This is a genomic window from Janthinobacterium sp. TB1-E2 (assembly GCF_036885605.1).
In the GTDB taxonomy this organism is placed as follows: Bacteria; Pseudomonadota; Gammaproteobacteria; order Burkholderiales; family Burkholderiaceae_D; genus Janthinobacterium; species Janthinobacterium aestuarii.
In genome coordinates this window covers 916,171-972,027 of the sequence record NZ_CP142523.1, presented here as the reverse complement: position 1 = coordinate 972,027, position 55,857 = coordinate 916,171, and the positions used below count along the sequence as shown (strand labels likewise).

General features: G+C 64.4%; 52 protein-coding genes (1 of these 52 only partly in view). 14 read left to right on the top strand and 38 right to left on the bottom strand.

Annotated features, from left to right (window positions below):
* Positions 1-93: 93 nt before the first annotated feature.
* Complete coding sequence (locus tag OPV09_RS04380; RefSeq protein WP_072457088.1) at positions 94-330, bottom strand: hypothetical protein; 237 nt, start codon at positions 328-330, stop codon at positions 94-96.
* Positions 331-541: 211 nt separating this feature from the next.
* On the opposite strand from OPV09_RS04380, the gene OPV09_RS04375 reads away from it, so the two are divergent.
* On the top strand, positions 542-916 hold the full coding sequence (locus OPV09_RS04375; RefSeq protein WP_051991406.1) for a hypothetical protein: 375 nt from the start codon (positions 542-544) through the stop codon (positions 914-916).
* Here the strand turns inward: OPV09_RS04375 and OPV09_RS04370 are convergent, their stop codons facing one another.
* Complete coding sequence (locus tag OPV09_RS04370; RefSeq protein WP_338680661.1) at positions 917-3,955, bottom strand: sensor domain-containing diguanylate cyclase; 3,039 nt, start codon at positions 3,953-3,955, stop codon at positions 917-919.
* Between the two features lie 220 nt (positions 3,956-4,175).
* Between OPV09_RS04370 and OPV09_RS04365 the strand changes: the two genes are divergently transcribed.
* Entirely contained in the window at positions 4,176-4,895 is a 720-nt protein-coding gene (locus OPV09_RS04365) for a helix-turn-helix domain-containing protein (RefSeq protein ID WP_072457084.1), read from the top strand.
* On the opposite strand, the gene OPV09_RS04360 is transcribed toward OPV09_RS04365, so the two are convergent.
* Positions 4,879-5,796, bottom strand: coding sequence for a sterol desaturase family protein (locus tag OPV09_RS04360; RefSeq protein WP_338680659.1), 918 nt, complete (start codon positions 5,794-5,796; stop codon positions 4,879-4,881). The genes OPV09_RS04365 and OPV09_RS04360 overlap by 17 nt on opposite strands.
* A 77-nt stretch (positions 5,797-5,873) precedes the next feature.
* The gene (gene queC / locus OPV09_RS04355; protein WP_046682176.1) at positions 5,874-6,587 is read right to left on the bottom strand and encodes a 7-cyano-7-deazaguanine synthase QueC; all 714 of its coding nucleotides are present in this window, start codon (positions 6,585-6,587) and stop codon (positions 5,874-5,876) included.
* A gap of 220 nt (positions 6,588-6,807) precedes the next feature.
* Here queC and OPV09_RS04350 point away from each other — a divergent pair, with 220 nt between their 5' ends.
* Positions 6,808-8,706 carry an autotransporter assembly complex family protein gene (locus OPV09_RS04350; protein ID WP_338680658.1) on the top strand — a complete coding sequence of 633 codons (1,899 nt, stop codon included), beginning with the start codon at positions 6,808-6,810 and terminating at the stop codon, positions 8,704-8,706.
* Positions 8,706-13,130 (top strand): translocation/assembly module TamB domain-containing protein, encoded by a 4,425-nt coding sequence (locus tag OPV09_RS04345; RefSeq protein WP_338680657.1) that lies wholly within the window; start codon positions 8,706-8,708, stop codon positions 13,128-13,130. The genes OPV09_RS04350 and OPV09_RS04345 overlap by 1 nt, the downstream gene beginning before the upstream one ends.
* Positions 13,131-13,300: 170 nt before the next feature.
* Here the strand turns inward: OPV09_RS04345 and OPV09_RS04340 are convergent, their stop codons facing one another.
* From OPV09_RS04340 to OPV09_RS04330, 3 genes are read right to left on the bottom strand one after another with little or no spacing between them, the layout of a single operon-like run.
* The gene (locus OPV09_RS04340; protein WP_034753464.1) at positions 13,301-13,540 is read right to left on the bottom strand and encodes a hypothetical protein; all 240 of its coding nucleotides are present in this window, start codon (positions 13,538-13,540) and stop codon (positions 13,301-13,303) included.
* 24 nt (positions 13,541-13,564) lie between these two features.
* Positions 13,565-13,717 carry a hypothetical protein gene (locus OPV09_RS04335; RefSeq protein WP_175444616.1) on the bottom strand — a complete coding sequence of 51 codons (153 nt, stop codon included), beginning with the start codon at positions 13,715-13,717 and terminating at the stop codon, positions 13,565-13,567.
* Between the two features lie 56 nt (positions 13,718-13,773).
* A complete protein-coding gene (locus OPV09_RS04330; RefSeq protein ID WP_072457076.1) occupies positions 13,774-16,269 on the bottom strand; it encodes an alpha/beta hydrolase family protein in 2,496 nt (831 codons plus the stop codon).
* A gap of 189 nt (positions 16,270-16,458) precedes the next feature.
* On the opposite strand from OPV09_RS04330, the gene OPV09_RS04325 reads away from it, so the two are divergent.
* Positions 16,459-16,977 (top strand): hypothetical protein, encoded by a 519-nt coding sequence (locus OPV09_RS04325; RefSeq protein WP_338680654.1) that lies wholly within the window; start codon positions 16,459-16,461, stop codon positions 16,975-16,977.
* 10 nt (positions 16,978-16,987) lie between these two features.
* Here OPV09_RS04325 and OPV09_RS04320 read toward each other — a convergent pair whose 3' ends face one another.
* From OPV09_RS04320 to OPV09_RS04285, 8 genes are all read right to left on the bottom strand, one after another.
* Positions 16,988-17,797: a hypothetical protein gene (locus tag OPV09_RS04320; protein WP_338680653.1), complete on the bottom strand. Its 810-nt coding sequence runs from the start codon at positions 17,795-17,797 to the stop codon at positions 16,988-16,990.
* Between the two features lie 86 nt (positions 17,798-17,883).
* Positions 17,884-18,462, bottom strand: coding sequence for a nucleotidyltransferase family protein (locus tag OPV09_RS04315; protein ID WP_338680652.1), 579 nt, complete (start codon positions 18,460-18,462; stop codon positions 17,884-17,886).
* 2 nt (positions 18,463-18,464) lie between these two features.
* A complete protein-coding gene (locus OPV09_RS04310; RefSeq protein ID WP_070305422.1) occupies positions 18,465-19,469 on the bottom strand; it encodes a DUF4424 family protein in 1,005 nt (334 codons plus the stop codon).
* Positions 19,469-22,300, bottom strand: coding sequence for an ATP-binding protein (locus OPV09_RS04305; RefSeq protein WP_338680651.1), 2,832 nt, complete (start codon positions 22,298-22,300; stop codon positions 19,469-19,471). Before OPV09_RS04305 ends, OPV09_RS04310 begins: the two co-directional genes overlap by 1 nt.
* Positions 22,301-22,308: 8 nt before the next feature.
* Positions 22,309-23,043 carry a hypothetical protein gene (locus tag OPV09_RS04300; RefSeq protein ID WP_219329729.1) on the bottom strand — a complete coding sequence of 245 codons (735 nt, stop codon included), beginning with the start codon at positions 23,041-23,043 and terminating at the stop codon, positions 22,309-22,311.
* A complete protein-coding gene (locus OPV09_RS04295) occupies positions 23,036-24,406 on the bottom strand; it encodes a hypothetical protein (RefSeq protein WP_128141393.1) in 1,371 nt (456 codons plus the stop codon). Before OPV09_RS04295 ends, OPV09_RS04300 begins: the two co-directional genes overlap by 8 nt.
* 269 nt (positions 24,407-24,675) lie before the next feature.
* Complete coding sequence (locus OPV09_RS04290; protein WP_034753456.1) at positions 24,676-25,437, bottom strand: DUF3108 domain-containing protein; 762 nt, start codon at positions 25,435-25,437, stop codon at positions 24,676-24,678.
* Positions 25,438-26,556, bottom strand: a complete 1,119-nt coding sequence (locus OPV09_RS04285; protein WP_338680649.1) for a DUF3108 domain-containing protein — start codon at positions 26,554-26,556, stop codon at positions 25,438-25,440.
* Positions 26,557-26,705: 149 nt separating this feature from the next.
* On the opposite strand from OPV09_RS04285, the gene OPV09_RS04280 reads away from it, so the two are divergent.
* Positions 26,706-27,422: a PhaM family polyhydroxyalkanoate granule multifunctional regulatory protein gene (locus OPV09_RS04280; RefSeq protein ID WP_338680648.1), complete on the top strand. Its 717-nt coding sequence runs from the start codon at positions 26,706-26,708 to the stop codon at positions 27,420-27,422.
* A 21-nt stretch (positions 27,423-27,443) separates the two neighbouring features.
* On the opposite strand, the gene OPV09_RS04275 is transcribed toward OPV09_RS04280, so the two are convergent.
* The 11 genes from OPV09_RS04275 to OPV09_RS04225 all read right to left on the bottom strand — a co-directional run bounded on the left by OPV09_RS04275 (position 27,444) and on the right by OPV09_RS04225 (position 38,789).
* Positions 27,444-27,740: a hypothetical protein gene (locus OPV09_RS04275; RefSeq protein WP_230516689.1), complete on the bottom strand. Its 297-nt coding sequence runs from the start codon at positions 27,738-27,740 to the stop codon at positions 27,444-27,446.
* Positions 27,724-29,454, bottom strand: coding sequence for a response regulator (locus OPV09_RS04270; RefSeq protein WP_338680647.1), 1,731 nt, complete (start codon positions 29,452-29,454; stop codon positions 27,724-27,726). Before OPV09_RS04270 ends, OPV09_RS04275 begins: the two co-directional genes overlap by 17 nt.
* 11 nt (positions 29,455-29,465) lie before the next feature.
* Positions 29,466-30,185, bottom strand: coding sequence for a HAMP domain-containing sensor histidine kinase (locus OPV09_RS04265; protein ID WP_338680645.1), 720 nt, complete (start codon positions 30,183-30,185; stop codon positions 29,466-29,468).
* 156 nt (positions 30,186-30,341) lie between these two features.
* Positions 30,342-32,117, bottom strand: a complete 1,776-nt coding sequence (locus OPV09_RS04260) for a family 2A encapsulin nanocompartment cargo protein cysteine desulfurase (protein ID WP_338680643.1) — start codon at positions 32,115-32,117, stop codon at positions 30,342-30,344.
* Positions 32,092-33,021, bottom strand: a complete 930-nt coding sequence (locus tag OPV09_RS04255; protein ID WP_034784363.1) for a family 2A encapsulin nanocompartment shell protein — start codon at positions 33,019-33,021, stop codon at positions 32,092-32,094. The genes OPV09_RS04260 and OPV09_RS04255 overlap by 26 nt, the downstream gene beginning before the upstream one ends.
* A gap of 117 nt (positions 33,022-33,138) precedes the next feature.
* Positions 33,139-33,363 carry a helix-turn-helix transcriptional regulator gene (locus OPV09_RS04250; RefSeq protein WP_319992219.1) on the bottom strand — a complete coding sequence of 75 codons (225 nt, stop codon included), beginning with the start codon at positions 33,361-33,363 and terminating at the stop codon, positions 33,139-33,141.
* Positions 33,364-33,370: 7 nt separating this feature from the next.
* Positions 33,371-34,357, bottom strand: coding sequence for a serine O-acetyltransferase EpsC (epsC, locus tag OPV09_RS04245; RefSeq protein ID WP_070305407.1), 987 nt, complete (start codon positions 34,355-34,357; stop codon positions 33,371-33,373).
* A 19-nt stretch (positions 34,358-34,376) separates the two neighbouring features.
* Positions 34,377-34,874, bottom strand: a complete 498-nt coding sequence (locus OPV09_RS04240; RefSeq protein ID WP_081368368.1) for a rhodanese-like domain-containing protein — start codon at positions 34,872-34,874, stop codon at positions 34,377-34,379.
* A gap of 197 nt (positions 34,875-35,071) precedes the next feature.
* Positions 35,072-36,703: an FAD-dependent 5-carboxymethylaminomethyl-2-thiouridine(34) oxidoreductase MnmC gene (mnmC, locus tag OPV09_RS04235; RefSeq protein WP_338680640.1), complete on the bottom strand. Its 1,632-nt coding sequence runs from the start codon at positions 36,701-36,703 to the stop codon at positions 35,072-35,074.
* Positions 36,703-37,266, bottom strand: coding sequence for a DNA-3-methyladenine glycosylase I (locus OPV09_RS04230; protein WP_338680639.1), 564 nt, complete (start codon positions 37,264-37,266; stop codon positions 36,703-36,705). The genes mnmC and OPV09_RS04230 overlap by 1 nt, the downstream gene beginning before the upstream one ends.
* 38 nt (positions 37,267-37,304) lie before the next feature.
* Positions 37,305-38,789 carry a PLP-dependent aminotransferase family protein gene (locus OPV09_RS04225; protein WP_338680638.1) on the bottom strand — a complete coding sequence of 495 codons (1,485 nt, stop codon included), beginning with the start codon at positions 38,787-38,789 and terminating at the stop codon, positions 37,305-37,307.
* A gap of 106 nt (positions 38,790-38,895) precedes the next feature.
* On the opposite strand from OPV09_RS04225, the gene OPV09_RS04220 reads away from it, so the two are divergent.
* Positions 38,896-39,357 (top strand): OsmC family protein, encoded by a 462-nt coding sequence (locus tag OPV09_RS04220; protein WP_338680636.1) that lies wholly within the window; start codon positions 38,896-38,898, stop codon positions 39,355-39,357.
* Positions 39,358-40,011: an FMN-binding negative transcriptional regulator gene (locus tag OPV09_RS04215; protein ID WP_338680635.1), complete on the top strand. Its 654-nt coding sequence runs from the start codon at positions 39,358-39,360 to the stop codon at positions 40,009-40,011.
* On the opposite strand, the gene OPV09_RS04210 is transcribed toward OPV09_RS04215, so the two are convergent.
* The 4 genes from OPV09_RS04210 to OPV09_RS04195 form a co-directional block, all read right to left on the bottom strand.
* A complete protein-coding gene (locus tag OPV09_RS04210; protein ID WP_319992213.1) occupies positions 39,995-40,135 on the bottom strand; it encodes a hypothetical protein in 141 nt (46 codons plus the stop codon). The genes OPV09_RS04215 and OPV09_RS04210 overlap by 17 nt on opposite strands.
* A 2-nt stretch (positions 40,136-40,137) precedes the next feature.
* Positions 40,138-41,091, bottom strand: coding sequence for an AEC family transporter (locus OPV09_RS04205; protein ID WP_338680634.1), 954 nt, complete (start codon positions 41,089-41,091; stop codon positions 40,138-40,140).
* A gap of 94 nt (positions 41,092-41,185) precedes the next feature.
* On the bottom strand, positions 41,186-41,623 hold the full coding sequence (locus OPV09_RS04200; protein WP_338680633.1) for a CHRD domain-containing protein: 438 nt from the start codon (positions 41,621-41,623) through the stop codon (positions 41,186-41,188).
* Between the two features lie 157 nt (positions 41,624-41,780).
* Complete coding sequence (locus OPV09_RS04195) at positions 41,781-42,338, bottom strand: winged helix-turn-helix transcriptional regulator (RefSeq protein WP_034753667.1); 558 nt, start codon at positions 42,336-42,338, stop codon at positions 41,781-41,783.
* Positions 42,339-42,591: 253 nt separating this feature from the next.
* Between OPV09_RS04195 and OPV09_RS04190 the strand changes: the two genes are divergently transcribed.
* On the top strand, positions 42,592-42,828 hold the full coding sequence (locus OPV09_RS04190) for a hypothetical protein (RefSeq protein ID WP_338680630.1): 237 nt from the start codon (positions 42,592-42,594) through the stop codon (positions 42,826-42,828).
* Here OPV09_RS04190 and OPV09_RS04185 read toward each other — a convergent pair.
* From OPV09_RS04185 to OPV09_RS04170, 4 genes are read right to left on the bottom strand one after another with little or no spacing between them, the layout of a single operon-like run.
* Entirely contained in the window at positions 42,825-43,832 is a 1,008-nt protein-coding gene (locus OPV09_RS04185) for a Csu type fimbrial protein (RefSeq protein ID WP_070305397.1), read from the bottom strand. The genes OPV09_RS04190 and OPV09_RS04185 overlap by 4 nt on opposite strands.
* Entirely contained in the window at positions 43,832-46,180 is a 2,349-nt protein-coding gene (locus OPV09_RS04180; protein ID WP_338680629.1) for a fimbria/pilus outer membrane usher protein, read from the bottom strand. The genes OPV09_RS04185 and OPV09_RS04180 overlap by 1 nt, the downstream gene beginning before the upstream one ends.
* Positions 46,181-46,226: 46 nt before the next feature.
* Entirely contained in the window at positions 46,227-46,955 is a 729-nt protein-coding gene (locus OPV09_RS04175; protein ID WP_254671799.1) for a fimbrial biogenesis chaperone, read from the bottom strand.
* Positions 46,956-46,967: 12 nt separating this feature from the next.
* Complete coding sequence (locus tag OPV09_RS04170) at positions 46,968-47,498, bottom strand: Csu type fimbrial protein (protein WP_034753434.1); 531 nt, start codon at positions 47,496-47,498, stop codon at positions 46,968-46,970.
* A 208-nt stretch (positions 47,499-47,706) separates the two neighbouring features.
* Here OPV09_RS04170 and OPV09_RS04165 point away from each other — a divergent pair, with 208 nt between their 5' ends.
* Both OPV09_RS04165 and OPV09_RS04160 read left to right on the top strand, forming a co-directional pair.
* Positions 47,707-47,835, top strand: a complete 129-nt coding sequence (locus tag OPV09_RS04165) for a hypothetical protein (RefSeq protein ID WP_257620510.1) — start codon at positions 47,707-47,709, stop codon at positions 47,833-47,835.
* A gap of 12 nt (positions 47,836-47,847) precedes the next feature.
* Positions 47,848-48,654 carry a response regulator transcription factor gene (locus OPV09_RS04160; RefSeq protein ID WP_034753432.1) on the top strand — a complete coding sequence of 269 codons (807 nt, stop codon included), beginning with the start codon at positions 47,848-47,850 and terminating at the stop codon, positions 48,652-48,654.
* Here OPV09_RS04160 and OPV09_RS04155 read toward each other — a convergent pair.
* Both OPV09_RS04155 and pnuC read right to left on the bottom strand, forming a co-directional pair.
* Entirely contained in the window at positions 48,651-51,218 is a 2,568-nt protein-coding gene (locus OPV09_RS04155; protein WP_034753430.1) for a TonB-dependent receptor, read from the bottom strand. The two genes, OPV09_RS04160 and OPV09_RS04155, sit on opposite strands and share 4 nt — an antisense overlap.
* Positions 51,219-51,548: 330 nt before the next feature.
* Positions 51,549-52,139: a nicotinamide riboside transporter PnuC gene (pnuC, locus tag OPV09_RS04150; RefSeq protein ID WP_331778504.1), complete on the bottom strand. Its 591-nt coding sequence runs from the start codon at positions 52,137-52,139 to the stop codon at positions 51,549-51,551.
* 137 nt (positions 52,140-52,276) lie between these two features.
* Between pnuC and OPV09_RS04145 the strand changes: the two genes are divergently transcribed.
* A complete protein-coding gene (locus OPV09_RS04145) occupies positions 52,277-53,038 on the top strand; it encodes a substrate-binding periplasmic protein (RefSeq protein WP_338680628.1) in 762 nt (253 codons plus the stop codon).
* A gap of 6 nt (positions 53,039-53,044) precedes the next feature.
* On the opposite strand, the gene OPV09_RS04140 is transcribed toward OPV09_RS04145, so the two are convergent.
* Positions 53,045-53,746 (bottom strand): isochorismatase family protein, encoded by a 702-nt coding sequence (locus tag OPV09_RS04140; RefSeq protein WP_198511246.1) that lies wholly within the window; start codon positions 53,744-53,746, stop codon positions 53,045-53,047.
* Between the two features lie 78 nt (positions 53,747-53,824).
* Entirely contained in the window at positions 53,825-54,691 is an 867-nt protein-coding gene (locus OPV09_RS04135; protein WP_139092187.1) for a pirin family protein, read from the bottom strand.
* A gap of 119 nt (positions 54,692-54,810) precedes the next feature.
* On the opposite strand from OPV09_RS04135, the gene OPV09_RS04130 reads away from it, so the two are divergent.
* Together OPV09_RS04130 and OPV09_RS04125 are read left to right on the top strand one after the other, a co-directional pair.
* Positions 54,811-55,716 (top strand): LysR family transcriptional regulator, encoded by a 906-nt coding sequence (locus OPV09_RS04130; RefSeq protein ID WP_338680627.1) that lies wholly within the window; start codon positions 54,811-54,813, stop codon positions 55,714-55,716.
* A gap of 46 nt (positions 55,717-55,762) precedes the next feature.
* A protein-coding gene (locus tag OPV09_RS04125; protein ID WP_338680626.1) for a metallophosphoesterase family protein crosses the window boundary here: on the top strand, positions 55,763-55,857 show its start. It continues 709 nt past the right edge of the window; 95 of the gene's 804 nt are visible here — the first part of the coding sequence; it begins with the start codon at positions 55,763-55,765; the stop codon falls past the right edge of the window.

The following is a 55,857-nucleotide window of genomic DNA, read 5'->3' as shown; positions in this document are numbered from 1 at the left end:
TAGCATGATAGTCGAAAACGCCCGCCCGTGCCGCGTTCCCGGCGGCACGGGTGAACGTTCAACACTTCCGTCCGGCATCTTCCCACGCGACTGTCAGCACATGGACATGGCAGGCCGGTTGGGCCAGGTCAGCGGCGGGCCCGGCGGCACCCAGCGCGGGTCGATGGCCGGCAGCGGCGCATGGTAATTAAAGGGATTGATGATGATCGGCGGTATCGCCGATGGCGCACCGACGGGCTCGGCGCAGGACTGCGTGGCGCTACGCTGGCGCGTGATTCGATGGTCAGGGGGGGATAGCGATTGATCCCCGGTATCTGCAAACAAAAGCATGTTGCCCTCCTTGCGAGAGTGAGGTATTCAGTATAGGACGGCTTGCGTACATTACAAGAAAAGAAATCTTGTTCCAGATCAGCGTTTTCTGGCCTCCAGCGCCTTCCATACCGTGAAAATGACGGCCTGTCGCACGCCGCTGGCGGCAAACCGGGCGCGCCCCTACAGTGTGACCATGCAATACCCGATCACCCACACTGCGAGGCTTACCATGAAAAAACTGCTCACCTTCGTCCTCATCGTCATGCTCGCCTGCCTGTTCCTCGACAAGGTCGGCGGCAGCGACATGCACATGCAGTTCAACGGCGACGATGTCGACGGTCCGCTCGAGTGGCTGTTCGGCCTCGTGTTTGCCGGCGGCGGCTTGCTGATCGCCGCCATTGCGGTGGTGTGCGCCGCCATCGTGGCGGGCGTGGTGCTGGCCGGCGTGAGCGTAGTGCTGATCGCCGCCGTGGCCCTGTGCGTCGTGCTGGCGCTCGCGCTGAGCACGCCCGTGCTGCTGCCGCTGCTGATACCCGTCGCCATCGTCTGGCTGATCGTCAGCCGCAACCGCAAGCAGACGCAAGCGCGTCAGCACAGCCTGTAATCACTGCGCCATGAATTTGCTGAGCACGCCGTCGCCGCCGCCATCGTTCTGTTCGATGCGGTTGCGCCCGCCCCGCTTGGCCCGGTACAGCGCCTCGTCGGCGCGCGCCAGCACGGCGTCGCAATCGGCATCGGTACCGGCCATGGCAGCCATGCCGATGCTCACCGTGATGGTGATCACCGTGCCGCCATCGATGGTCAGCGAACTTTCCGCCACGCGCCGGCGCAGCCGTTCGGCAAACACGGCGGCGGCGCTCAGATCCGTGCCCGGCAACAAGATGGCAAATTCCTCGCCGCCCACGCGGCCCGGCACGTCGACCTTGCGCAGCGCCTGGCACATCAGCGCGCCCAGGTGGCGCAGCACGGCGTCGCCCACGGCATGGCCATACTCGTCGTTGACGCGCTTGAAGTGATCGATGTCGAGCATCAGCACGCTGGCGCAGCTGGCCAGCTCGCGCTGCAAGCGGGCATGCTCGTTTTCCAGCGACGCCATGAAGTGGCGCCGGTTCGGCAAGCCGGTCAGGAAATCCGTAGTGGCCAGCTGCAGCAGTTCCGCGTTCATGCGCTTGCGCTCGGTGATGTCGAGCGAAGACACCATGACGAAATCGAGGCTGTCCGCATGGCCAGGCATCACCAGCAAGCTCAATTCATTTTGCCGCGCCGCGCCATCGAGACGCACGAAGCTGCTCTCGCACTCGTACAGGTGGGCGCCGCCAGCCAGCGCCAGCAGCGCATCGCCGAAACGGGGCAATGCACTGTCGTCGAAATTCTGCGCCAGGCTCAAGGCGCCGCGGCGCTGGTCGTCCTCGTTGGCGCGCACCTGCGCCAGCGCGGCGCCGTTCGCATCGATGATGCGCACCAGCCCCGCCAGCCGCCGCAGCGCGTCCGGATTGGCCTGGAAGTGGGCGCCCAGGTCGCGCACACCCGCTTGCTCGAGCGCATCGAGCGCGGCGCGCACGGCAGACCAGTCCTGTTCCCACAAGGCCACGGGCGCATGGTCGTACAGGCTGCGGAAACGCGCTTCGCCCGCGCGCAGGGCCAGCGCCACCTGCGCCTGTTCAATGGCCATGCCGGCCAGGTGGGCCGCCTCGCTCAGCCGCGCCAGATGCGCCGCGCCCGGCAAGGTCGGCTGGCGGTGATACGCCATCAGCACACCGAGCAGCTTGCCCGAGCCGCCACGCACGGGCTCGGCCCAGCATGATTGCAGCTGGGCACGGCACGCCAGTTCCATCGTTTCCTGCGCAGCGGCATGCAGATCGCCGACGATCACGCGCTGGCCGTCGCGCACGGCTTGCGCGGCGATGCCGTGCACGCCCTGCAGGGTGTCGAGGTCGTGGCCATGGCTGGACAGGTTGAAAAACGCGGGCAAGCTCGGCGCCGCACCCAGCACCAGGCGGTGGCGGCTTTCGTCGAGCAGCAAGATGCTGCACAGCATGGCGGGATGGTCGGCTTGCACGCTCAGCACCACGCTTTCCAGCACCCGTTCCAGCGGCGCGCCCGTGGCCAGCATTTCCAGCACTTGCCGCCGCGTATGCTCGCGCCGTTCCATCTGGCTGCGCTCGCTGATATCGCGGAAGGTCCACAAACGCGCCTGCTCATTGCCCAACTGCATGCTGCGCACGTATTGTTCGACCACCCGTCCATCGCGCAGGTGCAGCACGTCGCGCCGCTCGCGGTGGCCGTGCGGCGCGTGGGCGCGTGCTCCGAGGAAAGGCGCCGCCTGCTCGAGCTGGCTTTCCACATGGCGCACGAGCGCCGTGCCATCGGCTTGCCAGTCGAGCGCGTCGGGCACTTGCCACAGGTCGCGGAAACGCCGGTTCGACGTGAAGATGCGGCCGTTGATATTGTCGACCAGAATGCCGTCGATGGTCGAATCGAGGATGCTGCGCAGCATGGCCTGGCTGCGCTGCGCCGCCTCAGCCATCGCCAGCACGCTCGCCTGCCCCTGCTCCAGCTGGCCGGTCAGCTCGCTCGAGCGCGCCAGCGCCGCCTGGGCGCGGGCACGGCCCGCCGCCAGCAGCCAGGCCGCCAGCGCCAGCACGATGCTGGCTAGCAAGCCGGTCCAGGCCACCAGACGGGGCCGCGCCAGCAGGTCGCCATCGAAGCCCGGCATGGCGCGCACGCGCAAGGTCCAGGGGCGGCCGGCGATGGTGATCACTTGCCGCGACACGAGGCTGTCCGACGCGGCAGAGGAAAAGCCGCCCGGCAAGCTGTCGTACATCAGGGTCGCCTCGGCCAGTTGCGCGCCATCATAGATTTCCAGGTCCAGCTGGCGCGCCGCCTCGCCGCCCACGCCCGCCATCAGGTCGCCCATGCGGAACGGCGCAAACACCCAGGCGCGCAAGGCGGCGCGCCGCTGTTCCACGCTCGCATGCAGCATGCCATTGTCATACACGGGCAGCACGACGAGGAAGCCATGCGCCTGGGCGCTGCCGCTATCTTGCACCAGGTGAATCTTGCCCGTCATGGCGGCCCGCCCCGTATCGCGCGCCTGCTCGAGCGCGGCGCGGCGCACGGGTTCGGACCAGAGGTCATAGCCGAAGGCCAGCAGGTTGCTGTCGCTTAAAGGTTCCAGATAGGTGATGGGCGCATGCCAGGCGCGCTGGCCGTGCGGACGCACGGCATAGCCGGGATAGCCTTCCGCGCGCACGCTGGCCTCGTGCCGCGCCAGGCCGGCGCCGGGCAACAGCGGCAGGAAGCCGATGCCGTGGATTCCGGGAAAGTGACGGTCCACCTGCTGCACCGACAGATAGGCATGGAATTCGCGGCGCGTGACTTCCTGCGAACTGGCATACAGTCCCTGCACCCCGTGCAGCACCTGGATATAGGTCTGCATGCGGCCGGCGATGTTGCCCACCAGTTCGCGCACGCGGAAATCGAAATCGGCCTGCACCTGCTGTTCGCTGGCATCATGGGCATTGCGCCAGGCGCCGTACGTCAACCCCAGACACAGCGCCAGCACCAGCGCGGCCAACGCACGCGGTCCCACCCAGTGCGACACTGGCTTGGCAAACCACGACGAAGACGCGCGTGTAGACATGGCAGGCTGACAGGACGGACATCAAACCATTTCACGGCCAGCAACATGGCTGGCAGCGGGCTGTACAACTACCATCGGTAGTCGATGAGAATGATAGTACGTTACAGCGGGCGCCCTTGCAATGCTGAATATTGTATTAAAAAGAGCACATATTTCGTGAACGCAATGATGTGTACTCCAGGAAAATTCGATGCCATGAAAACCATCGCCCGACACTGGTATGATCGCCCCGCAATCCATTACCGAGGAGCCGCGTTTGCAGCAAGATAGCTGGCAGGGAACACTCTGGCTGGCGCCGGACTTTGCCATCTTGCATGGCGCAGCGGGCGCCACGGACAGCCACGCCCATTATGCGCACCAGCTGATGCTGAGCACGGGAGCGCCCTTCACGGCCGAGCTCGACGGCATCATCCACACAGCGCGGCACTTGCTGGTCGACAGCCTGCGCCCGCACGCCATCATCGCCGCGCCGGCACCCATGCTGACCATCTATGCGGAACCGCAGCGCCTGGGCGGCGCGGCCCTGCTGGCGGCGGCCGCCAGCGCCGGCGTACCCAGTCTCGACAGCCTGGCCGCCGCGCTGCAGGCGCAGCCGCGCGAGCGCTTGCCCGATCCCCGCCTGCTGCGGGCGCTGGACAAGGTCGATGCGCTCTTGTCTGGCAAGGTCAGCGCGGCGGAAGTGGCCGAGGCCGCGCATTTGTCGCTGAGCCAGCTGGAGCGCCTGTTCAGCGCCCAGCTGGGCTTGCCTGTGCGGCGCCTGGTGCTGTGGCGCCGCTTGCGCCTGGCCATCCGCTTCATCTTGCTCGGCAGTACCCTGACGCAGGCGGCCCACGGCGCCGGCTTTGCCGATGCCGCGCATTTTTCGCGCACCATGCGCAGCCTGTTCGGCGTGCGCGCCGACCGCAGCTTGCGCCAGCTCGACGTCAAGCTGCTCGATTGACGGCACGATTGAGTGCCTGCCGCAAGCCGGCCGGCAACTCCGGCGCGCGCACGCCCTCTTCCGCGCGGAACGGCTCCAGCAGCTGCGGTCCATAAGCGACGGGATAATCGGGACGGCTGCCGATGCCCAGGTCTTCGCCCCGCATGCGATAGCCGGGCGCGTCGAAGGCCGTGCCCAGCAGACGGTCCCAGCACGTAAAGAACAGGCCGAAATTCACGTCGCCGGCCGTGCCATACTTCATGTGGTGAAAACGGTGCAAGGGCGCCCAGGCGAACACGTGGCGCAGCGGCCCCATGCGCATGTCGACATTCGCGTGCTGCAGCAACAGCTGGATCGCCACGGCAAACGCCAGCACGGCCATGACCTTCTCCGGTATGCCCAGCAGCAGCAAGGGCAGCATGCCACCCGCCGCTTCGAGCAGCAGATGCAGCGGATGTTTCATCCAGCCGTTGAAACCGTACATGCGCTGCACGCTGTGGTGCACGGCATGCAGTTTCCACAGAAAATAATAGCGGTGGCTCAGGTAGTGCACGAGCGTGATGCCGCAGTCGGCAATCAGGATCGCCAGCAGCAGCTGCGCCCAGAACGGCAGCTGGCCCGGCCAGAACGGCCCCAGCGCCAGATGCCCGGCCAGCAGGGGAAAAGCCGCCAGGCCCAGCAGGTACAGCGCTTCATTGACGAGCGCGTGCAGCGTATCGCGCCAGCTGTCGCCGTGACCGTCGTTCCACGCGCCGTCGTACGGCAGATAGCGTTCGGCAAGAAAGGAAGTGAACAGGGCCAGCAGCAGCAAGGGCGGCAAGACCCACAGGGAATAGTGGCACACCGCGATCAGGCAAGCGGCGGCGCCGATGAAGCCGGCCCAGAACACGGGGCCGTACAGCGCGGCAAAGAGGGATTTCATGGCAAGACGCTCCTGTGGCAAAAACCACAGCATGGCTGGTCTCCCCGCCGCGCCGCTTGAAGAAACGGCGCAACCTGTTACTTCAGGGCTTTTCTCGCAGCATATTGCTGGTAGCCATTCGCGCGCAGGGCGCAGGCGGGGCAAGTGCCGCAGCCATAGCCCCAGTCGTGCAGCTCGCCCCGCTCGCCCAGATAGCAGGTATGCGTGCCGCTGCGGATCAGGTCGACCAGCGGCTGGCCGCCCAGGTCTTCCGCCAGGTCCCAGCTTTGCGCCTTGTCCAGCCACATCAGCGGCGTTTCCAGCTTCAAGCGCGTGTCCATGCCCAAGTTCAGGGCCACTTGCAGGGCCTTCATCGTGTCATCGCGGCAATCCGGATAGCCGGAAAAATCCGTCTCGCACATGCCGCCCACCAGCACCGTCAAGCCGCGGCGGTAGGCCACGGTGGCGGCCACGGTCATGAACAGCAAGTTGCGTCCAGGAACAAAAGTGTTCGGCAAGCCGTTTTCCTGCATGACGATCTCGACGTTCTGCGTCATGGCCGTATCGGAAATGGCGGAAATGAGCGACAGGTCGATCATGTGATCCTGGCCCAGGCGGCTGTCCCACTCGGGCGACTGCTGGCGCATCTGTTCCAGTACGCCTGGGCGCACGGTCAGCTCGATCGCATGGCGCTGGCCATAATCAAAGCCGATGGTTTCCACGCGGCTATAGTGTTTCAAGGCCCAGGCCAGGCAGGTGGTGGAATCTTGTCCACCGCTAAAGAGCACCAGTGCGGAGTCCGTTGCTAGCATAATTTCTTTCTTTTCAGTTTTATTCTGTCCGAGTGCGCGGGAAAACATGATTCCCTGCGCAAAAAATACTTATTCGTCCGCCATCAGTTTACCTATTCCGGTAACATGCAGTCAGCATTTACTTATCTGGAGCACCATGTTTTCTGCACGACCCATACGGCATACGGCTGCCGGCAAGGCGATACGACCACGAATTTTGGCACAAGTAGTGGCAAAAGTAATGGGGCAACTGACACTGGCGGCCGCCGGCGGTGCCATCTTGCTGTTTCCTGCCGCCTATGCCGCCGCACAGGAGGCCACGCAGGATGCAGCTCCAGAGAGCGCCAGCGCCACGGAAGCGGCGCCTGCCCCGCTGCAGTACGAGGTCAAGGTCAACGCGCCCGGCGACCTCGATGAGTTGCTCGAAAAAAACCTGGACCTGGAACGCTTCCGCGGCAACCCGCGCATGGACCGTGAGCAATTGCGGCGCCTCGTGCGCGCCACGCCTGAGGAAGCCAAAAACCTGATCGCCACGGCCGGCTACTATACGCCCGTCGTCACGGTGCGCGTCGATACGACGGGCGCCAAACCCGTCGTCATCGTCGACGTCGACCCGGGCCAGCCCGCGACCATCGACAAGGTCGAGTTGGAATTGCGCGGCTTCGACCCCACGCCGCCGCTGGCCGCCAGCGAACCTTACGATACGGAAGCGCTGAAGCGCAGCTGGGCCCTGAAGACGGGCAGCGTGTTTCGCCAGTCCGACTGGGAAGCGGCCAAGCGCGCGCTGCTGCGCGAAGTGGTACAGACGCGCTACCCGCGCGCCCAGCTGGTCGACACGCAAGCCGTGGTCGACCCGGAAACGCACAAGGTCTCGCTGCTGGTGGTGCTCGACAGCGGCCCCGAGCTGCGCTTCGGCGAACTGCGCATCGAAGGATTGAAGCGCTACGATGCCAGCATCATCCGCAACCTCGACAAGATCCGTCCCGGCGATTACTACAGCGAATCGGCGCTGCAATCGTTCCAAGCGCGCCTGCAGGACACGGGCTACTTTGCCAGCGTGGAAGTGAGCGCCGACATGAGCAGCATCCTCAGCGAGCAGATCGAGGCGGGCCAGGAAAGCCAGCAAGCCGATGCCGCCGGCGCCGCGCCCGACGCCAAGCCCGCCAACCGTGGCCCCGCGCCGCAGTTGCCGCTGGTCGTGCGCGTGACGGAAAACAAGCAGCAGAACGTCAGCGCCGGTCTCGGTTTCAGTACGAATACGGGGAATCGCGCCCAGCTCAACTATGACAACCTGAACGTGTGGGGCACGCGCTTCAAGAGCGCTCTCACAATGGAAACGAAGAAACAGGCTGCGCACGCCAATTTTTACTTTCCAACGACCGAACGCGGCTACAACGACAGCGCGGGCGCCTCGTTCGAGCGCAGCGACATTTCCAACGAAATCACGGCTGTGACGACCATCTCGGCCAAGCGCAACTGGGGCGGCACCAACCTCGAGCGCAGCCTGACGTTCGAGTTCCTCAGCGAAGACAAGACCGTCGTGGGCCTGGAACAGACGCGCAGCAAGAGCTTGCCGCTGACCTACGCGATCACCAAGCGCAGCCTCGACAGCCTGCTGTTCCCCACCAAGGGCTATGTCATCAACGCACAAGTGGGCGGCGCCCTGCTGCCCGTGCTGACGGACGAGCGCTTCGTGCGCGTGGCCGGCAAGGCCGTGTATTACCGTCCGCTCGGTGAAAAAGGCGAGCTGATCGTGCGCGGCGAAATGGGCGCGCTGGGCTCGAAGGAAAAACGCGGCGTGCCGGCCGTCTACCTGTTCCGCGCGGGCGGCGACCAGTCGGTGCGCGGCTATGCCTACCAGGAACTGGGCGTCAAAGAGGGCGACGCTACCGTCGGCGGGCGCTACATGCTCACCGGCAGCGCCGAATACCAGTACTGGTTCAAGCCGAAGTGGGCCATTGCCGCCTTCTATGACGCCGGCAACGCGGCCGACACCATGAAAGCGGCCATGACGCCGAAATCGGGCTACGGCCTGGGCGGGCGCTACAAGAGCCCCGTCGGTCCCATCAATGTCGACGTGGCATATGGCCACGCCGTCCACGCCTACCGTTTGCACTTCTCTCTGGGATTCACTTTCTGATGTCCGATATGACTACCGAATCGCCCGGCGCCGTCCCTCCGCCGCCGGCGAAAAAACCGCGCAGGGCGATGCGCTACGTACTGATCGCCGTCGCCAGCTTGGCCGTGCTGCTGGGCGGCGCCTTCTGGTTCCTGGGCCGCGAATCGACCTTGCAGATGCTGGTGCAGAAAGTGGCCAGCGCCAGCGGCGGCGACATCGAAGTGTCGGGCGTGTCCGGCTCGCTGTACAACCGCATGCACCTGGGCCACGTCAGCTACCGCAGCAAGACGCAGCACATCACGGCCGACAATATCGACATCAACTGGTCGCCGTTCCAGTTCTTCTCGGAAGGCATTGCCATCAGCGAACTGCACGTGGCCAGCCTGTCCGTGGAAAGCACGGCGCCGTCCGAGGAACCGTCGACCATGCCCACCAGCCTGGCCGCGCCGTTCAGGATCGGCATTGCCGACGCGCGCCTGGACAAGGTGACCCTGGTCAGCCCGGGCGGCAACACGGTGTTTGAAAAAATCCATTTCACCTTGTCGGGTGACAAGTCGCAATGGCAGCTGGAAGACGCCTCGGCCCTGACGCCGTTCGGCCAGGCCACGGCCAGCGCGACGATAGCCGCCACGCAACCGTTCAAACTGTCAGGCAAGGCCGGCTTGACGCAGCTCAACCCCGCCGCCGGCGAAAAACCGGCCGCCCTCGCCTTGCAGCTGGGCGGCGACTTGAACGTGCTGAACGTGACGGCCAAGGGCAACGCGGGCGCGGCCACGGCCGACGCCCGGCTGGCGCTGGCGCCGTTCGACCCCGTCATCATCCTGCGCTCGGCCAGCATCCGTGGCCGCAACATCAATCCGGGCAAGTTCGACGCCACCTTGCCGCAGGCGGACCTGAGCCTGGAACTCGACGCCGCCATCGACACGCGGCCCAACGCGCAAACCGTGTCGGGCAAGCTGGCCATCCTCAACCACGCCACGCCGGGCCCCATCGACCAGCAAAAGCTGCCGCTGCGCCAGTTCGAGGCGCGCCTGGGCGGCACCCTGACGGCCACGACCCTGGAGTCGGCCATCATCGATTTCGGCAATGCGGGCAAATTCACGGGTAGCGGCAAGCTTAACCGCGACGCGGCCGACGCGCCCATCGGCAATGCGCAGCTGACCTTGCACACGGACAAGATCGACTTGCAGCACATTTACAGCAGCATCAACAGCACGAAGATCGTCGGCGACATCGTGCTCGACAGCGACGGCAAGACGCAAACGCTGCGCGCCAAACTCGGTGAAGCCAAGCTGCGCCTGGACGTGGAAGCGACCCTGGCCGACTCGCTCGTGCAATTGCGCAAGGCGACCTTGCAAGCGGGCAAAAGCAGCGTCAATGCGACGGGCCAGATCAGCCTGAAGGACGAGCAGCCATTCAAGGCCGTCGCCAGCACCAACCGTCTCAATCCCGCCGACTTCGGCGCCTTTCCCGTGGCCGACCTGAACCTCGACGTGCGCGCAAATGGCCACGTGGCACCAACATGGCTGGCGAATGCGGACTTCACCGTGCGCCCCAGCAAGCTGCTCGACCAGCCCCTGTCGGGCAAGGGCAAGCTGACGGCCGACGCGGCCCATTTCAGCGGCATCGACGTGCAATTGGCGTTGGGCAAGAACAACGTGACGGCCAAGGGCAACTTTGGCGGCGCGGGCGAAAAGCTCAACTGGAACGTCGATGCGCGGCAACTTTCCGCCTTGCAGGGCGACTTGCTGGGCACGGTACTGGCCAGCGGCGTGGTGCAGGGCACCATGCAGCAGCCGCGCACGAGCTTTGTTACCGATGCGAAGGGCCTGGGCCTGACCAGCGGCAAGCGCCCTGCGCCCGACAGCGCCATCCACGCCAGCGGCGAAGTGGGCTTGACGGGACCGAAGCAGCAAGCGGAATTGAAAATGACGGGTTCCCTGCAAAAGATCAACCCGGCCGCGTTTGGCGCATCGCTGCCCAACGGCAACGTCAATGCGGATTTCAACGGCAGCGGCCGCCTGACGAGCGACTGGCAAGTGGCCCTCAACCTGGCCTTGCGCGAATCGACCTTGCAAAACGCGCCGCTGGCCGGCTACGCCAAGCTGTCGGCCAATGCAAAACGCATCGACAGCGTGGATACGGAATTGCGCCTGGGGCCGAACAGCCTGCTGGCCAAGGGCGCGCTGGGCGGCGCCACGGACCAGCTGACGTGGAAACTCGATGCGCCGCAACTGTCGACCCTGGGCCCGAGCTTTGCCGGCGTGCTGCATGCGGCCGGCTCCGTCTCGGGCAAGATGGACGCGCCCGCCGCGCAGCTGACCCTGGATGGCAAGGACCTGACCTTCTTTGGCGACCAGCAATTGAAAGCCGTGAAAGGCAGCGCCAGCGTGGGCGCCGGCCAGGGCGCGCTCGACCCCATGGTCAGCAGCCTGGAGATCACGGGCTACAGCACGCCCACCTTCAAGCTGGCCAGCGCCCGCCTGGGCACGACGGGCACGCGCGGCAGCCATACGGTGAGCGTGGCGGCGCGCAATGACGATTTCGACGCCACCGTGCAAGTGCGCGGCAGCCAGAGCGGCGCCAGCTGGACGGGCACGATCGACAGCCTGCAAAACAAGGGCCGCTATGCACTCGTGCTGCAAGCGCCCGTACCCGTGAAAGTGGCGGGCCCTGCCAACAGCGGCGTGGCGGGCCTGGGCCAGCCGGAACAGATCAGCGTGGGCAACACCGTCATCAAATTGCCGGCGGGCAGCATCACCATGCAAAGCCTCGTCAAGAACGGCCCCCGCTGGACCAGTTCCGGCCAGGCGGCCGGCGTGGCGCTGACCTATCTGGCGCAAGTGATTCCCGCGCTGCAAGCCAATGCGCGCAGCGACCTCACCCTGGGCGCGCAATGGTCGCTCGACATGCAGGTGCCGACGGCCAAGCAGAAAGATCCCTCTTTGGCCGGCATGCTGCACATCTACCGCGAAAAAGGCGACGTGACGGTGGGCGTGGAACAGCCGCTGGCGCTGGGCTTGCGCACGCTCGATGCGAGAGTGGACGTGGCCAACCAGCAATTGCGCCTGGCCGTGAAACTCGACGGCGCGCGCGCGGGCCAGAGCGACATCAATGCCACCGTGCAAATGCTTGGCGGACGCATCAGCAACGACAGCGCCCTCTCGCTGACGGGCACCACCAATATCGATTCGCTGGCGTGGCTGGCGCCGCTGACGGGCCAGCCGGGCCTGGAACTGGGCGGCGCCTTGAAGGTGGCCCTGTCCGGCAGCGGCACCATCGGCGCGCCGCAATTGAATGGCGACATCAACGGCAGCAAGCTGCTCGTCAACTGGGCCGACCAGGGCTTGAAATTGCGCAATGGCGTGCTGCAGGCGAAGCTGGCCGGCGATCAACTGCAATTGCAGCGCCTGAGCTTTGACGGCGGCGATGGCAAGGTGCAGGCCGATGGCTGGGTACGCTTTGCGAATGGCGAGGCAAGCCTGGAACTGAAACTGCTGGCCGACCGCCTGCAAGCGCTGTCGCGGCCCGACCGTACCCTGGTCTTGTCGGGCAACAGCACCCTGGTGCGCAACGACAAACGCTTCAGCTTCGAGGGCAAGTTCAGGGCCAACCGCGCGCTGATCGAACTGGCGCCGCAAGACACGCCGACGCAAAGCAGCGACGTGGTGGTGCTGGGCAAGGAAGTCAAGGGCAGCAAGGAAGCGCCGTCGCTGCCCCTGAATATCGACCTCGAGTTCGACCTGGGCAACGCCTTCCACCTGCGCGGCATGGGCATCGATGCGGATCTGGCCGGCAATGTGCGCGCCAGAGTCATCAACCGCGCCGCGCCGCGCGTGACGGGCAGCATCAAGGTCACCAGCGGCCAGTACGCGGCCTACGGGCAGAAGCTGTCGATCGAACGGGGCTTGATCGCCTTCACGGGCGCCTACGACAACCCGTCGCTCAATATCCTGGCCGTGCGCAAGCGTCCCGAAGGCGAAGCGCTGTCGGAAACGAACGTGGAAGCGGGCGTGGAAGTGCGCGGTACGGCCCAGGCGCCGACGGCCAAGCTGGTGTCCACGCCAAGCGTGTCGGACAGCGACAAGCTGGCCTGGCTGATCCTCGGCCACGGCGCGGAAACGGCGGCCGGCGATGAAATGGCCCTCCTGACGACGGCGGCCGGCGCCCTCTTCGGCGGCTCCGGCGGCGGCCTGCAAGGCAAGCTGGCCAATTCGCTGGGGCTCGATGAAGTGGGCCTGTCGCAGGCGCAGGGGCTGGAAAGCACGGTCGTCACCGTCGGCAAGCGCCTGTCCTCGCGCGCCTACCTGACGTTCGAGCAAGGCACGAGCACGGCGACGAGCCTGGTCAAGCTGCGTTATAAGCTGAACCGCCGCATCACCTTGCAATTCCAGACGGGCACGAACAATGCGCTCGACGTGTTGTACACGTGGGCGTTTGATTAAATTGGCGGCCAACCATGTTGTCGGATTACGCGGGGCGTTGCCCCGCTAATCCGACCTACGCTCCATGTGCATGCGCGTAGGTCGGATTAGCGGCGCAGCCGCGTAAACCGACACCAGCAGAAACACAAAGGGCGCCTCGGCGCCCTTTTCTTTGCTCTAACGAAAACAGCTTACTCGGCCACGTCGAGCCCCCGCTCGATCATGCCTTCGACGTAGGCGCGCAGATACTGTTCCAGCGCGGGGCCGGACAGCACGTTGGCCGTCAGCGCGCCGTGCGGCGAGCCTTTCAGCACGCCGTCGTGGTACACGCGCGCAATCCAGGCCACGTCCGCGCCCTGGGTGTAGTCGAGTTCATAGTCGAACGATTCTCCGCTGACTTTGCGTGTGTAGACTTCCTTGACAATTGCCATCTAAAACAGCCTTTCTTGACGAGATTAACTGGGGTGCGGGTGCGGCACGGGATCGTCCTGCGGCACCGGGTGCACGGGCCCCGGCTGGCGCCCGGGCGCTTCTTGCGGCTCCGGCGCCGGCATGGGTTCATCGACGGGCGCCGGGTCGGGCGCGCGGTGGGTATGGATGACTGACATGGCTGGCCTCCCTGCAGACAAAGGAAGACCATACCACGAGATGCGCGCCGCTGCCCTTATTTGCTTGCCGGCTTGGCGTCGGCGGCTGGCGGCGCCGCGTTCTTCACATATTTCTCCAGCCAGTTGTTGCTTTCGTACAGCATCTGCATGATCGATTCGCGCGCGCGGTAGCCGTGGCTCTCGTTCGGCAACATCACCAGGCGCGCCGTGCCGCCCAGTCCCTTGACGGCCTGGAACATGCGTTCGCTCTGGATGGGGAAAGTGCCCGAGTTGTTGTCCTGCTCGCCGTGGATCATCAGCAGCGCATCCTTGATCTTGTCCGCATAATTAAACGGCGACATGGCCTGGTAGACGGCCGGCGCCTGCCAGAACGAGCGCTCTTCCGCCTGGAAGCCGAACGGCGTCAGAGTGCGGTTGTAGGCGCCGCTGCGGGCGATGCCGGCGCGGAACAGGCGCGTGTGCGCCAGCAAATTGCCCGTCATGAAAGCGCCATATGAGTGGCCGCCGATGGCGATGCGGTTGCGGTCGGACACGCCGCGGCGCACCACCTCCTCGACGGCAGCCTCGGCGTCGGCCACCAGCTGCGGCAGATACGTGTCGTTCGGTTCCTGATCGCCATTGCCGACGATGGGGAACGATGGATTGTCGAGCACGGCGTAGCCCATGGACAGGAAGGCGGCCGGCCCCCAGTAGCTGACGGCATTGAATTTGTACGGCGAACCCTTGGTCTGGCTGGCGGCGCTGGCCGTCTTGAATTCCTGCGGGTATGCCCACATCAGGGTCGGCAGCGGACCGTCGCGCTTGGCGTCGTAGTTCGGCGGCAGCATCAAGGTCGCCGTCAAGTCCACGCCGTCGGCGCGCTTGTAGCGGATCAGCTCTTTCTGCACGTCCTTCAATTGCGGCAGCGGATGGGGGAAATGCGTGAGAGCCGTCAATTGCGCCGCACCCTGCTGCTTCAGGTTGCGCACATAGTAATTCGGCTGCTCGGTCGGCGATTCGCGCGTCGACAGCAAACGGCTGCCGTCCTCATCCAGCACGGCCACCACGTTTTCATAATACGGCGCGGCGCTCTGGAACAGGCGCTGCTTCTGTTTCGTCGCCAGGTTCAGGCGGTCGATGAAGGGACGGTCGCCTTCCTTCGACGCACCCTGGCCGTCGAGCAGGATGGAGTTGTCAAAGGCGATCAGCAGGCGCGGCAAGCCGGCCGCGTCGGCGCGCATCACCGGCTGGCCCGGATCGTTGTAGCGGTCTTCGAACGATCCCGCATACACGAGGTCGGCCGGCGCGGCAGGTTGGTCTGGCGAAATCTTCCACTGCTTGACGGCGCGCGTCTTGTACCACGCTTCGCTGAGCAGGGCCAGGTCGCCGCGGCCCCAGGCGATGCCCGCATAGCGCGAGCCGAGCTTGGCCAGCACGGCCGGCTTGGCGGTGAACGGCGCCGCCTGCGTGTAGACGATGTCGCGGATCTCGACCACCTTGGCCGGGTCGCCGCCATCCTGCGCCTCGGCCCACACCAGGGTGGCTGGCGCGTCAACGCGCCAGCTGACGGAACGCACGCCGGCGGACACGGCATCATTGCCTGGCGGCAGACCTTCTTCCAGCGGCAGGGCCGCCACCGCATGCACCACCTTGCCATTCAGGTCGCGCACGTCGATCTTGTGCGCAAAGTCGGAGGCCGGCACGATGTAGGAATACGGACGCACGATGCTGGTCGTCAGCAGGTGCTTGCCATCGGGCGAGGCCGCCACGCGCGAGAACTGGCCCGGCTGGCCCACGAGGCGCTGCTTGCCCGCCACGTCCAGCAAGGCCAGCTGCACGGTGATGTAGTGCTCGAACAGCTGTGCATCCTGTTCGTTTTTCAGCAGGTCGGGATAGGTGCGCAATTGCTTGACGCCGCCGCCCGGCACGCTGTCCTGGATGGACGGGCCCGTCGGGATGCCGCTGGCCACGGGCGCCGCGCCCAGCTTGGCCGGTTTCAGCTGCACCAGCAAGGTCTTGCTGTCTGGCAGCCAGGAAAAGCCGCGGCCATATACGGTCGACAGGGCTTGATTGCCCAGCTTGCGCGCCGCTTTCGTCTGCACGTCAAGCAGCCACAGTTCCACGCCCGATTCCTTCACGCCCTTGGCGGGATCGGCAAAGGCGATGTGCGTAAACGCCAGGTAGCGCTGGTCGGGCGACCAGGCCAGGTCGGCGATGCGGGGCGAAGCTGGCAAGCCGCTGACCTTGATTTCCTTCTGCGTATCGATGTCGAGCAAACCCAGTCCCGTGTGAAAACTGAAACGGCTGGCCGAATACGTGCGTGGATTGATGCGCAAGCCCGCCAGTTTCAGTTCCGGCTGCGCCACTTCGCTGATGCTGGGCAAGGATGGCGTGGGCAGCACGGCCGCCAGGTTGCGTTTCGGGCTCAGGCTCAGGGTCGGCGCGCGCGGCGCATCGACGATGGCTTGCAGAGGCGCTGGCGGGGCTTGATACGCGCCATCTTGCGCCATGGCCAGGGAAGACGAGGCCATCAGGCCGACAGTGATGGGCAGCAAAGGCAAACGAGTAGACATGGAACTCCAGTGTATGAAGGTGGCGACAACAAGCAAGCGCACCGCACCGCTCATGGCGGCGCTGTGTGACAGGGCATAGTGCGTTCATGCCATGTAAATGTCAACCAGCAACTTTTGCTGTTTGACAAGCATCGCCGCCCATCCCCATCTGGCTTACAATCGCTGTTTTACCCGCACCCGAATGTCTACATGGAAACCACTACTCTCGCCCTGCTGTTCCTGGTCCCGCTGCTGGTCTGGCGCATTTATTCGCGTCTGAAGAAACTGGTGGCGCGCCAGAAGTCGCAGCTGTGGCGCCACTGGAGCGTGGCGGTCGTCTTTCCCGCGCTGCTGCTGTTCCTGGCGACGACGACGAAATTCGAGCTGTTGCCCCTGTCCAGCCTGGGCGCGGGCGCGCTGGCCAGCGGCTGGCTCGGCGTGCTGGGATTGAAACTGACGCGCTTCGAACAGGTCGGCAAGGATTTCTTCTTTACCCAGCACCGCTACCTGGGCCTAGCCATCACGATGCTGTTCATCGCCCGCCTGCTGTACCGCGGCATGGAAATCTACCTGAACACGCGCCTGGACGTGCCCGTGCCGCCGCCACCGTTCGGCCAGAGTCCGCTGACCATGGCCGCCTACGGCCTCGTCATCGGCTACTACGCCGTGTATGCGTGGGGCCTCGTGCGCTGGCGCCAGCGCAACAAGCCGCTGCAGGCATCGGAGTAAGTCACATCAGTCAGTAGTACTGGCACAGGCCGGTACACGTCGTCACCGACAGCGCCTGGCGTATCGCCGCCAGCGCCGGTGCAAGGGCCGGATCGAGATCCTTGTCCGCATCGACCAGGCTGGTCAGCAAACGCTCGCGCAAGGGCGGCGCCATCAGATTGGCATTCGCTGCGGCGTGCTGTCCCGCCGCTTCCAGCATCCGCTTCTTTTGCGCCACGTTCCAGAACGGCACTTGCACGAACTGCACCACGTTCACAAACATGGTGCTCGATCCCTTGCTGAAGGCGCGGGCGCGCATGCGCTCCGCACTGCTCACCTCGGGCAAGGGCTGGCTGCTGAACTCCTTTTCCATCAAGCCAATCAAGTGCGCATGGCAATGCATGCCAAAGGCGAACAAGGCAGCCATTTCATCGCCGTAATCGGCCAGGTTCTGCGTCACTTGTTCCCTGCGCGCCTGCTGCAACTCGGCGCCCGACAACGGCAGCGGCCGCGTGAGGCCAAATTGGTAATAGGACTTGCCCAGATTGGTGCTCCGTTCGCACAGGGCCACGCTCTGATTCATGTCTTGCAGCGCGGTCACGGGCGCCTGGAACAGGCGCGGGCCGTCGGCGATATGGGCAAACAGCTGCGCCACGCCAGGGTCGCCCAGGCGCGGCAAGCCGCTTTGCGACGTCGCCTTGGCCATCAGCGCTTCCAGCTGGCCGCTCGCTTGCTGGAAATCGGTATAGCTGTCGGCGAAGGCGGCGGGCGCCACGAGGGCGGAGGAAAGGCAGAACAAACGGCCGAGGCGGCGCAGCGGCATGGAAATGGACAGGGACATGAGATCAGGAAAACACTATTGGATAACTGGCAATTATAGGCAATCTGTATCCACAGTGTATTTAATTGCTTTTACGCCAGCATTTTTCAAGCGATGATGGTCACGCGCGGCCAGCGCGCCGCATAGTTCTTGCTGGCCAGGCGCTGCGCATAGCCGTCCTGACTGATGCGCACTGGGTTGCGCCGCACCACCATGTCGAACAGGTCATCTAGGCCATGCGGCGCGATGATGCCGATCCCGCCGTCAGGCAGCAGATGGAGGCCGACCGCCGTGGCAAACTCGGGCCAGGAAGCGATGGCGTCGTCGAGCGACAGCAGCGGCGGCACGGCATAGCCGAACTCGCCTTCGAACCACAGGTGCACCCGGGCCTGGTTGCACACTTCCCACGGCACACCGGGCAGCACGGTTTCCAGGCGCTGGCGCAACTGCGTTTCGCTTTCCGGATGCACATCGTGCGCATCGAAATACGCCACGTCGATGTCGCTCAATGCCGATGGTTGCGCGTAGCCGTGCAAGGCGTCCCACACGAGGTTGCGCACGGCGCCGGCACCGATGCAGCAGTGGGGCAAGCCCAGCTGCGCCACGGCGTGCAGGGCTTGCATGCACCACGGCGTGGCGTGGGCGATGGCGCGCAGGCGCGCGGCCAGCGCTTCCTGCGTGCTCATTGCTATGGCCGGATCCGTGGCGCCACGCCGTCGTGGTCGCCCGCGCTTTCGACATTGCCGAAGTACACGTCGAGATCCTGCTTCGGATGGAAGTTGCGCAGCTTGACTTGCAAGGTGGTGGGGTTGATCTTGGTGAACGTGCCCGGGAAGCACAGGCTGACCAGCTCGTCCGGCTTGCCCTTGATCAGGTTCAAGGTAAAGTCTTCGATGCCATTCTTCCACGTGTTACCGGTCGTCAAAATGTACGACACCCACACGGCATTGACGAAGCCGCTTTCGCCCTGCTTGGCCGCCAGGCGGTTCCACGTCTTGTAGAAGGCCTTGTCGCCGCAGTATTTCTTTTCAAATGTATCGCCATCGCCCAGGTAGGACGCGCCCGGACCGGCCGCGACAAATGGCGCATATTGATGGCGCACGCGCACGACTTTGCCGGCGGGGAATTTCTGCTGCCACAGGTAGATGACTTTGACGGTCCAGGCCGGTACCCATTCCTCGTCATACAGCTGGGCCAGCAAGCCTTCGCGGATCATGATCTTGCTTTGCGCGGCCGTCAGCGGCGCCACCTTCTTGTCGAACGGCGTGTGCGAAGGGAAATAGGCAATTTGCGCATCCGACAGGCCCAGCTGGCGCAAGCGGGCCGTCACGTCGGCGCTATCGAGCTTGGCGACGAAGGTGGTTTGATAGTCCTTGCGCTTGCCATCGACGTCGACGGTGAACTGCTGCGGCTGGCCATAATACGTGGGCGAGCCGTGGTAGCCGGCCGAGTATTCGGGCAGCGGGAAGAAGATCGTCTCTTCCACATCCTTGGCGGACTCGTTGAGGAACTCGTACTCGACCTTGATCAAGTCCGTGCTCACGCTGAGCACTTCCTTTTTCATGGCCACGGCATCCGTCTTGCCAAACAGGATGCCGCCCGCGCTGACGGAACCGATGCCATCGTTGGCCACGGCTGGCGCCGAGCACGCCAGTGCCAGTACGGCAGATGCGAGCAAAGTGCGTACAAGCATCACGCCACCTTGCCCGGCACGGGTTCGACCCGGCGCTGCAGCACGAAAATCGGTTGCGCCCATTGGGTATCCTTTTTCTTCTTGCTGGTGATCAAAGTAAGCTCGGACGGATCATAGACGTCCGTGTTGTGCGTCAACGGCGTCGTCATCAGGTATTGCGCTTCCGTGTTTTTCAGGAATTCGCCGACCAATTGAATGTTGCGGATATCGAGGTGGGCAAACGGTTCGTCGATGAAGACGAAGCCGCCTGAACCGTCTTCCGATTTCAGCAGTCCGATCAAGAGCACCAGGGACTTCATCACCTGCTGGCCGCCCGACGCTTCGCCATCGTTCATACCGATGACGCCCTTGCCATCGAACTTGAAGCGCACGTGCAAGCCCGCCTGCGACAGTTGCACATCGTCGTTTTCCAGGCGCACGGGGTCGGCATGGACTTCGATGCCGGCCAGTTCGCCCAGCTCCTTGATGTTCTTGCTGTACGTCTTGATGGTGTAGCGCAAGCGCTCCATGTAGGCGCCGCGGGCATTGCCCGTCGCTTCGATGGCGCGGTTGTTCTGGTAGCGGCGCTCGTCCGTTTCCGACTGGCGGCCGTGCAGCTGGTCCGACAGGCGGTGATGCTGGTCGATGACGGTCGCGTCCAGTTCCCAGTCGTCGCGCGCCAGGCTGTTTTGCAGGCTGGCCACGCGCAGATCGACCTGGTGCGCATTCTGGTGTTCGGCCACGAGGGCGGCGCGGCGGGCGGGACGGCGCCAGCTTTTCGGCAGGTGGCGCCACGCATGGCGCAGGGCCAGCAAGGCGCGCGCATGCTCGGCGCGCTGTTCAATCTGCTTCTTGTAGCCTAGGCGCGAACCCGCTTCCGCTTCCGACAAAGCCAGGCGCGCGTTTTGCCACACCGTATCGGCACGCGTGCGCGCCACGGTGGCGTTCTTCGTCAGGTTTTGCAGCTCGCCCAGGCGGCCGCCCACTTCCAGGCGCTCTTCCTTGAGCGGCTTGGAATTGCGCAGCGCTTCGGCGAATTCTTCCTGGCGTGCACTGAGTTCCTTGGCCGCGTCGACGCCGGCGATGCGCGCCTTCAGGGCGCCCACTTCGGCCGCCAGCTTCGAGATCGCCAGGGTGAGTGTGTCTTCCTGGCCTTCCAGGCCCGGCAGGGAGCGCAGCAGCGCTTCCAGGCGGCCGCTGCGGCCAGCCTGGCCGAAGCGGTAGCGCGACGCTTCCACGAACAGCGAGCGTCCGCCGCGGCGTTCGCGGTGGTAGGCCTCGGGCGTGATCCACTCTTCGTGGTTGCCCAATTTAAAGCCTGCTTCAACGGAGTCGACGCGCGAAATGCGCGACAGCTGCTCGATCAGCCAGCTGGGTACGGGCGCGGAAAACTTCACCACGGCCAGCAAGCTTTCGTCTTTCGCTACCGGAGCCGTGACCAAGTCGGGCACGATGAAGTGGCGGTAGCGCTCCTTCTCGGCCAGGCGGTAAGCGGCAGCCGCATCCTTGGCCTTGTCGAGCAGGACGACCGAGGCGTAACCGCCCAGCACGCCTTCGACGGCGCCCTGCCAGCGGCTGTCCGTCACCTCGACGATGTCCGACAGCATCGCGTGGGGAATGCCCGCGTCGCGCAGCGCGCGGCGCATGCCGCGCACATTGTCCGGCTCCGGCATGGCCGTCTTGCCTTGCAATGCTGCAATCGTCGCCTGCTCGCCCGCGATGCGCGCCGACAGGGCGTCGCGCTGCTGGCGCTGGCGCAGCAGTTCCGCTTCCTTCTGTTCCAGCTGGGCCGCCACTTCGGCGATGTCGCTGCCCGAGTCCGCCGCCAGCTTCTGCAAGCGGTCCTTCTGTTCCAGCAAGCTGTCCAGCGGTTTCAGGTTCGCATTGATCAGTGACAAGCGGCTCTGCAGGCCGATCGATTCCTGCTCCAGCAAGGTCTCGTTCATCTGCGCGTCGGACAGCGCCTTCGCTTGCGCGGCCAGCGCATTGCGTTTATCGGTCAGCTGCTGGTCCGCCTGCGCCATCGGCTTGCGCGCATCGCGCAATTGCCGGCTCGCGATGGCCGCTTTTTCGCGCGCCTCGTGGTATTGCAGGCTGGGAAGCACTTCTTCCAGCAGGTTGCGGCGCTCTTTATGCAGCCCTTCCCACTGGTGGTAATTGGCCACGCGCAGGCGCAAGCCTTCCAGGTTGGTTTTCGACGCTTCCAGTTCCGTCTCGAAACGTTTCAGCTCCACTTCCGTGTCGCGCTGGTGGCGCTTGGCTTCGTCGTAGGCATCCAGCACTTCCTTGTCGCCAAACACTTGGAATACGAGGTCGAGCAGCTGGCGCGGCGCATATTCGCACAATTTGTCCGTCTCGCCCTGCTCCAGCGCCAGCACTTTCGACATGGCTGGCGACAGGCCCGCATTGGCGAGGCGCTTGCGGTAGTTTTCCACGCCGAGCCAATCGTTGGCATCCGTGATGTCCTCGATCTGCACATTGCCCGGACGCATCAGATACTGGCGCTTCCAGTCGCCGCCATTTTTCTGAATCTGGCAAAACAGGGTCACTTCATCGTCGCTGAAGAAGCCGGAACTGCGGAATGGCCGGTTCGACAGCTGCTTGCCCACGTTCTTGTTGTCGACCACGGCGCGCAGCCAGGCCGTCTGCTGGCCCGAGTGGCGCGCATAGTGCTTGTACGTGCGCCCCATCGAGCAGTCGAGGCCGAACAGGGTGCGCAAGGCGTCAAGCAAGGTGGTCTTGCCCGAACCGTTCTGCCCCGCGATGGTGATGATCTTCGCGTCGAGCGGGATATTCTTGATGCGCTGCCAGTAATCCCAGTGCACCAGTTCAAGTGATTTGATATGAAACATGGGCGCTTTCAGTGAGGAAGGTCGGACGCGGGCTCGTCGCCAGCGTCAGGCAGGTCGCCGATGTCGGCGGACAGGTCGTCTGCCAGATCGGCGTCAGGATCGATGGCCACCAGGCGCGCCGGCGCCCGCTTGAACACGTCGGCCAGGGCGCCGTTGATGATGCGCTCTTTCAACACATCCGTGTCCATCATCAAGTCCAGCAGCGGACCTTCCAGGATGAAATCGCCGCGCCGCTCGATAAAGCCCAGCTTGGCCAGGGTGCCCAGGTTCATGTCCATGCGCGTCTTCTTGCCCAGCTTGTCGCCGAAGTCCGACAGCAGCGCCTTGTAGGAAATGCCGATCGACGCATCTTCCGCGCGCGGCAGCGGTTTTTCCGTGCCGAACATATCGTTCTGGTCATCGTCCGCATGCTGGTGCGTTTCCTGGCGTTCGCGCTTGGGCAGGATGATCTGCGCCCACAGCACCACCAGCAAGGCCACGCCATCGCGCGCCAGGCCGAAATTATTGTTTTGCCACACGTCGCGCGCGCCGAAAATCTTCGGCTCGATGGTGCGCGTCAGGGCCAAAGTCACGTGGTCGGCATACACGTTGTCGAGCAGTTTCAAGCCGCAGGCCAGCAATCGCGCATCGATCTCGGCGCGGAACAGCTCGTCGGACAGCACGCGTTTGACGAGCTTGTCGTCGCGGCGCAGGGTTTGATGCGTGAGCAGGCGCGCAATCAGGATTTGGGAATCGTCATTCATCGGCTGTGCCGCTATCTAAATCAAGTGAAACATTCAGTGAAAGCGAGGCGATCGACATGGCCGCCACGTGGGGGTCGGTCAGTTGGACCATCTCGTCGGTCGGTGTAAAGGTAATCGGCAGGCGGGCCAGTTCGGCCGTCGAGCCTTGCAAGCTCGCTTCGGAGACGTCACCCAGCAGCGGCAGCATCGAGGCGCGGTATGACGCCACGGCAAAGCTGGCCGGCAGCAAGGAATCCTGCACGGGCACCGATTTCGGCCCCTCTTCGCCGATGCTGGGGAAATTGCCCAGACTGGCGAAGTTCGACAGGCGGTCCAACAGGTCATCGAGTTCAAGCTGCATGGCGGGTCCGTCGCTGATGGTGGTGGGCGCATCCTCTCCGCTGGGCAGGCCCGTGTTGGTAATGCCTGCCGCCCGTTCGGACAGCAGTTCCGTTTCGGCAACGTCGATCATCTCGGCCGGCGTGGAGAACAGCGGCACGACGGGCTGGTCGATGGCGCCTTCAGCCAGGCTGGCCAGGTCTTCGTGCAGCAAGAGCCAGCGTTTGATGTCCGTGGTCGACAGGCCCGACTGGCCCAGGTGCACGCGCTGGCGCTCGATCTGGTTCAGGGCGCGCGAAAACATGCCTTGCATGTTCAGCAATTTGCTTTGCGCGCGGCCGATCGCCTGCGCCGCCTTGTGCGTGGCGCTATCCGCGTTTTCATCGGACGTGATGGCCACGAGGATTTCGGAACCCTTCTCGACCCAGTCGCACGCCATGTTCCACTTTGCCTGCGCCGTGCGCAGCCGGAATTCGGAACCGGACGCGATGGCGTCGGAGAACTCCTCCGTCAAATCCACCAGGCGCCCCAGCAAATGCTGGAGTTGTTCAACCGACACGCCGCCGACGGCTTGCGCGCCCGCCACCTGCGACAGCAGAAAGCCCATTTCCGCTTCGTCTTCCGTCTGGCCCAGGCCCAGCAAGCTGTCGATGGCCGACAGCACATTGCGCGCCATCGGCGTCACGCGATACACGCCCTGCTGCGCATCCCAGGCCAGCAACTGGTTCGAGCGCAGGCGCAGCAAGACCGTTTCCAGGCTTTCCGGCAACAGATAGGCAAGTTTCGTGTTGATATCGGCGCGCGTATAGGCGGACGTGGCCGCATCGGACGCGAGTTCGCGCAACACGAGCAGACGCACCAGCACGCCGTCGAAACCGCCGTGGAACAGGGCCGTAAACACTTGCAGCAGAGGCTGCGCCCGCTTCAAGTGAAAAACTTGCTCTATTTCATCGGCCGAAATATTGGGCTGGAAATGCGCCTGCAAGGAATCGTGATGCTCTTGCTCTGTCTGATTTGCATCCGTAGCCACGGCTGCACTTGCCATTATATCAATCATTCTTTTCCGGATGAGTGTTCAGCGGGCGGCGCAGCGGGCTAACGCAGCGCTGCGGGGCGGGGGCGTCAGTATATCAGTTCTGACATGCAATTTAGCGCGTGGGAGGGGGAGGTGCGGACACGGCGCAACGCTGGCGCCTGCTTATCAAGACTCCTGATGGCGAAAACGGGCGGACAAGGGTCAGTTCCTTTGGAATCGGGATGCGCCCATTGGGCACCTCCCCCCGGCGGGTCTGACCCCACAACAACAGCAAGCACTTACTTCTGCACGACCTTTTGCAAGGTTTGCTCGACGTAATCACCATCTTCATCGGCGAACGTCACCTTCACGGGATACCATTCCAGCGACGGGGCCAGCCACAGGTCCACTTGCTGGCCCTTCTTGTCCGGCGGCGGCGCCTTGATCAGGTGCACGGCCTCGACCAGACCCTGGCCGGTGGCGACAGTCTCCTGCTTGACGACCTTGAAGGTCCAAGGCTCGGCGTCGCGGCGGCCGGCAACGAAGAAGCTCCATTCCGAACCGGGCGTGAATTTCTCGGGCGTGGCGCGCGCTATGCTGACCAGTTGCCAGACGGTGCTGTTGCGGTCCTGCTCGCCGCCTTTCAGCGGATAGCTGTCGTCGCCTTCGCTGAAGACGATGGTCTTGCTGTCGCGCTTGAAAGTAGTCGTGGCCGCTTCCTTGCGGAAACGCTTTTCCACGAACTGGGCTGGCGCCAGGCCGTAATCGTCGACCGTGCCTTCGCTGCGCTGCTCGAGGATCTTGCCGAACAGGGCAGCCTTGGTTTCGGCCAGCAGCGAGTACTTGCCGTCGCCGGCGCGCCAGTTGCTGACCGATTCGCCGGACAGCGCGATGCCGCGCTGCTTCGCCTTGATCGAATAGACGAGGTCGGCCGACGGCGCCAGCTTGTACGGGCGCTTGATGACGGGATGGTCCACGGGCGCGTCGGCCATGGCGGGAGCGAAGGTGGCGGCCAGCACGCCGGCGGCCAGCAAGTGTTTCAAAGAATGCAGAGTCATCATTTATTTTCCTGTAGCGTCATTGACGCGAATTTGGGTCACGGTTTGCGTGGTCAGCGCCCCGTTCGCTTCGGTATTGCGTATTTGTACCGGATACCATTGCATCGATGGCGCCAGCCAGATATCGAGCTGCGACGAATACGTGCCGGGTTTCGGCGGCCGGCGCAAATGCCAGGTCACCAGGCGGCCCATCTTGGTCTCCAGTTCTTCCTCGCCCACCAGCTGGAAGCGGAACACGGTCGCTTCCTTTTCCTCGCCGACGAGGATGTCGATATTGCCCGCCAGCTGATTGACGTCGGCGCGGCCGATGGCGGCCAGCTGGAATGGCACGGTGGCCTTGTCCTGCGCCCCCTCCTGCCATGGCGCCGTGGCCGTCGTGGCCGAAAACGTGATGGCCTTGGCGTCACGGTTGAAATGCGTGGCTGTTTGCGCGCGGCCCTTGCGCTTTTCCGTCGCCGTGACGGGCACGATGCCGCTGCCATCGATCAGGCCTTCGCTGGTCAGCACCAGCAGGTTGATGCGCGTGATCAGCATGCTCAAGCCCACTTCCAGTTTCAGCTGGTACGTGTCGCCCCGGTTGTCCCACGCCATGGCTGCCACGCCCTGCCACTTGGTGCCGTCGGCATCGCGCCGGTCCACGTGCAGGTCGAACTGGGCCGATGCAGGCGCATTCGTCTTGTAGCGTCGCGCCTGCTCGACGGGCGGCGGCGGCGGACTGGCCGGTGCCGGTGCTTCCGCCACGGCGGGCGGCGGCGCCGTGATGGCTGGCGCGCTGGCCGCCGGTGCCGCTGGCGTGACCAGCCCTTGCGGCGCGTCGCTGGCGGGCGCCGTGAACTGGGCCGTGTCGCTCGACGGCAGCTCCGTCGGCGGCGGCGGTGGCGGCAAGCGGGGCTCGGGCAAGGGCCGCAGCTTGGGCGGCGGAGGCGGAGGCGGCACCGGCACCGGTGCGGGCGGCTCGGCGATCAAGGCCATGCTGACCACCTGCGCATGATCCTGCCCCAGCGGCACCATGCTGGCACGCGAGGTGAGCCATTCCAGCGCCACGTAATGCAGTGCGCCGATGACCGCGACAAAAATGACGGTGCGGCGGCGCGGTGGCGAAAAGAAGGAGTCAGGCATCATAGGCCGTAGTGTAACGCCTTCCCCCTACTTCCCGCTTCTTGCCCGTACTCAACTCCTGCTGTTTTATGTAAGAAAATGTTGGCGGCTTTGCGTCAGTTGCAAGCTGATATCTGCTACGCTAGGCACATCCACCTACCAGGAGATTTCGCATGGCAAACCCGCAAATGCCCCAAATGCCGGGCGCAGCAGTTGTGACCGACACCCTCGACTTCGTCAAGAACCTGTGGGGCAGCATGAGCGTGCCCGGCATGGGCGTGCCTGGCATCACGGCGCCCACCATGTCGGTGGAAGAGCTGGACAAGAAAATCAACGACTTGAAAGCCGTCGAAGCCTGGCTGAACCTCAATACCAGCATGCTGCGCGGCAGTATCCAGGCATTGGAAGTGCAGCGCGGCACCATCGCCACCCTGAAATCGATGGGCGCGTCCCTGGCGGCAGCCATCACCCAGCCCGGCGCCAGCGAGAAATCCGTGTTTGAATCGGTGCCCTACGCTTCCGCGTTTTTCCAGCAAGCCGCACCCGCAGCTGCGGCGCCAGCGCCTGAACCAAAGCCGGCGCCTGCCCCCGCACCGGAACCGGCTGCGGCGGCGCCCAGCGATGCCGGCAGCCAGGCGGCAGCCCAGCTGGCCAATCCAAGTGTCTGGTGGAATTTGTTACAAGATCAGTTCAAGCAGGCCGTGTCGACAGCCATGTCGCCCGATGCTGCCAGTTTTGGCGGTGGAGCGGCTGGAGCGACGGCCAAGCCAGCGGCCGGCAAATCCGCCAAACCCGCTGAAGCAGGCACTGCAGCCAAGGCCAAGGCCCCGCTGCGCAAGGCGCCGGCAAAGCGCGCGGCACCCAAGTCGAAAGCACCAGGCAAGGCCTGATGTTTCAAGCTGGCGATATGATCAGGCGATACGATGAATGCGGATCGCCTCGATCTGATTGTCGGCTTGGCGTTTTACGTCACCGATCGTGATCAGGCCTTCGTCGGCCAGCGCCTTGGCGTGCTCGTACGAAGACTGGAATGTTTCCAGCGTGTCTCCCTTGGCGGCGACCGGGCGTACCCAGGCAACGGCGCCGACTTTCATTTTTTTGTATACTTCATTGACCACATCACGCATAGTTTCTTCCTTATTGTTGTAGAGCAACTCAAGCACGGGCGAACCCACGCTGGCCCCTAGTTTATCATCCGGCACGCTCACGCACGACTTTTCCCCCTTTTTCCGGCACCGGCGGCGCTTTTTCCGGCACCACGACGGCCTCTTCCGGCCCGGGCGGCGGCGTCAACTGCACCAGTTGCTCCATCAATTGCGCGAAGCGCTGCTGCCCTGGTGCAATTTTGTCCACATACAACAACACTTCCATGGCTTCGGCCGCCAATTCCGCCTGGTAGCCGCGCTGCTCCAGGAACGACACGATGATTTGCGCGGAATTGAACAGGATGCGCAAGTTGTTCGGCAGCTTGTCGCGCGCCGTGCGCATCCAGGCCACGGCTTCGTTGAGCTTGTCCGTCTTCCACAGCAGCACGCCCTTGTTCATCAAGTCCGACGCTTCCTTGCGCGAGGCGATGATCAGGCTCGTGCCCTCGTCGCCCATCTTGGCCTTGTCGAAAATTTTCTGCACTTCGTCCTGCACCACCTGGTTATCGTGGTTGTTCTTGACCACGTAGCACAACAAACCGGCCGGCGCATCCTTGACGCCGACGGCGAACAGCAGGGTCGCCAGTTCCATGCAAATACTTTTCTCGGGCCGCGCCGGGTCTTCGGCCAGCATCGCTTCGAGTTCGTCGCCGCACTTGCGCGCGCGCCGGTAATCGCCCGTTTCGTGGTGCACCATGCCTTCCGTGATCTTCGCGCGCAGCCCGATCTGCTCGGGCGAGAATTCGCGCTGCGCCAGCAGCAGCCATTGCAGCGCTTCCTTGGCATCCTTTTTGAGGCCACACACGCGCGCCAGGCCCAGGTAGGCGTCCGGCGTCTTCATGACGGAAAACTCGCCGATGGAAATACACTTGCGAAAGGCCTTTTCCGCCATGCTGACATTGCCGACCTTCAGGGCTGCCAGCCCCAGGTTGCGCTGGCGCGGCACGGAATTGGGTGACAGGCGCGCCGCCTTTTCCAGCACGCCGCAGGCCTCTTCGTGCTGGCCCATCAGCTGGTAGGCGACGGCCATCTGGTCGTAGGCATCGATGTAGTACTTGTTTTCCACGATCACGCCCTGGAAGATTTGCCGCGCCGCCTCGTGCTCGCCGTTGTTCATGCGGATCTTGCCCAGGCCCGCCTTGGCCCAGCTGTAATCGCGCTCGGCCAAGACTTTTTCGTACACGGCACGGGCCTTTTCCGGCTCGCCGCTTTTCAGCAGCAACGACGCCTTCATGCGCAGCAATTCCAGCTCGTGCAGCTTGTTGACTTCGATCTGCGCGTCGCACAGCTTGGCCGCGCGCAGATAATCCTTTTCCATGCAGGCCTGATCGATTTCGCGAAACACCTGCTTCTTGTGCCACACGCGGTTCAAGCGCGTCAGCAGCACGCCTTCCGTGATCGGCTTGATCAGATACGCGTCGGGCTGGTGCTCGGCCGCGCCCATCACGGATTCCACGCTTTTCTCGGCCGACACCATCAGCCACACGCTCGACGGCGCCGTCAGGTTGCGCACGCGCGTCTCTTCCAGCACTTGCTGGCCGTTCTTGCCTTCGCCCAGGTTGTAATCGCACAGCACCACGTCGTAGCGCGTCTTGGCCAGCAGCTTCATGGCTTCGCCGCCGCTGGCCGCCTGGTCGATATGGCGCGCGCCCAGGTTGCGCAGCGATTCGCGCAGCAGGATGCGGATGCCGATGAAGTCGTCGACCAGCAGATAATGCTTGTCGGCCCAGTCGGTGCTGCCCGCTTCGGCGGCGGTGGCGTGGCTGTCTGTCGTCATGGAGTCCTCGTTCAGGGCAGGCGCAGGATGAAACAGCCGCCGCCCAGGGCGCCGCCATTTTCCAAGGCGATGCTGCCGCTGCTGCCCCGGTGCTTGTGCATCTTTGCCACTTCGCTGGAAAAATACAGGCCCAGGCCCGTGCTGTTGGTGGAAAAATTCACGCCGGCCGCCATGCCATCCATGGCCGCGCTACCCGCGTCGAGCAAGGCCTGCGTATAGCCGTCGCCATTGTCTTCCACGCGCAGCTCGAGCATGCCGCCGTGCTCCCGCACGGACAGGCGGATCGTGTCCTTCGTGTAGCGGATGGCGTTGTTGATCGCATGCGCGAGCACGCCGATGACCAGATCTTCATCGAGGGCCCAGATCAGCTCTGGCGGGCAGGCCGTCTCCAGGGCGATGCCTTTCGAGGCCAGCAGGATCTTTTCCTGGTCCACCACCTGGTCGACCACCTGGCTCACCAGCTGCGGCTGCACGTCGAACGGGTAGCCGGGCTTGCCCACTTCCTTGTACAGGGCCAGCAGCTGGATCAGGTTATCGTTGAGGCGCTTGGTCTGGTACAGCATCTGCGCCATCTGCAGGTAGGCGGGGTCGGCCTGGGGGGCCGTTTTCGCCTGCTCGGCCGCCAGCAGCGATTCCAACGTGCCGCTGACCACGCTGATCGAGTTTTTCATGTCGTGCACGGTCGACGCCAGGAACAGGAATAGCTCGGGCGAGCTGTGTTGATCTTCCACCGGATATCTCCTTGGGCCGCAGCTTCAATATTGCCAAGGATAAATTATACCGCCAGCCTGCGGGCGCCAGCCAGCCACGCGTAAAGTCCGTGACATGACGCAACAATGCCGCCCCCGCTTGCACAGGGGCGGCATCAGGCTGACAAACAGGCAAGATCAGCGGCGCGCACCCGCCAGGCGCTTGACCACGACGATCATGCGGTCGATCTCCTCATACGTGTTGTAGAAGGCGAACGACGGCCGCACGGTCGCTTCCACGCCGAAGCGGCGAAGGATCGGCTGGGCGCAGTGGTGGCCCGAGCGCACGGCGATGCCCTCGTCGTTCAGCGCGCGCCCCACTTCCGCCGGCTCGTAGCCGGCCAGCACGAACGAAGCCACGCTCGCCTTGTCCAGCGCCGTGCCGATCAGGCGCACGCCGGGAATCGATTGCAAGTGGTGCGTCGCGTATTCCAGCAGCGCGTGCTCGTAGGCGGCGATGTTTTCCAGGCCGATGCGCTGCACGTAATCGATGGCCGCGCCCAGACCCACGGCATCGGCGATATTGCCCGTGCCCGCCTCGAAACGGTTCGGCACGCCCTGGTAGACGGTGCGCTCGAACGTGACGTCGGCGATCATGTTGCCGCCGCCCTGCCATGGCGGCAATTGCTCGAGCAAGTCCGCCTTGCCATACACGGCGCCGATCCCCGTCGGGCCAAATACCTTGTGGCCCGAGAACACATAGAAATCCGCACCCAGCGCCTGCACGTCCACGCGCAGATGCGACACGGCTTGCGCCCCGTCGACCAGCACGCGCACGCCGGCCGCATGCGCCAGCGCGATGATCTGCGCCACGGGCGTCACGGTGCCCAATGCATTCGACACCTGCGTCACGGACACCAGCCTGGTGCGGCCGTTGAGCAGCTTGCGGAATTCATCGAGCAGTATCTGCCCGCTGTCGTCGACGGGAATCACGCGCAGGGTCGCGCCCTTTTCCGCCGCCAGTTGCTGCCACGGCACGATGTTGGCGTGGTGCTCGAGCTGCGAGACGATGATCTCGTCGCCGCTGCCGATGTATTTTCGCCCGAACGTATTGGCGACCAGGTTGATGCCCTCGGTGGCGCCCCGCACGAAAATGATTTCATTGGGTGAAGCCGCACCGAGGAAATTGGCCACCTTGGCGCGTGCCGCTTCATACGCATCGCTGGCGCGCGCGGCCAATGCGTGCGCGGCGCGGTGAATGTTCGAATTCTCGTGCGCATAAAAATACGACACGCGGTCGATCACCGACTGCGGCTTGTGCGTGGTGGCCGCATTGTCGAACCAGGCCAGCGGCTTGCCATTGATCCGTTCGGCCAGCACGGGAAAATCGCGCCGCACGGCATGCACGTCGAATGGAGCCTGCGTCTGGTGTTGACCGGGCTTCGTCGCCGAGGGCAGCTCAGTCTGGAAATAGAACACGGGCTGGCTGTTCGCCGGCGATACGGGCAGCTGGCGCGCGGGTGCCTGCTGCGGCGCGGCCTGTCCCAGACCCTGCTGCGCCAGGCCATCGAGCTTGCCGTCCGACGCCGGATAGCCATGCGCGCCACCGACAAAATAATATGGCGACGGCGCACTGACGGCGGACGCACGCGGCGTGGGAATCGATGCGGGCGCCGGCGCAACCGGTGCTTCCAAAGGTGGCGTCACGGGCGGCACTTGCGCCGTCGCCACGCCAGGGGCGATGGCGGCGAAGGAAGGGCCGGGCTGCGGCGGCGGACGGTTCGCATAGCGGGGCGCCGCATCGAGCACGCTGCCGGAACCGCCGAGGCTGGGTGACTTGTCCGACGCGGGGGCCAACCCCGGCAAGCGGGCAAAGAATTCACCGGCCAGGCGGTTCAAGGTCGCTTCGTCGGGTAAGAACGGGACGGCAGGCAAGCCCGCCGCGCCATCACTTGTAGGTGTCTGGGTAGTCATGGTATTTACCGATCTCCACGTCTTCCAGTACGGCCAGCGCATCGTCGGTCAGCACGGCCAGCGAGCAATACAGCGAAATCAGATAGGACGAAATCGCGTGGCGGTTGATGCCCATGAAGCGCACGGACAGGCCCGGGCTTTGCTCGCCCGCCAGACCAGGCTGGAACAGGCCGATCACGCCCTGCCGCTGTTCGCCCGCGCGCAGCAAAATGATCTTCGTCTTGCCGTCTTCGATCGGCAGTTTGTCCGATGGCACCAGCGGCACGCCGCGCCACGTGAGGAACTGGGAGCCGAACAGGCTGACGGTCGGCGGCGGCACGCCGCGGCGCGTGCATTCGCGGCCAAAGGCGGCAATGGCCAACGGGTGGGCGAGGAAGAAGCCCGGTTCCTTCCACACTTTTGTCAGCAATTCATCGAGGTCGTCCGGCGTGGGCGCGCCCGTCAGGGTAAAGATGCGCTGGTCGTCATGCACGCTGGCCAGCAGGCCGTAGTCGGGATTGTTGATCAATTCGCTTTCTTGGCGTTCCTTGATCGTCTCGATGGTCAGGCGCAGCTGCTCCTTGATCTGGTCGTGCGGGCTGCTGTACAGGTCCGACACGCGCGTGTGCACGTCGAGCACCGTGCTGACGGCATTGAGGAAATATTCGCGCGGCTGGTCGTCGTAGTCGACGAAGGTTTGCGGCAGTTCCGACTCGTCGCGCTGCGAGCAGGCGACGCGCACGTCCTTCGGATTTTTCACGCGGTTCAGGCGGTAGATACCCGCTTCCACGGGCAGCCATTGCAGCAGGTGCACGAGCCAGCGCGGCGTGATCGTGGATAACTGGGGGACGCTCTTGCTTGCATTGGCCAACTGGCGCGCGGCGTTATCGCCCAGCGCGAACTGGTTCTCTGTTGCTTCTGCCATGACTACTCCTGATGAAAAAAGTGAATATGCTTATCTGAAAAACGAATAAAGTATCGGACGCCCCTCTCTTTTTCTCAACATGCTATCGCCATCATCACGGCACTTAATCCAACCGCTTTACTCCACCAATTCCGGCTCGCAGCGCGCCATCAATCCGGCCAGGCCGACGCCCAGCGCGACGGCCAGCTTTTCCACCGTCAGCAGCGACGGCGTGGCGGCGCCCCGTTCGATTTCGCCGATGAACGAGCGGTTCAAGTCGGCCGCTTCGGCCAGCCGCTCCTGCGACCAACCATGCCCTTCACGCAACTGGCGCACGGCCAGTCCAAACTGTTTGATCAACATGCTGTCCTCATGGGTGGTGGGCAAAAGCGGGGTGGGATGGTGCCGGCAATTCCGGTGCCTCCTGCTGGTTGTGCGCTTGCGTGACATGGCTGCCGGGCGCCACGCTGCGGGTCAGCCAGACATTGCCGCCAATGACGGAGCCCTGGCCGATGGTCACCCGTCCCAGGATCGTCGCGCCCGCATAAATGACCACGTCGTCCTGCACGATGGGGTGGCGCGCCAGTCCCTTTTTCAGCACGCCGTCGGCGCCGGCCGGAAAGCGCTTGGCGCCCAGGGTGACGGCTTGATAGATGCGTACCCGTTCGCCGATGATGGCCGTCTCGCCGATCACCACGCCCGTGCCATGGTCGATGAAAAAACTGCTGCCGATGATGGCGCCCGGGTGGATGTCGATGCCCGTCTGCGAATGGGCCACTTCGGCGATGATGCGCGCCACCAGCGGCGCGCCCAGTGCATACAGGGTGTGCGCCAGGCGGTAATGGATGATGGCCAGGATGCCCGGGTAGCACAGCAGCACTTCATCGACGCTGTGCGCGGCCGGGTCGCCATGGAAGGCGGCCGCCACGTCCGTGTCGAGCTGGGCGCGGATGCGCGGCAGCGCGCGGGCGAAGCGCTGCACGATGGCCAGCGCCTGCTGTTCGATGGAGACCGTCTGCTGCAAGCCGTGCTGGCGCGCGTGGTAACTGAGTTCGCGCCGCACCTGTTCATGCAAGCCCGTGAGGGTCGTGTCGAGCGTGTGGCCGACGAAGAAATCCTCGCTCTCCTGCTGCAGGTCGAGGGGGCCGAGGCGCATCGGGAACAGGGCCGCGCACAGGGCTTTGATGATGTCGTGCAAGTGCTGGCGCGACGGGAATTCGCGCGCGCCGCATTCCTGGTTGCTGGCCAATCCTTCGCGCCACTGCTCGCGCACGGCGCGCAATTCATCGACGATCTGGCGCAGTTCCCATTGCGGCTGCGCGGCAAGGGAGGCGGGGGGAATGGCTCGCTGGTTCATGGTGGTCCCGGGAAGAGGTTCAGTCTTGCAGCCAGGGCAGCGCATGCCAGCGCCAGCCACCGCTGTGGCCGCGCTGCTGCTGTTCGTCGAGGTCGCCCTCGAAGCCTTGCGCGATATTGAAGACGTGCGTGAAACCGGCCTTGGCCGCCGCTTCGGCGGCCGCGGCCGAGCGCTTGCCGCTGCGGCACAGCAGCACCACGACGGCATCCTTGCCGCCCACCTTCGCTTCCAGTTCGCGCGTAAAGCGGGGATTGCGGTTCATGGCCGTGCCGGTGGCCCACGCCACGTGCAGCGAGGCGGGCACGTAGCCGACGAACGTGCGTTCTTCATGCGTACGCACGTCGACCAGCACGGCTTTGCCAGCCTGCACCAGTTGCCACGCATCCTGCGCGCTGACGATGCCCGCATATGGCAAACCTTGCGCCTGCGCCTGGGTGCGCGCGAGATTGAGCACTTCGTCAAAAGCCGCCTCGCCATGCGCGGCGCGGGGATCGAAAATCAGTTCTGCAGCAGCCATCTTTCCACCTCTTTATTCCGTCGTCAAAAACCAGCACGAGTCCACTGTAGCGAACTTATGTTGTTCGGAAAACAAATTAAAAAGAGTTTGGAAAGCTGAAAAACGTATATGGAGATATGGCAGCGTAAAGCCGGGGTCAGACCCGCCGGGTCTGACCCCAGAACTTGTTTTGGGGGTGAATTATAAAAAGACCAGAATCAATATGCTCTACGGCGCTCTCGTAATAAAAATCGCGCAGGATCCAAGGCAGCGGCCAATTGACTCTCCAGCGGCAGCGGCTCCCCCTCCAGCTGGCACGCCAGCAGCTCGGCCGCCAGCGGCGCCCAGATCAGGCCGCGCGAGGCGTAGCCGAGCAAGCCAAATAGGCCGGGCCAGCGCGGCACGTCGCGCAAGCGCTCGCAGCGGCCCGGTACGCCGGGGTCGGGCAAGGCGCCCGCTAGCGGCAGGCGGTCCGGTGCCATGCAGCGAAAGCCCGTGCGGCCCGCCAGCGGCGCGGCGAACGGGGCCACGCCCAGGATATCGGCGATCTTCGCGATATTGTCTTCCTGGCTCGATGGGCGCAAGCTGGTGTCCGCGTCCGCATCGTAACTGGCGCCCACGCACACGATGCCCTGATGCGCCGGCGTCATGTAGGCTTCGCGGCAGACGACGAACGGCAACGAGGGCAAGATGCCTTCGGCCAGGTGGGTGACCTGGCCGCGCACGGCGTCCAGCGGCAGGCCGGCCGCCTGTTCGAAATCGACGGCACCCGTGCCCGCCGCCAGGATGACGTTGGGTGCGGCCGCGATCAGGGTGCCGTCCGCATCGCGCACCAGCCATTCCTGGTCGCCGCGCTCCAGGCGCAAGGCGCTGCTGGAAAAGCGCCGCGTAAGCGAGGCACCGCAGGCGTCCAGCATGGCCGCGCAGACGGAAGACGGGCGCGCCCAGCCGCCCTGCTCGAACCACCAGGCGCCATCGGGCGCCGGTGCGCCCAGCATGGCGGTCGCCTCGGGCGCTTCCAGCCAGCGGGCGAATTCACGCGGATACAGGCCACTGGCGGCGATCTGCCGCTGCACCTGCGCATGCGCGCCGTCGCGCGCCAGGTGCAGCACGCCGCTTTGCGCACCCTCGATGGCGGCGCCGATGCCGCCCAGGTCTTTCCAGCGGTTCAGCGAATACAGGTAGGCGGCGCGCACGAGGCGCGTGGCGATATTGTCGTCCTTCGACATCAGCGGCATGAAGATGCCGGCCAGGTTGCCCGAGGCCTCGCTGGCCGGTTGCATGTGGCGCTCGACCAGGGTCACCTTCCAGCCGCGCGCGGCCAGCCGTTCGCAGGCGGCCGCGCCGGCCACGCCCGCGCCGATGACGATGGCGCGCCGCTCGGGCGCGGTGACGGCCGCGTACTCTGCGCGCCGCGCATAAAACACGGCGCGCAAACGGCTCTCGTCAAAAACAAAGCCATTCTTTTGCAGGGCCGCGCGCTGCGCCTCGTCCAGATGCACGGCTTGCAGACGCGCGCCATCGGCCATCAGGCGCGCCAGCACCGGCGTGGCTGGCGGCACCCAGGCCAGGTGTACTTCATCGACGCGCGCCGACAGTTGCGCCAGGCAGGCATCGGCTTCGCCGATCAGCACATCGAGCGTGACGAGGCCATCGTGCGAGACCATGCGATGCAGGCCCGGCACGCAGGGCGGCCATTGCGCACGCCACTCTTCGGGCAAGTGGCGCGCATCGACGGGACGCGGCGCCAGCGCGATGTAATGCAGGCGGCGACCGCCATGCGCCGCACAGGCGGCACGCAAGCGGGCGCCGTCAAAATCCGTATCGAGCAGGACGAGCACGCGGTGCATCAGCGCCCCGCGCGGCAAAAGCAGGCGGGCGCATGGTCATTGATCATGCCGATGCCCTGCATGTAGGCGTAGATGATGGTCGAGCCGACGAACTTGAAGCCCAGCTTGAGCAAGTCTTTCGACAGTTGGTCGGACAATGCCGTCTTGGCGGGGAATTCACCCGGCTGCCAGCTGTTGACGATGGGCTGGCCATCGACATACGCCCACAGGAAGCCGTCCAGGGTCTGGCCTTGCGCGCGCAGGCGCAAATAGGCTTGCGCATTCGTGATGGCGGCCGCCACCTTCAGGCGGTTGCGCACGATGCCGGGGTCCACCAGCAGCTGCGCCACCTTGTCCGGGCCATACGCGGCGATCTTTTCCGCGTCCCAGTCGTCAAACGCGGCGCGGTAGGTGTCGCGCTTGTTGAGGATGGTTTCCCAGCTCAGGCCAGCCTGCGCGCCTTCCAGGTTCAGCATCTCGAACAGCCGGCGCTCGTCATGGCAAGGTACGCCCCACTCCGTATCGTGGTAGTCGAGATAGCGGGGATTGGCCGGGTTGGCCCAGGAGCAGCGGATGGTGGTCATGGTCGTGTTCTTCGTGTGCAGGCAAATGCCAGTATAGTTTATCGGCCGCGCAGGATGCGTCCCAGTTCCTGCACGCCATGCTGTATCTCGGCCGGGGGAATGGCCGCAAAGCCCAGCAGCAGCCCGGGCGGCGTGACGCACTCGGGCCCCGCCGCCGGATCGGCATAGTGGTTCAACGGACGCAATTCGATGCCGCGTGCCAGGCCCGCGCGCGAGACCGTTTCTTCATCGTGGCCGGCGCGAAAATACGCGCACAATTCCAGGCCGCTGTCGGCCGGGCCGCACGCGAGCTGGTCGCCCAGTTCGCGCGCGATGCCGCGCACCAGCAGGTCGCGCCGTTCGGCATTGCTGTCGCGCGTGCGGCGGATATGGCGGCCAAAGTGGCCCTCGGCGATGAAGTCGGCCAGCGCCATCTGCGGCACGATGGCCGTGTGCCGGTCCATCACGGCCTTGGCTTGCACCAGCGCGTCGGCCAGCGCGGGCGGCGCCACCATGTAGCCCAGGCGCAGGCCAGGGAACAGCACTTTCGACAGGGTGCCGACATACACCACGCAGCCGGCCCGGTCCAGGCTTTGCAGCGAAGCCAATGGCGCGCCCGCGTAGCGGTATTCGCTGTCGTAATCGTCTTCCACCAGCCACGCCTTGTGCTGTGCGGCCCAGGCCAGCAAGGCCAGGCGGCGGGGTAAACTCATGCTCACGCCCAGCGGCATCTGGTGCGACGGCGTCACGTACGCCAGCTTCGCCTGCGGACAGTGCGCCACGCCATACGCCACGTCCAGCCCCTGCGCATCGACGGGGACGGGAAACACGCGCGCACCGGCCGCGCGCAGCGGGCCGCTGGCGCCCCGGTAGCCGGGCGACTCCATCCAGACCGGGTCGCCGGGCGCCAGCAAAATGGTCGACAGCAGGAACAGCGCCTGCTGCGAACCGGACGTAATGACGATCTGCTGCGGCGTGCACTGGACACCGCGCGACGCCTTCAAATACACGCACAGCAGTTCGCGCAGCGGCAGGTAGCCGGCCGGATCGCTGTAGCCGAATTGGTGGTCGGGCCTGCGCCAGCGCCGCGCTTCCAGGCGATTCCACACGTCGAACGGGAAATGGTCGATGCGCGGCATGCCGACACGGAAGGCCCGCAGCGGGCCACGGTGGAACGCCACCTGGCGCATGGCCGTCACCACGCCCTGACCGCGCGCCGACAGGGGCCGCAGCAGGCCAGGCGCTTCCATCTTGGTGGCCGGCGCGGCCATGGGGACCTCGACGCTGACGAAGGTGCCGCGCCCCACGGCGCCATCGAGATAGCCTTCGGCTGTCAGAAGCGCATACGCATTGAGCACCGTCTGGCGCGACACGGCCAGCAGGCGGCAAAAGTCGCGCGTGGGCGGCAGCTGCATGCCGGGATTCATGCGGCCATCGAGGATGGCGGCCTTGATGGCCGCATACAGCTGGCGAAACAGCGGCTCGCTGGCGCCGCGCTGCAGCGGCAAGGTGGCGATGATCTGGTGCAAATGGGAAGCTGGCATGGCGGCACTCTTGAATTGGTAGCTTAAAGATAGCACTTATTGGCTGTTTTAAATAGCCAAGACTGGCGCTAAGATGGCGCATCCCCTCTATTTTTGCGGAGCACCCATGCATCAGTTTTTCGCCACCGTGGCCTGGCAGCGCGACGGCCAGGATTTCGTCGGCCAGCGCTACAGCCGTGGCCATGAATGGCAGTTCGACGGCGGCCTGACGGTAGCTGCCTCGTCGTCGCCCCTGTCCGTGCCGCTGCCCATGTCGGTGGCGGAAAATATCGATCCGGAAGAAGCGCTGGTGGCGGCCACGTCGAGCTGCCACATGCTGTTCTTCCTGTCGCTGGCGGCGCAGCGCGGCTACGTCATCGACGATTACCGCGACGAAGCCACCGGCGACCTGGGCAAGAATGCACAAGGCCGCCTGGCCATGACGCGCATCGTGCTGCGTCCACGCATCGCCTTCGCGGGAACGCCGCCCTCTCCCGAGGCGCTGGCGGCCCTGCACCACGACGCGCACGAGCGCTGCTACATCGCCAATTCGCTGACGGCCGACGTGGTCGTGGAAGGAGCTGATTAAATGTACTCGCCTGCCAGCTTTCGCGAAGAACGCCTCGACGTGCTGCATGGCTTGATCGACGCGCATCCGCTGGGCGCGCTGGTGCGCCACGATGCCGATGGCTTGTGCGCCGACCACCTGCCGTTCGAGATCACCGCGCCCACGCCCGACGCCCCATTCGGCACCCTGCGCGCCCACGTGGCGCGCGCCAATCCGCTGTGGCGCGCCGCCGGCGGGAACGGCGAAGCACTGGTGATCTTCCAGGGCCCGCACGCCTACATCACGCCCGCCTGGTATGCGGAAAAGCAGCGCAGCGGCAAGGAAGTGCCGACCTTTAATTACGCGGTCGTGCACGCCCACGGCCCCCTGCGCGCCATCGACGACGCGGCGTGGCTGCTGGGATTGGTGGAGCGGCTGACGGCGCGCCATGAGGCAGATCAAGCCGCGCCATGGCGGGTGAGCGACGCGCCGGCCAGCTATATCGAGAAACTCTTGAAAGCCATCGTCGGCATCGAAATCCCCCTCACGCGCATCACGGGCAAATGGAAGTTGGGCCAGAACCGCAGCATGCAGGACCAGGCCACCATGGCGCGCGAACTGGCCTCCGGCACCCAGCCCGGCGCAGCGCAGGCCCTGGGTGCGCTGATCGCCGCCAACGTCACGCCAGCCAGCTGACGGTCGCCGAAAACGTCAGGAACGACAGCGCCGTCGAGACCAGAATAATGCGGGCGATGCGCGCCGTCGCTGTGCTCTCGACGATGCGCAAGGCGCGCAGCGAGGCCCGGGGCCACGCGGCCACCCTCACGCCAGCCAGCTGACGGCCGCCGAAAACGTCAAAAACGACAGCGCCGTCGAGACCAGAATAATGCGGGCGATGCGCGCCGTGTTAGCGCCAAAGCGCTCCGACAGCAGCGAGACATTGCTGGCGCTGGGCAGGCAAGCCACCAGCACCATGCAGGTCAGCGCGAACGGATCGAGCGGCGCGCCCAGCGCGATGGCCGCGTGGCCGGTGCCCCACACCAGCAGCGGATGCAGCAGCAGTTTTTTCAGCGCCACGGGCACATACTCGCCCAGCGGCGCCGGATCGGCCGTGCTCATTTGCGAACGGGCCAGCACGGCGCCGATGGTAAACAGGGCAACTGGCGAGGCGGCGTCGGCCAGCAGGCCCACCGTCTGCATCAATGGCTTGGGCAAGGCCAGTTCCAGCCACGACGACATGGCGCCCAGCACGATCGCCCACGGCATCGGGTTGCCCAGCATGCCCTTCATGGCGTTGGCGATGGCGGCGCGGCTGCCGTGCGCGCCGCCGCTGCCGATACGCGACAGGGCGATGCACAGCGAGCTGGTAATGAGCATATCGACGACGATGGTGACGATGACGGGGCCCGAGGAACGGGGTCCCAGCAAGGTCAACAGCAGGGGCACGCCCATGAAACCCGTATTCGGGAAGGCCGCCACCAGCGCGCCGAAGGCGGCGTTGTTCCAGTCGATGCGGTGGCTCAGGGTCATGGCCGTCGTGACGCCCACCATGATCAGGGCGCACAGCAGATACACGCCGAACACGCTGGCGTCGAGCAGCTGCGCGATGGGCGTAGCGGCGCCGAAGCGGTACAACATGCACGGCAGCGCGAAGTACAAGACAAAACTGTTCAAGCCGCCGATGGCGGCCAGCGGCAGCAGCGTGCGCCGCACGGCCAGGTAGCCGCACAGTACCAGGGCGAAGAAGGGAAAGGTGATGGCGAGGATGGTCAGCATGAAGCGCCATTGTAGCGCGCTGCTGCGGCTGGCCGCCGGGCGCAAAAAAAGGCCGCTCGCGCGGCCCAAGGAGGTTTCGGGAAAGCGCCAGCGGCTATGGCTTGAGCTGGGCGCGGATCTCGCCGGCCGGGTAGGCGGCGCTGTGCACGTTCACGTACAGGTTGCCGGCCTGGTAGCTCGCATACTGGGGCGGCGTCAGCATGGCGCCGGCCGGCACGGCAAACATGCCTTCGGCCGTTTTCACCAGGGGCATGATGACGGGGCCGTTGGCGCCGGCCGGCGCTTCATGGATATGCGCGACGGTGGCCAGCATGCCCGTGTAGCGCACGCCGCCGCTGACGCTGCGGTCGTGGGCGACGCGAAGCGTGCTGCTGCCGCTGGCCGTGCTGGTATTGGCCGGCACTTCCTGCGCACCCGTCAAGGTGACGTCATGGCCGCCCGGCTGATGCGGGCCATGGGAACAGGCGCCCAGCAGGGCGGCCAGCGCCAGCACGGTGGCGGCGCGGCGAGCGTGTTGTGGCAATGTAGTCATCGCAGTACTCCTTCAACGGACATCGGGTCACGGATGGCGCCTCACCCTGCACAGCCGGGCCTGCGCCGCACTTGCATTGCATAGTGCGACGGTAGCGCCATGCCGTGCAGTCCGTCTTGCTTTGCGCCAAACTCGGCGCACCTCCGCCAGCGCGTCTTCAGGCCAGATGCCCTTCCGCCACCCAGCCGCGGTTGGCGGCCGGCGCCTTCGGCTTGGGCGCGATGCCGCTGCTTTTTTCCGCATCGAGGATGATGCTGCGCATGCTGTCGCTGGCGGCAGGCCCTGGTGCGAACGCGTAATACTCGTCATTGATGGGCAAGCCCGTCGTGGCGTCGACCAGCACCGGATCGGCGGCCAGGCCCGTATCGCGGCTGGCGATGACGAGGCTGGCGCCTTCGGGCGCAAAGTTTTCATTTCCCCAGGCGATAAACGCCAGCAAGACGGGCTTGAAGGCGCGCCCGGACTTGGTCAGCACATAGTCGTAGCGAGGCGGCTTGGCGCAATACAGGCGGCGCGTCATCAAGCCGCCTTCCACCAGGTCGGCCAGGCGGCGCGTCAGGATGGTGGGGGCGATCTTGAGGCTTTTTTCAAATTCGTCGAAGCGCGTCTTGCCGTAAAACGCTTCGCGCAGGATGAGGATGCTCCACCATTCGCCCACCTTGCCCAGGCTGCGCGCAATCGGGCAAGGCAAATTATTAAAGTTGGTATGTTTCATGGCCATCTCCTCACATTGATTCAACACAACAATCGAAAAAAATTTCAGTTGCAACACGGAAACTTAGTTACTATCATTTTGAAAGTGAGCTGCTTGCCCCTGCGGCGGGCTGAAAATACGCGAAAACTCACACTTTCCTTGTTCAAGTACAATCATGGCTGGTTCTGCTCTCCCAATCCCGGTGCGAAAAACGGTGCCAGCCACGCCTTCCGGCGCTGCTGCCCACGCCCGTTTTTCACTCGATGCGTTCACGATGACCCCTTTGAAGCTTGCCGTACTGCCTGCCCTGCTCGCCCTGTCCCTTTGCCAGACCACCACCGCCGGTACCGCCGCTTCCGCAACGCTGCAGGCCACCTTCGTCGTGCAGGAAGCGTGCACCATCATCTCGCAGCGCAACATCACCCAGGTACGCTGCCAGCACAACACGCCTTATCTGCTGCACCAGCAGGCGACGCCATCGGGCACCGGCCTCGTTACCGTCACGTTCTAAAAATAAATCGTTGCCGTCACCGTGTCCTTGTAGTCGCCGGGGCGCGGCGACACCTGCGCCGGCACGCGGCCGTAAATCGTCAGCGGCACGCTGGCGCCCGTGCCCGTGCCCGTCACCATGCTCGTGCCTGCCGTGCCATCGCCCCAGGGCGCGCCATCGAGCGTGGATGACAGCAGGTAGCTGACCTTGTCCGTCGTTAAGAGGTTTTTCATTTGCCGGTTGGCCACATTGGCCGCCACGCTGCCGCCGTTCAGGGCAATCTGATAGGCGTTGTTATTCACGCAGCGCACGGACAAGGTGCTGGTGCTGCGCAAGTTGCCCGTCAGGATGGAGGCGTTGGCGAACGCCATCGGGCTGGCCGCGATGGTGCAGTCGTTGACGGCCGTGGCACTTACCGTGAAACCGAAGCTGCCGCTGGTGGCCGAGCACCCCTGCAGGTTGACGAGGCCATACGTCGTGTACGTGTAGGTGCCCACGCCGGCAAAGCTCGACGCATAGACGGTATTGGCGTTGGCGACCGTGGGTACGGCGGCCAGGGCCGTGCCGGCAGGAATCTTCGCGTACACGGTAAAGGTGGTGGAATACGTGCCTGGCGGGGCCAGCAAGCCGGCAGACAGGGTCATGCCGAAGGTCGATGGCGCGCCCGCCACGCCGGCGCCGCCCCAGATCTTCGCCGTCGCATATGAACTGTCCACGTACACGTTGTACTCCATGCGGTTGCTGCCATTGCCCAGCTTGCGCGGCAGGGCCGAGGTGGAATTCGTGCCCAGCCCCAGCGAGATGCACACTTGCGCATTGGGCGTAAGCAACTGTCCCAGGTTCAGCGACGAAAACAGGCAGCTGAAGGTGCCCGTGGCCTGCGCCACGTAATCGGTGCCGGAAATCGGGCTGACGGAGCCGAAATTGATATTCGTCATGCTGACCGTGCAGGTATCGGCCGCCTGCGCCACACTACCCCAGGCGCAGCCCAGCAGCAAGGTCAGCCATGGCAGCAGGCGGCGCATCAGCGGCCTCCTCCGGTGGCAGCGCAGCGCAACGGCCCGATCACGGGCAAGCCGCCCGCGGCCGGACGCACATACGCAAAGCCGACCGTGCACGCGCTGTCGCCCTCGCCCACTTGCAATTGATTCTGTTCGCGCAGATCGTCGACGAAAATGATACCGTCAAAGCCCACGACCGTCTGCTTGCCGCTTTGCACATGCAGCACGGGCAAGCCCGTGGCCAGCGGCTTGCCATCGGCGCCCTGCACGATGACGGTGGCGGCGCTGTAGCGTTCGACGGGAAAGGCCGCCAGCACGCCGGCCAGGTGTTGCGGTACAACCGTCATATTGGTCACGGGTACGCGCGCGTCGACTTCGAGTTCATCCGTGGCGATGCTGATCTGGTTATTGCCATAGGGATTCAAATTCGGCACCAACAGATAGCCGCTCCCGCCCGTCACGCCGATCTGGCGGTTTTCATGCAGCACAGGAATATTGCCCACGCCGCCAGTGGAGACCAGCGCAAAACCATTACCCACCTGGCGCGTCGTCTCGACATGGCCATCCATCAGCACCAGCGCGCCGGCCGCGCCCAGCGAGGAGGCATTGCCCATGCTGCTGCTTTGCGTGCGCGCGCTCACTCGACCGTCATTGCCCAGGTATTCCACTTGCGCCTGCCGGTAGGTATTGCCGCCCACCGTGCCTGCCTGCAAGTTCCAGCCGAAGCCGCCGCCAAAGTCCGCCGCGCGCTGCGCGCTGACGCTGCGGCCGCTCTCGCCGTTTTGCCGGCTGGCGCTCGTGCTGATGGACAGATTATTGTCGAAGGCCATGCTCAGGCCGACATAAAATCCCCGCTTCTCGCGTTGCCGCAAATCCTGGAACAGGCTGGCGTTCAGGAACAGGCCGTGCAACAGGGTGGCTGAATAGCCCAGGGTGGCCAGCTTCGATGACGGTGCGCCCGGTGCGCGGTAGCGGATATAGCTGCTGCTGATGCTGCTTCCCGCCGGCAAGGGCAAACTTACGGTAAAGCGGTCCGCCGCGCGCACCACGGGACTGCCGTCGCGCGAGGCCAGGTCGCCGAATCCGGCACTGGCGCGCACGCTTTGCACGTCGACGCTGAAGCGCGGCCCCATGTATTGGTAGCCTGCGCCCAGCTGCACGCCAAGGCTGTGGCCGGCACTGGCCGACAGCGATCCGCTGAGCACGCCTGCCTGGCCCAGCCGCACCAGCGCGCCCGCCCCCGCCTGATACAGGCCGGCAGCCAGTTCCGCATGGCCTTCAATCGTGAAGCTGTCGCTGACGCCATGGCGGACGGAAGCGCTGGCAACGAGCTGCCGCTCATAGCCGAACAGCCGGCGGCCATAGTCGCGCCGCACGGCGCCCGCCTCGACCGAATAATCGCTCAAGCCGGCAGCCAGCATGCGCGTATCGACATACAGGGGCAGCACGGTCGTCACGCTGCGCCCCAGGGCATCGCGCGTGATGAGGGTGGCTTGCCCGGCGCCATTGATGCCGGCCACCTGGTTCAGCACGAACGGACCGCTGGGCACGCTGGCAGCATATTGCTGCACGCCATTGACGTACAGGCTCAGCGATGAGGGCACGAGCGCCGTGCCATCGACGGAGGCGACGGGAAAGGTCAGCAGGTCGGGGCGCAGCTGGAAATTCTTGCGCCACTGCACGCCGCCCACGCGCACGGCGCGGCTCCAGCTGAGCGAAGACGAAATCAGGTCGCCCACTTGCCACGTCTGCAGGGTCTCGGGATCGGCATGGCTCCAGAACGTGTCAAAGCGCATGTATTTGCGCTGGTCCGACCCCAGGTTCACGGTGCCGGTATTGCTGAACACGCCACTGTCATTGAAATAGCGCAAGTCGTTGAAGATGGCGGCGCGCCGCGTCCGGCCCAGTTCCGCATAGGCTTCGTAATTGAGGACGGCGCCGGGCGTGACGCGTGACGGCGGCGTCTGCGGAGCCAGGCGCGCGTTGATGCGGTACGGCGAGCGCAAGTCGTCCGCCACCTGCAGCGACACGCTCTGGCGCGCCGCATCATAGTCATAGCTGAGTCCGGGAATCGCATCAAGCGCCACCTCGGTCTGACCGGGTGCGGACAGGCGCGCCGGGTCCAGCCCCAGCTGCTGCAAGTTCGCCACACTGCTGCGCAAGCCTTTGCCCACCTGGGTAAAGCGCAAGATCAGCCCGGTTGATTCAGCATTCACAGTCACCTCCAGATACAGTTCATTCGGCGCCATCGGATCGCTCGGCAAGCTGGCCGGTCCCGGATCGGCGCCCGTTTCGGCGGCCGATCCATCGGCCCTGGCCACCGGTGCCATGGCCAGCAACAGCAACAGCAAGGATGCCAGTGCGCGTCTCATGGTTTAACCCGGTTCGCGGCAAGCCCGCCCGCCATGGCGGCCCGGTTCAAGGTGTCGAATTCGTGGCAACGAGCGCCTTTGCATTCACGTTTGCCGCAATACTCAACGGTCCATCCAGTTCGGCCTCCCTGGCGACGGGCAAGCGCCAGACGCGCATGCGTGCCGCCAGGACATAACCAAACAGCCCCTTGCTGATGACAAATTCCTTGCCCGCCTGGTTCGTCAACGTCATCGCACCGATCTGTGCATGGAAATTGCCGCTGTTCTTGACACGCAACATCCACTCGCCCCGCTCGCGAAACACTTGCCAGTCGAGTATTTCCTTGCCCGGCGCACCGGCCGGCAGCACGAACACGGGCACCGAATAGCGCAAGCGGATATCGATGCCGCTGCGGCCCGCTCCATCTTCGCGGCTGACTTCATCGATGAGCACGCGATACGTCTTTTCCTGCACCACAAGACCGGCCTGGGCACGCACGAGGCGGATGGTCTGCCGGCTGTTGGCGGCGATTTCCACGATCGGCGGACTGGCCACCAGTTCCTGCGTCGGCGCCAGGGTTTCCTCGCCATCGCGCTGCTCCCAGGCGAACACCCGCACCTGTCCGTAGATGGGCTGGTCGCCGAGGTTTTGCAGGCTGATGCCGGCCGCATTCTGTGGCGCGCGCAAATTGAGCGTCACCGGCGAAATCTGCAGATTGGCGCCGTGTGCGCCCGCCGCACAGCAGGCCAGCAGCGCCAGCACGCTTTTCATCAGGGAAACAGCACCGGCCTTCACGCAGCGCCTGGCTTAAAAGTACACGGTGGCCGTGATGGTCGACTTGTAGGTATCGGGCGCCGGTGTCGCTTGCGGCGGAATATTGCCGTACACCGTGATCGGCTGCGATGAACCGTTGCCGGTGCCGCCGACGGTATTCGTGCCCTGGGTATCGCCCCACAAGGTGCTGCCGGCCGTCTGGTACAGATTGAACTGCACCGTCCCCAGGTTGCCGCCCGTGCCGCTCATATAGCGCGTGGTGCCGCTCGATCCCGTGCCCGAGCCGGCCGTCAGGCCCACGTTATACAGCGTGGTATTGGTGCAGGTGACATTCACGGTCGTATTGACGTTAACGGCAGTAGCCAGTACACCCTGACTTTGGCCAAAGTCGAGATTGGCCGCCGCGATGGTGCAATTGGCGATGATTTTCAGGGTGACGTCAAAGGTGGTGGTGGCGCTGCCATTCAGATACACGGCGGCGTCGGCGCTACGCGGCAGGAACGCCGTGGCGGCAACCGCCACGCTGGCGGCAACGATAAGGCGGGGAAAAATAACTCGCAACATGATACCTCCTGATGATGGAACATCATTAATGAGCCCACCAATATGAAGGGCATCGAGGATAGTCACGGTATTGCCGGCGTTTTCTCGGGCACGCAAACCAGGACGACAAAAAACTTGTGCCGAGAGTCAGGAACCCGGGGACTCCGGCATTGTTTGCAGCATTTGCAAAACAGATTTTTTGGCAATCGACATTGCTTAAAATCAATGCATGAGCGAATTATTGGCGATCTGGGAAATCCGCGCTTCTTCTGGCGGAGAAACATCTTTTGAAACACGAGAAAAGCAGAAAAAAAAGAAAAAGCAGGGCATAATAAGCAACAACTTGCTATTTGGTTAAGTCATCCATGCCATGCCATTGACCAGCGAAACCATCAAAAAGAATATCCTGCTCGTGGACGATTCCGCGTTCGAGCAGCGCATGCTGATGGAGCTGCTCAGCGAGCAGCCCTATCGCTTCAGCATTGCCTTCAATGGCTACCAGGGCTACCAGCTGGCATTGGCCACGCATCCCGACCTGATCCTGCTCGACGTGCGCATGCCCGAGATGGATGGCTACACGGCGTGCCGTTTGCTCAAGGCCAATCCCGAAACGGAACAGATACCCGTGATCTTTCTCAGCGGCGCCGATGCCGCCAAGGAACGCATCATGGGCTTGCAGGTGGGCGGCGTCGATTACATTTCCAAGCCCTTCCTGCCGGAAGAACTGGCCGCGCGCATCCATATCCATCTGGGATTGATGCGTAGAAGCAACAGCACGCCACCGACAGCGCCCCCGGTCAGCGAGCGGCAGCAGCATCCGGACCTCGTGTTTGTCAATGCCGTCAAACAACTGATTCTCGACAACCTGGGCAGCCTGCCCAACCTGTCCGAAATCGCCCGCAGCGTGGGTACCTACCGCGAAAAGCTGACCCTGATGTTCCGCGAGCAGACGGGCATGACGGTCTTCGCTTTCATCCGTGAAGCGCGCATCGCCCGCGGCGTGGAACTGCTGCAGCAGACCGAGATCGACGTGCAGGATATCGCCCTGCTGATCGGCTTTCACAACGCGGGCAACTTCGCCACGGCCTTCCGCGAACGCATGGGCGTCACGCCCAGCGCCTACCGCCAGCGCCTGCATGAACAGACGGGCCAGCGGCAGGTGTCAAACGGTCATTAGAACTTGTAGTTCAGCTTGAGCGAGGCGAAGCGGCCGCGCGGGTCGGCCTGCGTATAGTCGAAGCCCGAGGCCGAGTAATCCCACGGCGCGCGCTTGTTGGCCAGGTTTTGCACGATGAAGGTGACGTTCGCCGCTGGCGTGACCTGCCAGCTGGTGGTCACGTCAAACGTGCTGAAGGCGGCCACGGATTCATCGAGATGCGTGTTTTGCGCATAGCTGCCCACGTAGTTCCAGGTGAGCGTGGACGACCACTTGCCCTGCTCCCACGTGGCCGATGTGACACCGCGCCATTTCGGAATCGAGCCGAAATAATTGGTGCCGGCACCATCGGTGAGCGGGGCGCCGTCGGACAGCGGTTCGGCAAAGCGCAGCACGCGGCTCAACTGGCCGGCCAGGGTCAGCTTGCCCCAGTCCTTGTCGACGAAGCGCTGGCGCAGGTCGAGGTCGATACCCGACACTTCGCGCTGTCCCTGGTTGCGGTACTGGCGGTACAGGGTCGTGATGCGGCCATCGGCATCGCGCGTGATCTTCTGCGGCGCCGACGCTTCATTGGCGAGCGTGGTGGTGGCGCTTTCCGTGCCGATCACGCCATCCTGCTTGATGCGGTAGTAATCGAGGCCGATGCTCGAACTGCTGGTCGGCGACACCACCACGCCCAGGTTCAGGTTATTCGAGCGCTCCGGACGCAGCGCCGTATTGGCGATGGTAATGGCCGTCACGCCCCGCGTCTGCGTGGGCGTGATCGGGTCGCGCGGATCGAGCACGCTGACGTAGCTGACGGCCGTGCTTTGCGTGATTTCCGGCAGCGACGGCGCGCGGAAGCCGCGCGACACGGTACCGCGCACCAGCAGCCACGGCGCCGCCTGGTAGCGCGCGCTGGCCTTCGGCGAAAACGCATTGCCGAAATCGCTGTAATGGTCGGCGCGGCCCGCCAGATTGACGGACAGGTCTTTCACGACGGGCACGTTGAATTCGGCAAACAGGGCCGACACGCTGCGCGAACCGTTGATGATGTTGATGGCCGGACGCAGCTCCGTGCCCGACAACACGGCCGTCGAGGTTTGCGAATCCATCTTTTCGCGGCGCCACTGCGCACCGGCGGCAAAGCCCAGCGGACCGGCCGGCAATTGCCACAGGTCTTTCGCGGCCGAGAAATCGACGGTGTCGAGGGTCGACTCGGCCGGACGCAGGGTCGACAGGCGCAGGCGGTTGCGCACCGCTTCGCTGTTTTGCGACTGGTCGAGGAAGTTATAGCTGCCATCGGCCAGCACCTTCTGGAATTCGTAGCGGTTGACGAAGTTCTGCACGGTTTCTTCCAGCTTGCTGCTCGAGTGGCCCACGGCCGTATCCCAGTCCCAGCCCGCCAGCGTGCCTTTGACGCCCGCCAGCGCGCGGTAGAAGGTGACCTTGTCCTGTTTCAGGCGCGGCCCCAGGTCGAACAGGGTCGCCGTGAACGGCAGGGGCGTGGCGCCCGGATTGTTCGGATGGCCGACCGGCAGCACGACGGGGATGGTGTCGAGCGCCTGGGTGGCGTTGTTCCACACGCGCGTGGCATTGTTGACGGTGAGCGGCGCGCTGAAGGTCTGGTCGGCGCGCGAATAACTGTGCAGCAAGTCGACGTACGCTTCCGTGTCCGCGTTCAGTTTGAAGGTGGCGCGCGCGGCCGTGTGCACGCGCTGGATGCCGGGGATCAGGGTTTTATACGGCGACGGGTTATACGCGAGCACTTGCCCCGTCTTGCCGGGCGTGATGTCGCCATAATTGACCAGCTGCAGCGGTCCGCGCACGCCGCCCAGGGTCCGCGTCGGATCGCTGCCCGCATAATTGGTGGCTACCCAGCCCAGCGCGCCACGCTGCTGATTGCGGAAGTCCGCATCGCGCATCCACGCCACGTCGCTTTGCTGCAGCTTGTCGCGCTGCTGCGCGTCGATCGAGAAGACCAGGCTGTAGCCGTCTTCCTCGAGCTTGCCGAAACCCGTCTGCAGCGCCGCGCTCTTTTCATGCTGGCCCGTGCCTTCGGTCGAGCCGCCCCACTGCGCCGTGATGTCCGTGCCCGTGAATTCCTTGTACAGGATGATGTTGACGACGCCGGCCACGGCATCGGAACCGTAGATCGACGAGGCGCCATCCTTGAGCACCTCGATGCGCTGTACGGCCGCCATCGGCAGGCTGTTCAGGTCGACAAAGGTTTCCTGCAGGTTTTGCGCCGTCGCATAGCTGGCAACGCGCTTGCCGTTCACCAGGATCAGGGTATTTTTCTGGCCGATGCCGCGCAGCGACAGGCCCGAGGTGCCGGCCGAGAAACTGCCCGTATATTGTTCGTTGTAGCTGTTGCCGCTGTTGGCGGAGATGGCGCGCAGCACATCCGACACGCTGGTCTTGCCGCTGGCTTTCAATTCCTTGGCCGTGATGACCTGCACGGCGCTGGCCCCCTCTTTTTCGCTGACGCGGATATTCGATCCAGTGACGTTGACGCGCAGCATGTCGTCCTCGGCATGGGCGATGGTGGAGACGGCGGGAAAGGCGGCGGCGATGGCAAGACTGATGGCGAGTGGTTTGAACATGGTTTCCTCTTATTGGGATTGCAGCCTTTTTCAGATAAAAAAGGCCGAGCAGGGGCACACGGACCGGATTGGCCTGCGGGCAAAACGACGACGGGGGGATGAAGGAATTACGGGATGCGTGGACGGGCACGCATCGGCATCCACTGCGCCATGCATTGCATGGTCAGCGGGTGCCGGGCGGCGTAAAAACAGGCAGAAAGGGTAAAACGCAACATAAAAGACACCGGTAAGCGGGGAAAGGCCACTATATCCCGGTGTCTTTATGGGGTGAACGAATTAAAAATTGAATGTATATACGATTTGGATCTAAGGACTTGGTTTTTGGCAATATCAGGCGTCGGCCAGCGCCGGCGGTGCGGCCGCCGCGCGGCGTGCCTGCACGCTCCACCAGTACCAGGAAATGACGGCGTTGACCCAGTAGGCCGCATACAGCACGGCTGTCAGGTGCAGGCCGCGGCTGTAGTAGAGCGGCACGGCGACGGTGTTGACGAGCAGCCAGAAAGCCCACGTTTCGATGCGGCGGCTCATCAGCAGGAATTGCGCGATGATGCTAAATACCAACACCGCCGAATCGATGAATGGCGCGTAGGCGTTCGTGAAGCGGTGCAGCAGCATGCCGTAGATCGCCACGGAGGCGATACCGGCCGGCACGACCCAGGCCAGGCTGCGCCAACCCGTGCGCGTGATCGGCAACGGCTTGCCGCCGGCGCCGCGCCGCCATTGCAGCCAGCCGATGACGCAGGTGACGATGAAAAACAGCTGCAGCATCACGTCGGCGTACAGGTTGACCTGGAAAAACAGCACGGCAAACAGCACGCAGCCGACCATGCCGATCCACCAGGAATGAATGTTGTTGCGTCCGGCCAGGATGATGGAAGCAGTCATCAAGACATTGGCGGCGATCTCGAGCGGGGGAGTCAAGCGGATTTCCTTTGGATGAAGACACGCCGCCACTATAGCCCATTTGATATCCGCAACCCGCCATGCACTGCTTGACTTCCGTGGCCATTCTGGCAAATTGCTAAGCAGTACCCCCTGAACCACTGCGGAGATGTTCCATGCGCTTGCGCCACGTGCTGCTTGCGGCAACGCTGCTTGGCAGCGTCCTGCCCGCCCTGGCCTGCCGCATGACGATGGCGCTCGAGCAATGGCCGCCGTATGTCTACCGCGACGCCCAGGGCAGTTATACGGGCCTGGACCTGGAACTGCTGCGCGCCATCTTCAAGGAGGCGCGCTGCACCTTGCTGACCGTGCCGGAACTGCCCACGGCGCGGCGCCAGTTGCTGTTCCAGAAAGGCGAACTGGACCTGCTGCCCGCCGCGTCCGAGACGCCGGAACGCCACTCCTATGCCCGCTTTTCCCTCTCGTATCGCGATGAAGCCGTCGGTGTCTTCAGCAAATCCGGCGCGCCCGGCAACCACCGCCAAGTCGCCAGCTTCGCGCAGCTCGCGCGCGGCAAGTCCACCCTGCTGGCGCCCAAGGTGGGCTGGTACGGGGCCGACTATGCGGCGGCCCGTCCGGCACTGGAAAAAGACGGCCGCCTGAATACCTTCGGCAGCTTCCGGCAAGGCATCCTCATGCTCGACGCGGGCCGCGCCGACCTGTTGCTGGGCGACGTGCTGGCCGTGCGCCACGAAGCGCGTCTGCAGGGTGTGGCCTTGAACACCCTGCCCTTCCTGGCACTGCGCGCGCCCGTGCACCTGATGCTCAACGCGCGCACGACCAGCCCCGCCGACCTGGCGCACCTGAACGCCGCCATCACGCGCCTGGAACAGCGCGGCGTGCTGGCGGCGATACGCAGCAGCTACGAAGCGCCATAGCGGCGGTCAGCCCTTCGATGCCGCCTCGAGGATTTCCAGCTTCGTTTCGCGGCCATTCTTTTGCACGCCCTGCGCCTTGTCGTAGCTTTCGATCAGCGCGCGGTACGGCGGTACGATATGGTCGGTCATGATGGCGGCGAACTCCATCGCATCGGCGCGGTTCCAGGTGCTCATCACTTCAGCCAGCACGGCATACGTGTCGATCGGCACGGCGCCCGCTTGCGTGACGCGTGCCATGGTGATGTCGGTGGCCATCTTCGACCAGTTGCCCGAGGCGTCGATGATGGCAAACACCTTGTAGCCGGCCGCCAGCGCGCTGATGGTGGGAAAAGCCATGCACACGCTGGTGAGCGTGCCGGCGATCAGCAGGGTCTTGCGGCCCGTCTTTTCAATCGCTTCGACCCAGGCCGGATTGTCCCAGGCGTTGATCTGACCCGTGCGCGGGATGTAGACGGCTTCCGGGTTGAAATGGTGGATTTCCGGGATCAAGGGGCCGTTCGGGCCGTCGGGCACGGACGCGGTGGTAAACGTCGGCATCTTGGCCAGGCGCGACAGCTTGGCCAGCGCCGTGACGTGGCCGCGCAGCACGTGCTGCTCGATGTCGCGCACCAGCTGGAACAAGCCGCTCTGGTGGTCGATCAGCAGCATGACGGCGTCGTCGGGATCGATCATCGGTGGCAAACCTTGGAAGTTGGCGGGGGTGCTCATGGTGGTCTCCTGAAAAACCGTGCCGCGGGATGCGGCACGGGTACTACACAAATTCGCTACACAAACTCACTGCACAAATTACTTCGCGATGCGGGCGAAGCGGCCGCTGTTGAAATCCTCGAACGCCTGCGCGATTTCCGCTTCGGTGTTCATGACGAAGGGGCCATGGCCGACGATGGGTTCATCGATCGGCTCGCCACTGAGCAGCAGCACCACGGCGTCGTTGTTCGCTTCGACGGTGATGCTGTCGCCATCGCGCTCGAACAGCGCCATCTGCGCTTCGCGCACCACGCTCTCGCCGTTGACCAGCACCGTGCCATGCAGGACGATCAGCGCCGTGCTCCAGCCGCGGGTCACGGGCAGTTCCGTCAGCTTGCCCTGGGCCAGGCGCACATCCCACACCTGCATCGGCGAGAACGTGCGGGCCGGCCCATGCTGGCCAGCGAAATCGCCGGCGATCACGCGCACGGAACCTGCATCGTCGGGCAGCGCCAGCGTGGGTATCGTGTCGCTGGTGATGGCCTGGTAACCGGGCGCCGTCATCTTGTTTTTCGCCGGCAGATTCACCCACAGCTGCACCATTTCCAAGGTGCCGCCCGACTGCGTGAAGGCAGGCGAGTGAAACTCTTCATGCAGGATACCGGCGCCGGCCGTCATCCACTGCACGTCGCCGGGGCCGATCACGCCGCCCTGGCCCGTCGAATCGCGGTGCGCCACTTCGCCCTTGTAGACGATGGTCACCGTTTCAAAGCCGCGGTGCGGGTGCGAGCCGACGCCGGGCGGACGGGTGCCGGGGGCAAATTCGGCGGGGCCGGCATAGTCGAGCAGCAGGAATGGGCTCAGCTGCTTGCCATGGCCGTTATACGAAAACATCGAGCGCACGGGGAAACCATCGCCTACCCAGTGCTGGCGCGGTGCGCTGTAGATACCTGTGACTTTGTTCATCTCGATCTCCTGTTGAGGTTTGCATTACGATGAAGACAGAATAGACCTGCAACGATGAAGCGGGTAGACGGTAAAATAGGCCATCAGCGTTCCAAAAATAGAACGATCAAGGAGGTGGCATGCAAGATCTGAATGACTTGTACTACTTTGTGCAGGTGGTCGACCATGGCGGCTTTGCGCCAGCCGGGCGCGCGCTGGGCATGCCGAAATCCAAACTGAGCCGGCGCATCGCGCTGCTGGAAGAGCGCCTCGGCGCACGCCTGCTGCAGCGCACGACGCGGCATTTTTCCGTCACCGACGTGGGACAGACGTTTTACGAGCATTGCAAGGCGATGCTGGTGGAAGCGGAAGCGGCGCAGGAAGCGATCGAACTGACGCGGGCCGCGCCGCGCGGCACGGTGCGCCTGTCCTGCCCCATCGCCCTGCTGCAATCGCTGGTCGCGCCCATGCTGGCCGGTTTCATGCGCGCGCATCCGCAGGTGACTCTGTTATTGGAAGCGAGTAACCGACGCGTCGACCTGGTGGCCGAGGGCATCGACGTGGCCATCCGCGTGCGTCCGCCGCCGCTGCCCGACAGCGACCTGGTGCTGCGCGTGCTGGCCGAACGGGGCCAGTGCATGGTGGGCAGCCCCTTGCTGTTCGCCGGTGCACCGCTGCCGAAGGCGCCGGCCGACCTGGCCGACTGGCCCAGCCTGGCCCTGGGCATGCCGCAACAGTACTACCAGTGGGATTTGCATGGCCCCGATGGGGCGCGCGCCCAGCTACGCCATACACCGCGCTTCGTCACCGGCGACATGCAAACCCTGCGCGACGCGGCCGTGGCCGGCGTGGGCGTGGTGCAGCTGCCGACCATGATGATCACCGAGCAGGTGGCCAATGGCAGCCTGCTGCCGCTGATGGAGCAGTGGCGGCCGCAGCGCGAAATCATCCACGCGGTATTTCCCTCGCGGCGCGGCCTGCTGCCGGCCGTGCGTGCGCTGATCGACTACCTGGCGCACAGCTTCGCCACGCTGCCGGAAGAGTGAAGGTTTTCAGGTACGATGGTGCTCTTTCAACAGGCGTGAAAACAGCATGCGTTTATTGATACTGTCGGACCTGCACCACGAGCTATGGCGCGATGAAGCGCCGCAGGGCGACCTTGCGCTCAGCTGCCCCGACGCCGTCAT

What these genes read in the sequence shown, in the direction of transcription:
- OPV09_RS04380 (WP_072457088.1), bottom strand. Translation starts at nt 330, where the DNA reads ATGCTTTTGTTTGCAGATACCGGGGATCAATCGCTATCCCCCCCTGAC.
- OPV09_RS04375 (WP_051991406.1), top strand. Translation starts at nt 542, where the DNA reads ATGAAAAAACTGCTCACCTTCGTCCTCATCGTCATGCTCGCCTGCCTG.
- OPV09_RS04370 (WP_338680661.1), bottom strand. Translation starts at nt 3,955, where the DNA reads ATGTCTACACGCGCGTCTTCGTCGTGGTTTGCCAAGCCAGTGTCGCAC.
- OPV09_RS04365 (WP_072457084.1), top strand. Translation starts at nt 4,176, where the DNA reads ATGATCGCCCCGCAATCCATTACCGAGGAGCCGCGTTTGCAGCAAGAT.
- OPV09_RS04360 (WP_338680659.1), bottom strand. Translation starts at nt 5,796, where the DNA reads ATGAAATCCCTCTTTGCCGCGCTGTACGGCCCCGTGTTCTGGGCCGGC.
- queC (WP_046682176.1), bottom strand. Translation starts at nt 6,587, where the DNA reads ATGCTAGCAACGGACTCCGCACTGGTGCTCTTTAGCGGTGGACAAGAT.
- OPV09_RS04350 (WP_338680658.1), top strand. Translation starts at nt 6,808, where the DNA reads ATGGGGCAACTGACACTGGCGGCCGCCGGCGGTGCCATCTTGCTGTTT.
- OPV09_RS04345 (WP_338680657.1), top strand. Translation starts at nt 8,706, where the DNA reads ATGTCCGATATGACTACCGAATCGCCCGGCGCCGTCCCTCCGCCGCCG.
- OPV09_RS04340 (WP_034753464.1), bottom strand. Translation starts at nt 13,540, where the DNA reads ATGGCAATTGTCAAGGAAGTCTACACACGCAAAGTCAGCGGAGAATCG.
- OPV09_RS04335 (WP_175444616.1), bottom strand. Translation starts at nt 13,717, where the DNA reads ATGTCAGTCATCCATACCCACCGCGCGCCCGACCCGGCGCCCGTCGAT.
- OPV09_RS04330 (WP_072457076.1), bottom strand. Translation starts at nt 16,269, where the DNA reads ATGTCTACTCGTTTGCCTTTGCTGCCCATCACTGTCGGCCTGATGGCC.
- OPV09_RS04325 (WP_338680654.1), top strand. Translation starts at nt 16,459, where the DNA reads ATGGAAACCACTACTCTCGCCCTGCTGTTCCTGGTCCCGCTGCTGGTC.
- OPV09_RS04320 (WP_338680653.1), bottom strand. Translation starts at nt 17,797, where the DNA reads ATGTCCCTGTCCATTTCCATGCCGCTGCGCCGCCTCGGCCGTTTGTTC.
- OPV09_RS04315 (WP_338680652.1), bottom strand. Translation starts at nt 18,462, where the DNA reads ATGAGCACGCAGGAAGCGCTGGCCGCGCGCCTGCGCGCCATCGCCCAC.
- OPV09_RS04310 (WP_070305422.1), bottom strand. Translation starts at nt 19,469, where the DNA reads ATGCTTGTACGCACTTTGCTCGCATCTGCCGTACTGGCACTGGCGTGC.
- OPV09_RS04305 (WP_338680651.1), bottom strand. Translation starts at nt 22,300, where the DNA reads ATGTTTCATATCAAATCACTTGAACTGGTGCACTGGGATTACTGGCAG.
- OPV09_RS04300 (WP_219329729.1), bottom strand. Translation starts at nt 23,043, where the DNA reads ATGAATGACGATTCCCAAATCCTGATTGCGCGCCTGCTCACGCATCAA.
- OPV09_RS04295 (WP_128141393.1), bottom strand. Translation starts at nt 24,406, where the DNA reads ATGGCAAGTGCAGCCGTGGCTACGGATGCAAATCAGACAGAGCAAGAG.
- OPV09_RS04290 (WP_034753456.1), bottom strand. Translation starts at nt 25,437, where the DNA reads ATGATGACTCTGCATTCTTTGAAACACTTGCTGGCCGCCGGCGTGCTG.
- OPV09_RS04285 (WP_338680649.1), bottom strand. Translation starts at nt 26,556, where the DNA reads ATGATGCCTGACTCCTTCTTTTCGCCACCGCGCCGCCGCACCGTCATT.
- OPV09_RS04280 (WP_338680648.1), top strand. Translation starts at nt 26,706, where the DNA reads ATGGCAAACCCGCAAATGCCCCAAATGCCGGGCGCAGCAGTTGTGACC.
- OPV09_RS04270 (WP_338680647.1), bottom strand. Translation starts at nt 29,454, where the DNA reads ATGACGACAGACAGCCACGCCACCGCCGCCGAAGCGGGCAGCACCGAC.
- OPV09_RS04260 (WP_338680643.1), bottom strand. Translation starts at nt 32,117, where the DNA reads ATGACTACCCAGACACCTACAAGTGATGGCGCGGCGGGCTTGCCTGCC.
- OPV09_RS04255 (WP_034784363.1), bottom strand. Translation starts at nt 33,021, where the DNA reads ATGGCAGAAGCAACAGAGAACCAGTTCGCGCTGGGCGATAACGCCGCG.
- OPV09_RS04250 (WP_319992219.1), bottom strand. Translation starts at nt 33,363, where the DNA reads ATGTTGATCAAACAGTTTGGACTGGCCGTGCGCCAGTTGCGTGAAGGG.
- epsC (WP_070305407.1), bottom strand. Translation starts at nt 34,357, where the DNA reads ATGAACCAGCGAGCCATTCCCCCCGCCTCCCTTGCCGCGCAGCCGCAA.
- OPV09_RS04240 (WP_081368368.1), bottom strand. Translation starts at nt 34,874, where the DNA reads ATGGCTGCTGCAGAACTGATTTTCGATCCCCGCGCCGCGCATGGCGAG.
- mnmC (WP_338680640.1), bottom strand. Translation starts at nt 36,703, where the DNA reads ATGCACCGCGTGCTCGTCCTGCTCGATACGGATTTTGACGGCGCCCGC.
- OPV09_RS04230 (WP_338680639.1), bottom strand. Translation starts at nt 37,266, where the DNA reads ATGACCACCATCCGCTGCTCCTGGGCCAACCCGGCCAATCCCCGCTAT.
- OPV09_RS04225 (WP_338680638.1), bottom strand. Translation starts at nt 38,789, where the DNA reads ATGCCAGCTTCCCATTTGCACCAGATCATCGCCACCTTGCCGCTGCAG.
- OPV09_RS04220 (WP_338680636.1), top strand. Translation starts at nt 38,896, where the DNA reads ATGCATCAGTTTTTCGCCACCGTGGCCTGGCAGCGCGACGGCCAGGAT.
- OPV09_RS04215 (WP_338680635.1), top strand. Translation starts at nt 39,358, where the DNA reads ATGTACTCGCCTGCCAGCTTTCGCGAAGAACGCCTCGACGTGCTGCAT.
- OPV09_RS04205 (WP_338680634.1), bottom strand. Translation starts at nt 41,091, where the DNA reads ATGCTGACCATCCTCGCCATCACCTTTCCCTTCTTCGCCCTGGTACTG.
- OPV09_RS04200 (WP_338680633.1), bottom strand. Translation starts at nt 41,623, where the DNA reads ATGACTACATTGCCACAACACGCTCGCCGCGCCGCCACCGTGCTGGCG.
- OPV09_RS04195 (WP_034753667.1), bottom strand. Translation starts at nt 42,338, where the DNA reads ATGAAACATACCAACTTTAATAATTTGCCTTGCCCGATTGCGCGCAGC.
- OPV09_RS04190 (WP_338680630.1), top strand. Translation starts at nt 42,592, where the DNA reads ATGACCCCTTTGAAGCTTGCCGTACTGCCTGCCCTGCTCGCCCTGTCC.
- OPV09_RS04185 (WP_070305397.1), bottom strand. Translation starts at nt 43,832, where the DNA reads ATGCGCCGCCTGCTGCCATGGCTGACCTTGCTGCTGGGCTGCGCCTGG.
- OPV09_RS04180 (WP_338680629.1), bottom strand. Translation starts at nt 46,180, where the DNA reads ATGAGACGCGCACTGGCATCCTTGCTGTTGCTGTTGCTGGCCATGGCA.
- OPV09_RS04170 (WP_034753434.1), bottom strand. Translation starts at nt 47,498, where the DNA reads ATGTTGCGAGTTATTTTTCCCCGCCTTATCGTTGCCGCCAGCGTGGCG.
- OPV09_RS04165 (WP_257620510.1), top strand. Translation starts at nt 47,707, where the DNA reads ATGAGCGAATTATTGGCGATCTGGGAAATCCGCGCTTCTTCTGGCGGA.
- OPV09_RS04160 (WP_034753432.1), top strand. Translation starts at nt 47,848, where the DNA reads ATGCCATTGACCAGCGAAACCATCAAAAAGAATATCCTGCTCGTGGAC.
- OPV09_RS04155 (WP_034753430.1), bottom strand. Translation starts at nt 51,218, where the DNA reads ATGTTCAAACCACTCGCCATCAGTCTTGCCATCGCCGCCGCCTTTCCC.
- OPV09_RS04145 (WP_338680628.1), top strand. Translation starts at nt 52,277, where the DNA reads ATGCGCTTGCGCCACGTGCTGCTTGCGGCAACGCTGCTTGGCAGCGTC.
- OPV09_RS04140 (WP_198511246.1), bottom strand. Translation starts at nt 53,746, where the DNA reads ATGAGCACCCCCGCCAACTTCCAAGGTTTGCCACCGATGATCGATCCC.
- OPV09_RS04135 (WP_139092187.1), bottom strand. Translation starts at nt 54,691, where the DNA reads ATGAACAAAGTCACAGGTATCTACAGCGCACCGCGCCAGCACTGGGTA.
- OPV09_RS04130 (WP_338680627.1), top strand. Translation starts at nt 54,811, where the DNA reads ATGCAAGATCTGAATGACTTGTACTACTTTGTGCAGGTGGTCGACCAT.